Genomic DNA, 55,359 nt, shown 5'->3' with positions numbered 1-55,359 from the left:
TGCGCGGTCGTGTGGTTTTGGCCTGTGTAGTGTTTGTGTGGTCCTTATTGCCATACCCTTGGGGGCTGGGAGCTTGGGTGCTGAGTTACCTCGCAGGTTTCAGCATTACCTCTGGCTTGCTGGCGATGTTGGCGATTCAGCACCGTATGGTCGGTCACTACTGGCTGCCGGTTCGTGAGTTACGTACAGCGTGCCGAATGCTGGTGTTAATGGCATTGTGGTTTTACCCAATGAGCATGGGGTCCAGCTATGAGGATCCCTATTCGTTGGGTTTCGGGAGTTTTGGTTTCAGCACCGCTCTGTTGTTGATCGGGCTCCTGGCATGGGTGACCCGCGCTTATGCATCGTGTTTGATTCTGGTGGTGGCTCAGTGCGTTTTTAGGGCCGGTTGGCTAGCTAGCGATAATCTCTGGGATTACCTGATGGACCCTTGGCTGGTGTGTTGGGCGGTGGGTTGGTTGCTACGCGATCGGCTGCTGAGCGCGAGGGCTCTACTCGCGCAGCAGTCATCGACTCAGCCCTCGGCAGCGGGCTGGGGTGAAACCGGCGCCACCGAGGCTGCAGGCCAGAGCAAAGCCACCACGTAGCCGACCAGAAACATCAGCACATTGCCAATCAGTCCGGTGTAATACAGGTCAAAGGGGGCGCTTAGTGCCTCCGGTAAAAGCTGGTTGTTGGTAAGAATGGTCCAGCTAGTGAATACCAGGGTGCAACCAATCCCCACCCAAGCGGCCCGCGCATTGCCCTTCTTGCTGAAAAAGCCCAGCAAATATAACCCTAGCATTCCCCCGCCAAGCAGTGACACTAGGATGGTTGACGTGTCTTGTAGTGTTTTGGTATCAGCCTGATTTAGCCACAGCGCTCCGAGAATCATGACTCCCGTGACGGCGGCGGCGATGGCCCAGGCCACTTTTAGGTAGTGGCGATCATCGCGGCCAGGACGCAGATGACGGCGATACAGGTCAACCACGCTAACGGTAGTGATGGAGTTGATGCTGGAATCCAGTGAGCTCATGGCGGCGGCCAGAGCTGCTGCAATCACCAGCCCGGCCACGCCAGCGGGCAGGTAGCCGGTAATGAAATGGGGCATCAGAGTTTCAGCCCGAGTTTCACCGGTCAGAATCGCGCTTGCCTGGGCGTCCGGATAAACCTGAAAGAACACCCACAGGGCCGTGCCCAATAGCATGTAGAACGCCCAGATAGGCAGGGCGGTGAATAGGTATACCCAGAGCCCGCGACGCGCTTCCTTAGTGGATTGGGAGGCGCAATACCGTTGCACGGTGTTCTGGTTGCTGGAGTATTCTGTGAGCCAGTTGGTGAGGCCGATCAACAGCATCATGGTGGCGGTCTTTTCGCTCAGCGAGAACGACCAAGAGGTCTCTGCGGGAGCACCGTTTTCCCAGGGCGCCAGGGCAAACTTGCCGGCCTGACCTGCTTGTTCGAACACTTGGTTGAGCCCGCCGGGCAGCGCCTCGAGAATCACCCACAGGCAGACGAGGCCGCCCAGTAACAAAATGACGGTTTGCAGCACATCGGTCCAGATTACCGCATCAATACCTCCGATGACGGTGTAAAAGCCAACAAAAAACCCACCTAGAATAATGGCGGTGGTGGGTGTTAGATCGGTGACTTGTTGTATCAAAAGAGAGAGCAGCCACAGGATCATGGCTAGGCGCACCAACTGCGCCACCAGAAACGCAATGGCACCATATACTCGGATGGATGGACCATAGCGTAACTCGAGGAATTCATAGGCGCTGGTCATATTTTCGCGCCGAAAAAAAGGCAAAAAAACGAAAGCTGCCACCAGCATGGCAGGCAGTAGGGCCAGGTTAGGTAGGTAGCGTAACCAGTCGGTCAGGAAGGCGTCGGCGGGATAGGCCAAGAAGGTAATGGAGCTGATGGATGTGCCTACTAATGACAGACCTATTACCCAGCCGCGAAAACGGCGACCGCCTACAAAATATTCTTCGGTATTGGTGTTGCGGCGTGAGAAATAGATACCGATGCCCAGCACGATACAAAGGTACCCAGCAAGGACAATCCAGTCAGCGATTGCCAGAGTCATTATTGTTATTCCGCTTCAGGCAACAGGCGGCGCGCAACACGCCGCTGAGTGCAGCCTGCTGCGCGTGCCGCATGATGCGACTTAGGTTGTTTTATTGTTCGATATAGACGTTATCGGCCTGTTCGCCGCGATCGGACATGCGGGTATCGAAGCGGACCTTGGTGCCGGTGCGCAGACTGCGGCGGCCGCCGTTCTGTACCGCTTTGAAATGAACAAACAGTTCTTCACCGCTGTCGGTAAGAATGAAGCCAAAACCCTTGTTTGGGTTGAACCACTTCACTTCACCGCGCTGCTGGCCATTGCTGCCGGGCAGGGAGGGCATGGGTAGGTTAGCCGGCACCAGCTTGCCGAAAGGAATCAACGGCAGCAGATAGACCAACACCGGTACCCACAACCACGCTTGATGGGTGAATACGGTATTACCGTGGCTGGCCACCAAGCCGGCCAGATAGAACAGCACAGCCACATGCAGTGGCAAACGTTGGCGACCGCCCATCAGGCAGACCAAGTTAACGGCAGCGGCTAGTAGCAGACCCAGACCGGTTTGTTGGCTGTGGATGTTGGAAACCTGAATCATGGCCAGGTTTTCATGAATGGTCACCAAGGCCATTTCCGGGGCAAACAAAAGCCAAGCACCGGGGAGGGCAAGTAACAGGGTGACGATGACGTAAAATATAGTCAGCGGTTTAGAGAGATTCATGGAGTTGACGTTACCTTGTTTAAGCAATGAGTGATAAAAGTAAGGATAAAAAACCGCCAGATGACGAGGCGGTATTGTGCAGCCGGGTAAAACCCTCGTTATCGGTGCCCTTTTTGTAGGCTGGGCTTGTCGATAATGACTATCAGGCGCTGCACAATCCGGGCATTGTACCCAAGCTGGCGATGAAACTCATGTTGGAGCTATTTTGGCGTCTTATCCGTTCCTTGAACTGACATTTTTCCAAGCGTTGCAGGATTGCGGTGCTGCCTCGCCGCAAACGGGCTGGTCACCCTGCCATGTGGCGCAAGAGCACGGTTGGTTGCCCCTGTATGCACGCTCTCACTCCCAGGGCGAGTATGTATTTGATTTTAATTGGGCTGAGGCTTATCAGCGTCATGGTTTGGCCTATTACCCTAAACTGGTGACCTCGGTACCGTTCACCCCAGTAGTGGGGCCGCGTTGGCGCGGACAGTGGACCGCAGAGACACTTTGGCAAACCGTCAGCGAAAAAATGGAAGAGCAGCAGGCCAGCGGTTGGCATCTGCTGTTTGCGGACCAGGCAAGTCGTGAAGCGTTGGAAGGTTTGCCACTGGTGTCTCGTCAGGCCTGCCATTTTCGCTGGTTCAATGGTGGTTATGCTGATTTCGATGATTTCTTGGCGCGCTTTCAATCACGCAAGCGCAAGAACGTGCGCAAGGAGCGGCGGCAAATTACCGAGCAGGGGATTCATATTGAGCGTCGCCGGGGCGCACAGATTCAGGCGGATGACTGGGCTTTCTTCTACCGGTGTTATGCGAGCACTTACCTCAAGCGGGGGCAAATGCCGTATCTGAACGAGGATTTTTTCTTGGCGATAGCACAGCAGCAAGGTGAGCAGTTGATGCTGGTGTTGGCCTGGGACGGAAATACCCGGGCCCCGATCGCGGCGGCGTTGTATTTCTTTGATGACACTCAGCTCTATGGCCGTTATTGGGGCTGCCTGCAAGAGCGCGATTGTCTGCATTTCGAGCTGTGTTACTACCAGGGAATCGAATTTGCCATTGAGCAGCAGCTACAGGAGTTTGATCCGGGAGTGCAGGGTGAGCACAAAATTCTGCGTGGCTTTGAACCGGTGATTACCTGGTCATTACATCATTTACGCGAGCCAGCTTTTCAACAGGCGATCGCGGATTTCTGCCAAGAGGAAGCGCGGCACGTGCATGGCTACCAGCAGGAGGCTCGCAGTCTGTTACCGTTCCGGCGGGAAGATTGAATGGTTTTGTTTTTCGCAGGCGTCTTAGGTGCCATGATAAGGGCAGATTGTTACTTCTATCAGGTTGTCAGGCGATACATTGTTGACGTTGGTACAGCAATGCCATGGTGACCTTGTCACACAGATCCGCTTCGGGGTGGTCCGGGGATTTCGGTCCCAGTGTATCGGTTACATCTTCCAAATCGCAGTTCTGCGGGTCATCCAGGTCAGCAAAAAACTCCCAAGCGCGGCCACTATGATCCACTAAGGTGCCGGTGTAGACCCCTTCGTCAAACTGGCATACGCAGGAGAAGACGGTCTCGTTCAACGCAAAGCCTTGCGCGCTGATCCAGGCGGAGAAAGCTGGGTTAAGGCTGCCATTACGCACCTGCTCGGTAGCGTGAGCAACAGATTCCCAGGTATTGCGTGTGCTCGCCTTCTTTAATGGCATCGTGTTGCCCTCGCCGCATGGGTGTGATCGTGCGTTAAATTGTGAAAGAGCTCACAGGGCTGTCGATCAGCGGTCGTTTTTGAATGTGCCCGTATTCTGCACGCTTCATACCATCAAGTGATAAGGACGTTATCTTAAAAATCTGTAAGCCAAGGCGTACATGTGGAATTGGCGCAGTTGATTGCGCAATAGGGAATCAAACTCAAAGGTATTGTGGCACTGCGGCTGTTAGGGCCCCTTGCTGGTATTCCCTATTTCCCAAATGTTGGGCTGCGGAAACTCTTTAGCGATTAAACAGGGGCGGAAGGGGACACTCAAGCAGGGCGGATACCGCGCGCAGCAGTTCTGCTTCCTGCACCTGGACTTTACCATCGGCCAGTACCAGATCCGCCGCAGCATCAATAACAGGCCCCTTGAGCAGCGGAGACAAGTCGGCCAGGCGCTCAATGGCGTTACTGAGCTTGTGGCTGCCACAATGTGTTAGGGGCAGCAAGGTGCGGCCAGCGGGCAGAAGCCCGTGGGTGCTGAGCTGGAATAGAGTACGTGCGTCTTTCTCGTCAGCGCCACTGGCCCAAGTCAGTACCGAGAACAGCAATTGCAGTTCTGCGGCCAGTGCGCCATAGCGGCGGAAGCGGGTGCGGCGATTCTTGCCGGATTGATCCCCGAGTTGCTGGCGGGCTAATCCCACTAGCGCCCATTCGAAAAAGCTGTAACGGTCGTCGACCTCAATCAATGCGGTCAGGTGAGTAAGGATCCGTGCCCGGTCAGTGGCGGGTAGCGGTTTAAGCGCCGGTAATGCTAAGTCAATTAACGGTAGCCGTAGACGGGAACCTTGGGCATGAATTTGCTTGCTTAGCGTGACTAAGGCGGGTCGTTGACCTGTGATATCTAATGCAGCCAACAGCGCTTCAGTGCTGCTATTTGACGCGCTAAGTATCAGGGCGTAGAGCACATTCTCTGCCGACTTGGGCGAGCGAGTTTGGCGTCGAAGATCGTCAGGAATGGTCTCCAACAAGCTACGGGCATAGCCCATATCGGGTTCGCTTACGGTGCCAATACGTTGTGAGGGGGCGGCTGGCGGGTTTTCGTTACGTGTGGGCTTAAGGCTGCCGCCGGCGAAGGCTGAGGCTCCTTGAGGAATCTCGGGGTTGCTGTGTGTGGCGGTGCTAAGGGTATTACGGGCTCGGCTACGGGCACGGGCCACCCAGTCGCTGCCTAGGGCGCGGAGTCGCTCGTCCAGTGGTGGATGGGTACCTAGCAGGTTGCGCCAGCGAAAACGTAACGTTTCGCCGAAACACATATGGCTCATGTCTTCTGCGTGGGGGCTGGTTAAGTGAGAGCCGTTGCCGTTGCGAATTTTAATCAGTGCACCGCCAATTCCTGCCGGGTTGCGGGTGAATTGCACGGCAGAGGCATCTGCCAACAGCTCCCGCTGCCGGGAGATGGCCGCTTTAATCAGGCGTCCGAAGAACAGCCCGACATAACCGACAACCATCAATGCCAGCCCGGCAAACACCAGCCCGCCACCGCCTTTGCGGTTAGAAGAAGAGCGGCGTTGGCCGCGAATCAGGTATTCGCCAACTTTTCCTAGTGCGAGAATGCCCGCAAGCACGGCCAGCAGGCGCAAGTTCAGGCGCATGTCGGCATTGAAAATATGGCTGAACTCATGGGCGATAACGCCTTGCAGCTCATCGCGATTGAGCTCGTTAAGTGTGCCCTGCGTCACCACCAGCACGGTTTCCGAGGGGCGGAAGCCTGCTACGAAAGCGTTAATGCCGCTTTCCTTGTCCAGCACATAGAGCTGGGGAGCGGGGATACCCGAGGCAATACTCATTTCCTCGACCACATTGATCAGCTTTTTTTCGCTGATGTCTACGCTATCCATGGGAATGTGGCGGGCACCGAGCATGTCCGCTAGGCCCTTACCACCGTTGCGCAGCTGCCAAAGTTTAATCAGACAGCCGAAGATCATAACCGCCAGGGTAAGGCCGGTAACCCAGTGGACGATGGGGTGTGCAAGCCATTGGTGAGCATGCACGATCTGGACGTTTCCCCAGAACAGCGTCAGCAACAAGGCCAGGTTGACACACACCACGATGGCGATGACCGCGAGGATGAAATACAGAACAAGCAGCCCGGTTTTGCGGCGGGCTCGTTCTTGGTGTTGAAAGAAATCCATGGCGAGGCCGGGTTAGAAACTGACGTTCACGGCCTTGCGTGCCTGCTCGGTCTCAATTTGTAGCAGCTTGGCTTCGCTAAAGCTGCCGAATAATCCGCCGATGAAGTTTTGTGGGAACTGCTCACGGTAGGTGTTGTAGTTCATTACCGCATCGTTGAATGCTTGGCGAGCAAACCCAATACGGTTTTCGGTGCTGCTCAGTTCTTCCATCAGCTGGGCCATGGTGTCGTTAGCCTTGAGATCCGGGTAGTTTTCGCTGAGAGCAAAGAAATTAGCCAGTGAGCCGGAGAGGAAGGATTCTGCTTTGCCCAGTTGAGCCACGGCATTGGCATCGTCCGGGTGTGCAGCGGCGGCTTTTTTGGCGCTAATCGCCTGGTTTCGCGCTTCGATTACCTGGGTTAGCGTTTCTTTTTCATGGCTCATGTAGCCTTTGGCCGTTTCCACCAGGTTGGGGATCAAATCGTGGCGGCGTTGCAGTTGCACGTCAATTTGGGCAAAGCCGTTCTTGAAACGGTTTTTCAGGGCGATAAGTCGGTTGTAGACGGCAATGATGTAAATGATGACGGCAATGATGATGCCGAAAAAAATCAGAGTGCCCATGCGGGTATTCCTTCCCCTGCGATGTTGTTGTTAGCCTATAACCTACTGCAAAAGTCGTAGAGTGGAAAGGCGTTGGCTTTGATTTGCTGCAGACGTTTGCCGTTAAGCTCTTACAGGAAGAAATTAATACTTGATTCCCCATTTTCGATAGAGGAAGCCCATGATCCAAGCTGGGCCGATCATCAGATACTGGATGTCTTCGAAAAACGAGGGTTTTTGGCCCTCAACTTTATGGCCCCAGAATTGGCCAATCCAGGCGAGAATGAAGACCACTAGTGAGAACAGCCAGACGCTAATGCCGGCGGCAGCGATGAGACTGAGGCCGGCCAGACAGAGCAAGCTAAAAGCCAGCATGCCCACAGCAATGGGTATGGATAGGCGGGCGTAGTAGAGTGTGACGAAGACCAGTGCTAAGCATGCCCAGAACCCTGTGAACAGGGGGGCGGGAAGAGCCCAGAGAAAGCCGACGATGGTAAAGAAGATCACCGGCACGCATAGGAAGTGTACTTTCTTGTTGGTAGGGTTTTGGTGGCTTTCGCCATAGGCGTTGAGCCAGTCATTCATGCTGCGGGTTGCCATGTTGTTTTCCCCTAGTTGGTATTCTATGGGGAAGAGTATAGCGCGGCAGGGCGCCGGTGCCTCCTCTGGGCTCCGGCACCTTGGCTTATGTGTGCCTCATGCGCCAAGCCAGGACGCGACATTGGCGGGCGTCACGGGCAGGTAGTGGTCTACCAGCAGGGCGGTAAACAGAGCGAACAAATAAGTAATTGAATAACCGAAGGTTTTCATTGGAAGTTTCGGGTCTTCAGAAAAACGCAGGCGTACTGCGTGATAGAGAAATACCAAGCCGAGGATCAACGCGCTGAGCAAATAAATCAGGTCGCTCATGCCGGTGAGGTAAGGCAGCAGCGTGCAGATAAACAGCAAGATGGTGTAGTAGAGCACCGATTCACGGGTAAACGGGATGCCATGGGTCACCGGTAACATGGGTATATCGGCCTTGGCATATTCATCGCGGCGATGGATGGCCAGCGCCCAGAAGTGTGGTGGGGTCCAAACGAAGATGATGAGCACTAGCAGCCAAGCGTAGGGGTGTGCTTCACCGGTGACGGCGGTCCAGCCCAGTAGCGGCGGGATGGCGCCCGCGATACCCCCAATCACGATGTTTTGCGGTGTAGCGCGTTTGAGATACAGGGTGTAAATAAAGGCATAGCCGACAAAGCCGAACAAGGTCAACCACGCCGTTAGCGGGTTCACCAGAAAGTACAGCATAATCATTGAGGCGGTTGCTAGCAGCACCGCAAAGGTGATGGCGGCTTTGGGGGTCAGCTTTCCGGCAACCAGAGGGCGCTTTTCGGTGCGCTTCATAATGGCGTCAATTTTCTGATCCATAATTTGGTTGATCGCGGCGGAGGCCATCATGGCCAGCGACAGCCCCACAAAGGCAGGGATGAAAGTGGCTAATGGCACCATGCCTGCCGGTTCGGTGGCTAGAAACATGCCCGCCACCGCGGTGACCATAAGCAGCATGACCACGCCGGGTTTAGTGAGGGCGAGATAGTCGCGCCAGTGGGTTCTCTCACTCATGACGGGGCTCCTTTTTGTTGTGACTTTGGTTCGCGTTTGCCGCATTTTACGTTTATGGCACGGATAAATAAGACCAGACTAGCTAACAGTAGCACTGCCACAAAATTATGCGCGACGGCCACATCCAGTGGCACAGCAAAGATGACGTTACTTAGCCCCAGCCCGATCTGTAGGGTGAGAAGGCCGGCAATCACCAGGGCAAAGTTTCGGAAAAATACGCTGCGGGCCCGCAACAGAATTTTCCCTACCAGTAAGAGGGCCAGCAGGGTAACGACCAGGGCGCCGAAACGGTGCATCACGTGGATGGTTGTGCGCGCTTCGTTATCTAAAACTCCGTACTCATAGTCCGGCTTGTCGTGTTCGTGCCCCCAAAAGATAAAGGCTTTCTCGAAATTTAGCCGTTCTTGCCAGCCTTCTTCACACACGGGCAGATCGGTGCAGGCCACGGCTGCATAGTTACTGGCGGTCCAGCCGCCCAGAGCGATCTGTAAAATAACCGCGGCTAGTGTTATTGATGCCAGAGGCTTGAGGGTGAGCACATCGCAGTCATTCAGAAAGCTTGGCCAGCGAAACACTCGGGCAGTGAGCAGTACCAACAGGGTGAAGGTGGTAAAACCGCCGAGCAGGTGCAGCATGACGATAGTGGGCTGCAGCCCCATGGTTACCGTCCACATGCCGAGAATGCCCTGAAAGATAACTAATGCCACCAGAAAGAGCGGTAGTTTCAGTGGTTGCTTTTCCCGTTTGCGATTAACGAATGACAGTGCAGCGATGATGATAATGACGAGGCCCAGGGTCGAGGCAAAATAGCGATGCACCATTTCTGGTACGGTTTTGTGCGCTTCGCGCAGGGTCCCGGGCGTGGTTTCGTTGGTGTTGGCCACGTGCTCAATGGCTTTGCGGACGTCCAGATGGCCATAACAGCCTGGCCAGTCCGGGCAGCCCAAGCCGGCATCGGATAGCCGAGTCCAGGCGCCGAGGGTGATCACGCCAGCAGCCAGAAGGACGGCCAGAATACAAAAGCGGCGCAGCCAGCGCTGTGATGCGGTGGGAGTTTGCATAATCAAGGGCCTGCTTAACCGATCAGTGACCCTTTAAGGGTCCGTTTGAGATCGACGCGGATGTTCTCCGCCTCTTCGAGGGTGGCATCCATGTTTTCGTGCGAGGGGTAACGCATGAAGATTTGGCCGTCCGGGCTGACCAAAAAAATATCGCCAATGGGGTGACTGGGCTCGGGGGCGTATACCGGTGCCAGAGCCCGCTTAACATCAGCAGCAGAGGCATGAATGGAAACCATGCCATCGACTTTATCGGTAAGGAAGGTTTGTAATTCGGTATTGGCGGGAGCGGTATGGAGAATCACCCTGCGCACACGCTGAGTATCTTCCCCTAGCGCGAGTCGTACCTGTTTTACTTGATAATAGAGCCCGTTTTTACAGCGCGTGTCACAACCTTCACCGGCCACATAAAGCAGTGTCCACTGGTTGCTCATATCATCGCGGTCATAGGGCTGCTGTTCGCTATCGGTGGCATGTAGAGCCGCCATATCGATATGCGGGATCAATAGTTGCCCTTTGTTGACCTTCGACAGCTCCGCGGGGTTTATCAGAAAGCGTCCGGCCAAAAAAAACAGGATAAAAGGAGCAATGATTGCCGCTAGGGTGGCAATGTTCTTGGTCCGTGGAGACATTACAATTCCTCTCGCGTCTTGCGTGCTTTACGCCTGTTTCGGAGTGCGGCGGCAACATATATCAGCAGAGCGGCCAGCGCCAGTGCGAACCATTGCAGCGCATAGGCCTTGTGTCGTTCCGGGCCCATTACGGTCACGTCCTGCCAGTGCCGGGGCAGTGGTACATTGTTGCCCAGCGCCAGTTCCGGAGTAACCCGGATTTCAAAGGGCGGTAATTCTACCCCAAGTCGTTCTCCAATAGCGTCAAAATCCACTTTTTGTACGCGCAATGGCCACTGATTGTTGGGCAATGGCATGTCCTTGAGCACAAAAACGTCCCGGGAGGGGCGATAAGCCGTTCCGTGGACGGTTTGGTTTCCCTCAATGGGGACGATCGTTGGTAGTGTGGCGCGGTCGTTTCCTCTCGCTAGCCAACCCCGGTTAATTAATACCCAGCGGCCCTCTCGGGTTTCAAAAGGAGTCAACAGGTGATAACCGGCCACGCCGTTGAGGGTACGGTTATCTAGGAGCACGTTGTGGGCGTTGTCGAAGTGACCGGTGATAGTGATGCGACGGTGCATAGGGTCAGTATCAGCTAGCAGGGTGGGCAGGTCGGCGGGTGGTAGGGTGGCCCGTTCGTTCTGTTCTGTTAGCCACAGGCGTTTTTCTTCAGCGCGTTCCAGCTGCCAAAAGGCCAGTCGCAAGCAGCTTGCGGCCACAATAAGGGTCGCTATGAGTGCGACCCAAGGTGCGCGGCGGTAAGAATGAGGCATGGTTGTCTGCCCTCGTGACAGCAGTAGCGCGGCGAAACGGGGATTGCTGTTTTATGTTGTCGCCTTGCTTTGTCGATAGTGTGTGCACAGTCAGGCTAGGCCATTACAATGCCTGCCTGACAATGGCGGCACATTGTACATAGCTGGCCGGGCTTTTCATCTGCCTGCGAGAAAGTCCCCTTTGTGTGCTTATTTAAGCTTTGATGTGTTTAAGGAGATAACGAGTATGTGGTGGGTAAAGCTGATTGTTGTGATTTTGTTGCTTGCGGCAGTGATCTCTCTGGGCCGCGCGCTCATGTCTTTGGTGAAAGGGCAGGGAAAAGAAGGTAAGACCATGCGAGCCCTGGCTTGGCGTGTGGGTTTTTCGGTGACGGTATTTTTGTTTATTTTGCTTAGCATGCATATGGGCTGGGTGCGGCCTCACGATGTGAACCCGACTCTGCGTTACGGTGAGCCGATTCAGCCCAGCGGTCAGCCTTCGCAAAACCCAGGAGAGTAAGGCTGCAGCGAAATGGTGCCGTGAAGCGCTGCTTGCCTTGTAAAAGGCCAGTAAAAAGGCTGCAGCCCATGGAACGAAGATAGTCAGGGGGGCTCGGATACAGTGGGCTCACCTTGAGTGAGTAGGAGGAGAAGGGCCAGTAAGGATGGCCAAGGAGCACGGATGCACTTCTCTTTTTATTCAGATTGCGCTCACCCCATTCAGGCTATGGTGGTGGCCAAGGTAAAGAGACGGCAGTGGACTGGATGGCCCCGTTTGCGTTGGTTTTGTTCGCATGATCGCACGGCCTGAACAGGCCATGTTGTTTGTGCGACGCATTCGTACAGGGCTTTCTCTTGTACGCTCCCGTGGCGCGTAACCACCTTTGCAGGGGGGGGGCGTCGGTTAAACGGTTGATTTTTTTTGCTTCTCCGGGAACCTTTGAATCAGCCTGCGGACTAATTCAGTAGGCAAAATATGTTTTCTCCTCTTAAGTAATATCAGGCAACCCTCGGGGCGCTCGGTCAAGCCGGCGCCCTTCTTTTTTAAGGGGGACTGTGTTTTTCTCCGGGTGTAGGTGCTGGACTCAGTCTTTGGATGGGCTAGGAGGCATGGGGAACGGGGAAACGTTGTTGCTACGCGCTTCACCGCGTGATTCGGTGATTTTGCCTACGCCTTCTTTTTCTACTTCATCAATACGGATCACCGTATGCATGGGGATGTATGACCGCAAAACCCCTGAAAATTCGCTCTTAAGCTTTTCTTCCGATGGATCGACCACTACACCGCTGCGCTCATCGAACAGAAACTCCTCCACCTCGATAAAGCCATGCAGGTCGCTTTGGTATATCTCTGAGGCATAAATTTCGTAGGTTTGTGCTTGGCTCTGGAATATGACGCGGTAGATGGGTCGTCGTTTGGGCATGGTAGAAAGAGACGCTAACTAGGAAAATAGAGCCGAAGTGTAGCATAGAGTGCGACTTTCGTACCTGCTTGAAGGGCTTGATAAACCCGACCTTTCGGCTGGACTTTGGCAATGCGAATGACTAAAGTTGGCGCCCATAAATGCAGTGGGACAATTTGCCACACCTCCGGCAATTCAATGAAGTTACTATGGCGGCAAATAGCTATTTGATTTTATTGGGTTTTGCCTCCTATGTGACACGCTAAACGGCCGCCCCCTTGGTCGAGTATGTCAATGGGGAAGGTCTGGTGACCGTTTCGCTGCATCAATCCTGAAACTCGCTTTCCAGGCGCCGGTAACGGCAAAGAACAAGCGTGCCTGTAATGGGGTAGCGCTGGGGAAAACAGGGAGCAAACGCATGCAGTCAACTCTGTTCCACCGCGCAGCGGTTGGTCTTACGTCACTGATGATCAGTGGCATGACCTTCGCTAGCGACTGGACCGAACGTTCCGATCTCGACCTGCGACCCGGGGTAACCCAGGCCAGCCAGGACGTTCAAGATCTTCACACCACCGTTCTCTGGATCGTGACCGTTATCGGTCTTATGGTCTGTGGCCTGATTCTGTTCTCGATGATTCGCCACCGTCGATCCAAAAACCCAAATCCTTCCACTTTCCATGAAAACGTGTTTTTCGAAGTGCTGTGGACAGTGATTCCCTTTGTCATCCTGATTGCCATGGCCGTACCGGCCACCCGGGTGCTGGTTCAGCTGGATGACACCGCTGAATCTGAACTGACGGTGAAGGTAACCGGTTATCGCTGGAAGTGGAGCTACGAGTATTTGACGTACGAAGATGACAACGATATCGGAGTCTCTTTCTTCTCTAACCTGGCTACGCCGCCGGAACAGTACAACAACCCGGTTCTTTCCGGTGGCCTGTTTCCTTACGGCACAGCGAAGGAGCTGGTCGGTAAAGAGGCTCCTGAGAAAGACCACAACTACAACTTGGAAGTGGATAACAAACTGCTTATCCCGTCTGGCCAAAAAGTGCGTTTCTTGGTGACTTCTGATGACGTAATCCATTCTTTTTGGGTGCCGGACTTCGGCGGCAAGAAAGATGCAATTCCAGGTTTCGTTAACGAGACCTGGGCTTTGGTTCCGGAAGGCAAAGAAGGCACTTACTACGGCCAGTGTGCTGAGTTGTGTGGTAAGAACCACGCCTTTATGCCGATTGCCGTAGAGGTAGTAACCCAGGACGAATTCAAGGCTTGGATTGCTGAAGAGAAAGAAAAAGCCGCTTCTGGGCCCGACCTGACACCGTTTGCTGATATCGATCAGGCGATGGAAGAAGGTAAGCAAGTTTATGCTGGTGCCTGTGCAATGTGTCACGGTGCTAATGGTGAAGGCGGTATCGGCTTGGCATTTGCTGGTACAGAGTTTGCCACCAATAACGAGCACCTGAACGAGCATATCGACGTGTTGGTGAATGGCCGTGCTGCCATGCCCAGCTTCAAGGCTCAACTGACACCTCGCCAGATTGCGGCGGTGATCACCTATGAGCGTAACGCTTTCGGCAACGATACCGGCGATCTGATTCAGCCCGCCGACGTTAACGACCACGAATAAGGGAGGGGATAGCAATGTCTACTGCAGCTGCAACCCATGATGATCATCACGATCACCACCACGCCCCGACCGGCCTGAAACGTTGGCTGTTCAGCACCAACCACAAAGATATCGGTACCTTGTACCTGTGGTTCAGCTTCGCCATGTTCCTGTCCGGCGGTTTCTTGGCCATGGTGATTCGTGCCGAGCTACTCGAGCCCGGCATGCAGTTCGTGGATCCGGAGTTCTTCAATCAGCTGACCACCGTGCACGGCTTGGCCATGGTATTTGGCGCGGTGATGCCTGCCACTGTTGGCTTAGCTAACTGGATGATTCCCTTGATGATTGGTGCGCCAGATATGGCGCTACCGCGGATGAATAACTGGTCTTTCTGGATTCTGCCTTTCGCTTTCACCATTCTGATTGGTTCAGTGGTGTTGAGTGCGTTCGGTGCCGGCAATCCTAGCGCTCCGAACTTTGGCTGGACCTTCTACGCGCCGTTGTCCACCAAGTACGGGCCGGCGTCCACCGATTTGTTCATTCTGTCGGTTCACATGATGGGTATCTCCTCCATCATGGGTGCTATCAACGTGGTGGTAACGGTCTTCAATATGCGTGCCCCTGGCATGACATTGATGAAGATGCCGCTGTTCGTATGGACTTGGCTAATCACTGCCTTCCTGCTGATCGCGGTCATTCCAGTTCTGGCCGGTGCGGTAACCATGATGCTGACGGACCGTCATTTCGGAACCAGCTTCTTCGATGCTGCCGGTGGTGGTGATCCAGTATTATTCCAGCACGTGTTTTGGTTCTTCGGGCATCCTGAAGTGTACATCATGATCCTGCCGAGCTTCGGTATCGTGTCAGCGATCATTCCGGCGTTTGCTCGCAAGCCGTTGTTCGGTTACGCCTCCATGGTGTACGCCACCGCGTCCATTGCCCTGTTGTCCTTCGTGGTATGGGCCCACCACATGTTCACTGTAGGTATGCCGTTGGCGGGCACCTTATTCTTCATGTACATGACCATGTTGATCTCTGTGCCTACCGGCGTGAAGGTGTTCAACTGGGTGGCCACCATGTGGCGCGGATCTATGACCTTCGAACTGCCAATGAAGTGGGCGATTGCCTTTGTGGTGTTGTTTACCTGCGGCGGTCTGTCCGGTTTGATGCTGGCGATTACCCCGGTAGACTTCCAGTATCATGATACCTATTTCGTGGTGGCGCATTTCCACTACGTATTGGTGACTGGCGCGATCTTCTCCATTTACGCTGCTGCCTATTATTGGCTGCCGAAGTGGTCTGGCATCATGCCTAACAAAACCCTGGGTGAACTACACTTTTGGAACTCCTTGATTTCCGCCAACCTGCTGTTCTTCCCCATGCACTTTGTGGGCTTGGCGGGTATGCCGCGTCGTTACGCTGACTACGCGCTGCAGTTTGCGGACTACAACTTCTGGATTTCCATTGGTGGCTTCTGGTTCGGCTTGTCGCAGCTGTTTTTCTTGGCGGTGGCTGTGCTGTGTGCCCTGAAGAAAGGCGAGAAAGCCCCGGCTAAACCATGGGAAGGTGCGGAAGGTCTGGAATGGGAAGTGCCGTCTCCGGCGCCGTTCCATACCTTTGAGACCCCGCCGGTGGTGAAGTAACAGAAACTGACGGAGGAGCACCATGGGCGACGAGCAGCTCAGTGTTGAACAGCGCAATAAGCGCACGCTGAAAAAGCTGTTGATCTGGGCGGTGGCCATGTTTGGCTTCGCTTTCCTTATGGTGCCCTTTTATAACGTTATCTGTGATGTCACCGGGCTGAATGGAAAAACATCCAGTACTGCTGCCACTCAAGTGCCAGAAAATGTGGTGGCAGACCGCACTGTGACAGTGGAATTTATTACCCAGAAGGGGGGTGGGATCAGTGGAGAGTTCTCTTCTGAGACCAAGCGAGTAAAGGTGCATCCGGGGGAAATTACACTGGTGCATTTTTTTGCAAGCAACCCGACTTCATCGGATATGATTACCCAAAGCATCCCGTCAGTAACACCGGGGGAAGCGGCTCGATACCTGCATAAGACCCAGTGTTTCTGCTTCGATCAGCAGACGCTGCTAGCGGGTGAGCGCAAGGATATGCCGATGATTTTTTATCTGGATCCAGAAATTCCCAGTCACATTAATCAATTCACTCTGTCATACACGATCTTCGATGTGACAGAGCGGGTCGCCGGTAAAAACAACAGCGTGGCTGTGAACTAGAACAGCCGGTTGTAGAGGAGATTTTTTAATGGCTACTGAAAAATACTACGTTCCAGAGAGCAGCCCTTGGCCGTTGACGGCTTCCATAGGTTTGTTCATGACCGCTATCGGCGGTGCGCATTTTATTCAGCAGAGCACCATGGCGGATATGGAGCCTAGCTTCATTGGTAAACCGCTATTCTTCCTAGGCCTGACCTGGTTGCTGGTAGTGATCGCCCTGTGGTGGCGTGACACTATTAAGGAGTCCGTCGGTGGCCTGCACAGCAATCAGTTGGGCGGTTCCTACCGTCAGGGCATGCTGTGGTTTATCTTTTCTGAGGTAATGTTCTTTGCGGCCTTCTTTGGCGCTATGTTCTACACCCGTTGGCTGATCCTGCCTTGGTTGTCTGGGGAAGGCAGCAACGCCATGACCCACGAACTGCTATGGCCGAACTTTCAAGCCATGTGGCCGCTGACTGTGACCCCTGCGGGTGATACCACACAAGCCATGGGCGCATGGGGCTTGCCAGCGATCAACACGGCTATCCTGTTGGTGTCCTCTGTAACCCTGACAATCGCTCACCACGCCTTGTTAGAAGGCAAGCGTGGCACTGTGATTGCCTTCCAGGCGGCTACAGTGATCCTCGGTGTGATCTTCCTGTTCTTGCAGGTGGAAGAATATATTCATGCTTATACCGAGCTCGGATTGACGTTGGATGCGGGTATCTACGGCAGCCTGTTCTTCCTGCTCACTGGGTTCCATGGTGCGCACGTAACCATCGGTACCATCTTCTTATTCGTGACCTTGCTGCGTGTGATCAAGGGCCACTTTGATGAAGAGAATAACTTTGCCTGGGAAGCCGGTGCCTGGTATTGGCACTTTGTGGACGTGGTGTGGTTGTTCTTGTTTATTACGGTGTATTGGTTGTAATCGGCGGCGCTGCACGCGCCACGCGATAAGTAACACGTAAAAAGCCGCGCTTCGAAAGAAGCGCGGCTTTTTTGTTTGAAAGTTTAATGCTGTATTCAGGGCATCGGCGTTTCGGACGACGAGACGGCATTTACCTGAGTGGACCTCAACGAAGCCCGAATACATCAATGATTGTCTGAGTCGCATCAATCACCCGAACCACCTCATTATCGATGATGACGTCGCTGACACCGTCAATATGACGAATGCCGCTGTATGAAGGTAATCGCTCGCTGTTGTAGTAGAGCGTGTCGGGAAGGTATTGGCCTTTCTGCAGTTTCTTTTGCCAACCTGGCGGCAACTCGCCGCCTCGGGCCATTTTCTTCTGCAAGCCAGGAGGCAGGGCGTCAAACTCACGCTGGCTCAAACGTTGACGAAGGACCTCACGCTCGCGAGAGCTGTAGCGATATTCGGAATAATCACGGCGGTTATCCACCAACTGAACATGAGTGCGAGTATCGCGCTGGCCATTCTCCCAAGGCGGGCGAGCTTCGGCAAAAGTGGAAATTGCGCTAAGGCCAAGCAGGGCAGTAAGAGTAAAGACGGAAGCCGTTTTCATATGGGTCCCCTTTGTCGAAAGAGTATGGGTACCAGTATGGCGATGGAATGTGCAAAAAACGCGTAGGGATCATCAAAAACGGTTAAAGCTCAGAAGCTGGAAGGCGTCGCAGACGCCAAGTACTCGCCTCTTTACTGGTCTGTCTGCGACAGATTTGAAGCTGTGTTTTACTTATGAATTCGTCATTGGTTAGGCGGCATTAGCCGTTCATTCAGCCATTGGCCAATATCCCGAATTTGCTCTAGGCAGACCATGTGCTCCATAGGATAGCTTTTGTATTGTGGTGAGTAACCCAGCTCACTCAGGGTGGCTGCGGCTCGTTGGCCTAATTGCTCAGGAACCACCGGATCCATGCTGCCGTGGCAAATCATAACCGGCAGTGTGGCGTTGGCATCGCTGGGTATTACCGGCATGGCCATATAGGTGGACAGGGTGAGCAGGCCGGCAAGGGGTTTGGGGTAGCGCAAAGCGGCTTGATAGGCAACGGCGCCACCCTGAGAAAAACCGGCGATGATGATCCGTTTGCTGGGGATGCCTCGGGCGATTTCTCGCTCGATTAGCATCTCCACCGCTCTGGCAGATGCCAGTACTCCTGCCTCGTCAACTTTGCGATCGATATCCATGGCGAGAATATCGTACCAGGCAGGCATGACCATGCCGCCATTGACGGTAACGGGGATTTGCGGTGCGTGAGGAAACACAAACCGTACGGCTAAATCTGCCGGCAGCTGCAGCTCAGGCACAATAGGTTCGAAATCGTGGCCACTGGCACCTAGGCCGTGCAGCCAGATAACGCTGGCGGTGGCTTCTGTGGCGGGTTCGATTTCAACAAAACGTAATAGCTCGCTCATGGTTAATCTCCTCCCGCGACAATGATGCGTACGGCTTCAAGCTGACAACGGGCTTCGTCGAGGCATTTTTCCAGCGCCTGGGTTTGGTCTTCCAGTGCGTCGATTTCTGCGTGCCTTACCGCCGGGTTTTTGGCTTGCAGCGCTTTAAGGCGAGCCAGCTCATGGGCCTGTTTCTCGCGCATTTTTTGCTGGGCAGCGGTGATGATACTTTCTGCCTCCTGACTGGCGCTAATGTCATCGGCTTTGAGCAGTTTTTCCAGCAAGGCCTTTTGGCTGCCGACAATTTTGCGGCTCAGCGGCTTATCCATTTTGTGGCATTGCTGGCTTAAACCGTCGTGACTGATCGCCTGGCTGATATTTTTGCCATTGGCATCAAGAAGGTGACGGATCACCGTGGTGGGTAAAAAGCGATCTGCCTGAAGATGTTTCGGGGCGACAGCATCTACGGTGTAAATAGCTTCGATAAGCAGTGTGCCGGCTTTGATTTTGGGGTTTTTCAGCAGGCTAACAGCCGCTTTACCACGATGCTCAGTGAGCATCATTTCCAAGCTGCCAGTAACCATGGGGTGCTCCCAGGTGAGAAACTGCATGTCGTCCCGTGCCAATGCGGTGGCACGGTTATCGGTCATGGTGACCCCTTCTTCTGGCAGGGAGGGAAAGGCATCACGCATGTGGGGGCCGGGTTTGAGTATCACTGCGGTATCGGAGTGATCTTCCTGTTCGACACCATAACGATCAAAGATGCGTTGCATGAAAGGCAGTGGGCTGTCCTCATCTGCGGCAATCAAATCGGAGATCAGGGTTTCTGCGCGCTCACCATCAAATGAGCTCAGCTCCAGCAGGCGGTCACGCCCGGTTTCAAGCAGTGTGTGTAGCTCGGTGGTAATGGCGCGTGTATCGTCCACCAGTGCTTCGATGGCAGTGTATTCCGGGTCACCGGTAAGCAGAGGCTCTAGTGCGTCGCGGCTCCGCAGGTAAATATCGTGGCCAGCCGGGTTGGTGTGCTCGAACGCGTTCATGCCCTCGTGGTACCAGCGGAACAGTACTTCCTGAGCGTGTTGCTCGAAGTAGGGCACGTGAATCTGGATGTCGTCGGTTTGGCCGATACGGTCCAAGCGGCCGATACGCTGTTCGAGCAGATCAGGGTTTAGGGGTAAATCCAGCAGGACTAGATGATGAGCGAACTGGAAGTTACGGCCTTCAGAGCCGATCTCCGAGCAAATCAGTGCTTGGGCGCCATCAAAGTCGTCGGCAAAGAAAGCGGCGGCCCGGTCGCGTTCGATCAGGTCCATATCTTCATGGAACATGGCCACGTTCATGCCTAGCTTGTAGTTGCAGTGGGCATGCAGGTCGGTGGCGGTATTCTTGCTAGCACAGATCACCAGTACCTTGTCGTGGCGATGCTGTTTAAAAAAGTTTTCCAGCCAAGTGACGCGAGGGTCCAAGGTGCACCAACGATCATCGTGGAACAGGGTTTCCGGGTGCAAATGGCCGTCAATTTCTTCGTCGCTGTCGTATTTGTACTCGTCTGGCAGCGTAAGAGGGATGCCGTGTACGTGACGTGCCGGGAAGCCGGCAATGTTGTGGCGGGTGTTACGGAACATGACGCGGCCGGGGCCTGAGCGATCCAGCAGTTCTGCTTGAATCGCTTCGCGGTTGCTTTCGTCAATGTCCATGTCTGGTAGTAGGGCCACGGCTTCCTGCTTGAGTGCCTCATCCCATTTGGATTCATCGTGCAGTCGGCCGGCCAGCGCTGCCACGTCTTGATAATGGGCTTGTTCTTCCTTGAAAGCCTCTAGGCTGGGGTAGCGTTCCGGGTCGAGCAGGCGTAATCGAGCATAGTGGCTTTCAAGACCGAGCTGTTCCGGGGTAGCGGTAAGCAGCAGTAGGCCTCGGGCTTGCTTGGCAATGGTTTCCACGCGCTGGTAATCGTCGCTGGCCTGTTGTGCTGACCATTCCAGGTGGTGAGCTTCGTCGACCACCAGCAAGTCCCAATCGGCAGCTGCCAGTTGCTCAATGTCGCACTCGCTTAGAAAGTCCGTGCTGCACAAAATCAGCTGTTCACTGAGGAAGGGATTGTCGTCACCGCTGGCGGCGCTGAGATTGCTGGCCGCTTCGTCAGCGCCGTCGTTCGGGGAGTTTTCCTCTTCAATAATCTGCGCCAGCATGTCTTTGATACTGGTTTCTGGCTGCAGAGCGTTCAGGCGTTCAGCATCAAAAATGGAAAAATGCAGATTGAAACGGCGCACCATTTCCACAAACCATTGGTGGACCAGGGGCGATGGTACGACCACCAGCACTCGTTTGGCACGACCAGTGAGCAACTGTTGATGCAGGATCAGCCCTGCTTCAATAGTTTTTCCCAAGCCGACTTCGTCGGCAAGCAAAACCCGGGGGGCAAAGCGATTAGCCACTTGGTCAGCGATGTATAGCTGATGACCAATCAGATCAATGCGAGGGCCCCGTAGCCCTTTAATGGCAGATTGCTGTTGGCGGCAATGGGCATTGAGTGAATCAATACGCAGCTCGAACCAGCGGTTGGAGGAAAGCTGGTTGGATAACAGGCGGTCTAAGGCTGCGGTCAGTCGTAGGGTATGGCCAAGATTGGTCTCAGGTACCGGCTGGATATCCTCCGGGCTGCCGTCCTTGGGGTGGGCCATGTAGATCTTGAGTCCATTAAGCTCGTTAACGTCGGTGACCACTAGCTCCATTTCATCGGCGGTGCGAATGGTATCGCCGCTGTCAAAGGTGACCCTGGACAAGGGGGCATTGTTCTTTGCGTAGGTGCGTTCTTCCTCTACCGCCGGGTATTCCACGGTGACCAGTCGGTAATCCAATTCCTTGATGATGCCTAGGCCCAGCTCAGTTTCGGATTCGCTCAGCCAGCGCTGGCCGGGAATAAAGTCAGTCATTGTTGCTGCCGGTGATTACTTGGGAGGCGAATTATACGGGTTTGTACGCCCCCCTTCGATGGGTGAATCCGATTTCATGGGCAACGGTACAGCCATGAGCCTAACGATCGACTGATCGGGGGTTTGTTGCCCGTTGGGCGGCGGTATTTATGTTGGCCAATCGAAAACGGGCAAGCAAAATTTGCGGTATGCTCTAGCGACGATTGGATCTCACGGTGATGAGCGAATGGGCGATATTCTGCCGTTCAAGAAACCGCAAAAGAAAACGCCGAATAGAGGCATGTGCCAGCACGGGTTCCACAGGTGGTTGATCTGTAAGGAAAAGCAGTTTGATGTGAAGCAAGGAAAACTGGTGACGGTATACCGTTGTGAGCGCTGCGGAAAAGAAAAAGTGAAGACGCACTAATCGGGTAAATGTGCATGCTTGAAATGCGATCTAGCTGTGAAATATGTCAGTGCACCTTGGCCGCCGATGAGCAAGCGTATATTTGCTCCTACGAATGCACCTTTTGTGTCGATTGCTGCACCATTCATGCTTGCCGATGTCCGAATTATCTAGGGGAATTGGTAAAGCGGCCCCGCCGGCAGAAGGCCAGCAATGACAGCCCTTGAAGAAAGGGCGCTTGCGGGAAGTTTAAGCGTATAACTTGCCGGTGAATGAGTGGCAGCCAGAGAGTGCTAACGGGTTAGAGGTGTGGGTGACGGCGTTAGGGGAGAGGGCGAGTTTCTACCCGCCATTAGCTCAGGTGTTACAGGCGGCGGGTTTCAAAGAAGGTGGCGTTGCTCACTCAAATGCCGGTAGCGCTGAATGGGCTGGGGCGTTCATCAGCGCGCGAGTGCAATCTGTATTGTTGAATGCCAGGACGTTGGGGCCATGCCGAGCAATTCCGCTAGGCCCGCCCTCGGTGCGGCAGGGGAGAACCGCACTGTCGATTGGCATCAACGACACAGATAATAAGGCGTGTTCATAGCCCTCGTTTTGCATTCATTTCCGAGCGCCTACTATCGCGAAAAAATACGTAGGGCATGAATCCAAGCATCCTTGCTATCGCAATAACAGCAACGGTGGCGATATTGTTATGGCCTTTCTGGACAGATCAAGAGGCTGCAGTTTTTCAGAGTCTCTTTAACAGGCTTTCAATCCAGCACCATGATCGCTTGCCCCGCATTGATCTGCTGACCTTCCTGGCGGGAAACAGTGATGACGTTTCCTGAGCCCGGGGCGTAGATTTCGATTTCCATCTTCATGGATTCAAGCACAGCCACCACGTCACCTTTTTGCACGTGGTCGCCTTCGGACACGTTCAGTTTCCAAATGTTGCCTGCTACAGGGGATTCCACTGGAGTGCCATCCACTTCTTCGGCTCCATTGTCTGCCTCTAGATTCTGCTCGGACTGGAAATTGATCTGGCCACTGTCCACCCAGCGTTGCAGTTCTTCATCAAAGGCCTGATTGCGGACGTCGGTGAAGGTGGCAATATCCTGTTGGTTGTCGTCCAGGAACTGCTGGTAAGCACTGAGGCTGAAGGTCGTTTCTTCCACCTTCAGCGGGTAATCCCCCTTGGGGAAATCTCGGCGAATCTGGTTAAGTTCTTCGTGGCTTACCTCGTAAAAGCGAATCTGGTCGAAGAAACGCAGTAGCCAGGGCTGGTTGAATACTCGTGTTTTGCGGTAACGGTTCCACATCTGCAGGGTGCGGCCGACAAACTGATAACCGCCGGGGCCTTCCATGCCGTACACACACAGGTAAGCGCCGCCGATGCCCACGGAGTTTTCTGCCGTCCAGGTACGGGCGGGGTTGTACTTGGTGGTGACCAGACGATGGCGGGGGTCGTAGGGGGTAGCCACTGGCGCACCCAGGTAGACATCACCCAACCCCATCACCACGTAGCTGGCGCTGAACAGAATATTTTTTACAGCATCAATGCTGTCCAGCCCGTTGATGCGACGGATAAATTCCAGATTAGACGGGCACCAGGGGGCATCCTTGCGCACCGACTGGATGTATTTTTCGATGGCTTGATGACAGGCTTGGTCATCCCAGCTTAGCGGGATATGTACGATGCGCGAAGGGACTTCCAGATCATCCTGCTGCTGTAGGGCATGTTCGGCACCGGCTAGGTCTTTGAGCAGTTGCTGGCGAGTAAGAACCTGTGGATTGAAATGGATCTGCAAGGAGCGGATACCGGGCGTCAGTTCAATAATGCCGGGGAGTTTTTGCTGTTCAAGCCACAGCATGAGCGCATGGGCGCGAAATCGGAGGCGCAGATCCAGCACTAGGGGGCCGTATTCCACCAGTAGATAACGGTCTCCAGCGGCGCGGTAAACCACGTCTACGCCGGCTTCTTGTTTGCTAAGGGTATTAAGCACCGGTGTGGTAATGACAGCACTTTTTACCCGTTTAGCCGGCTCAACGAGTGAGGACACGCAGTGGTCTTGTTCGGCGGCAAGTGTATCCGCATCGTCCAGGCTGATGGCTTCAAAACGTAGGGTATCGCCGGCTTTTAGTTGGCCCAGCTTCCAGCGGTCGGCCAGTACCACAGTGGCGGGGCAGACAAAGCCACCCAGTGACGGCCCGTCCGGGCCGAGGATGACCGGCATGTCGCCCGTGAAGTCCACTGTGCCCACTGCATAAGCATTGTCGTGAATGTTGGAAGGGTGCATGCCGGCCTCGCCACCATCACTGCGTGCCCAGTTTGGTTTGGGGCCCACTAGGCGGATACCGGTCCGGCTGGAGTTGTAATGCACTTGCCAGTCCGTGGAGAAAAACATGGCCATGTCGTCGTCGGTAAAAAAGTCCGGGGCGCCATGGGGGCCATAGATCACCCGCAGGGTCCAGGCTTTGCCAAGCTCGGGCTTCAAGCTTGCCGGCACCTCCACGCGGGCTGTTATGCCTGTATCTTCAGAAAAGTGCAGCACATCGCCGGTGCGCAGGGCGCGGCCACCGTGACCACCGAACTGGCCGAGGGTAAAAGTACTGCGTGAGCCCAGATAGGGGGTGCACTGGATGCCGCTGGCAATAGCAAGATAGGCGCGAGCGCCTTCGCCGCTTACTTTGCCCAGTTTTAGCACCTGACCTGGTTGTACCTGGATGACCTGATAAGGGGGGACCGGACGGCTATCCAGAGAGGCCTGCATGTCCGCGCCAGTAAGGGCTATGCGGGTGGCCTGGTTGAATTTCAGCGTTGGGCCGTTAAGCGTGAATTCCAGTCCGGCGGCGGCTTCGTCGTTGCCCAGCAGGCGGTTACCGAGACGGAAGCTGAGGTTGTCAAAAGGTCCTGAAGGGGGCACGCCCACGGGCCAGTAGCCACTCCGGCCAGGGTAATCCTGTACTGTGGTCATGGTGCCGCCGGCCAGTACATCTACGGTAAAAGGTCGGTAACGGAAATCATTGAGGTAGCGGGTGGTCATTCGCCCTTGCGCAAATACCGGGTTGGCCAGAATGGTGCGAACATATTCCCGGTTGGTCTCAATACCTTCCAGGGTGATGCCATCCAGGGTCTGCGCCAGTGCGTTCAGTGCGCTATCGCGATCGGCTTGATGAATGATGACCTTGGCTAGCATGGGATCGAACAGGGGAGAAACGGTAAGCCCGGCTTCCACCCAGTGATCAATACGCAATGCTTGCCCATCTGCTTCAGGAAAGGTGACAGCAGTCAGCAGGCCGGCGCTGGGTTGGAAATCCTTGGCCGGGTCCTCGGCATAGATCCGCGCCTGAATGGCGTGACCATTGGGAGTAAAGGGGCCGAGTGAGTTCAGTGCGGGCAGCTCGCCAGCGGCCAGTTTGATCATCCACTCCACCAGATCCACGCCGAAAATCTGTTCGGTGACACCGTGTTCCACCTGCAGGCGGGTATTCACTTCCAGAAAGTAGAAAGTGTTGGTGTCCTGATCGAGAATGAATTCCACTGTGCCGGCATTGCGGTAATGCACCGCTTGCATAAGCGTGCGTGCAGTATCGTGCAGTTCATGGCGAACATGATCGGGCAGGTTGGGGGCCGGTGTTTCTTCCAACACTTTCTGGTGGCGACGCTGGGCGGAACAGTCGCGTTCACCGAGGGTAACGGCTTGGCCTTTGCCATCACCGAATACCTGGACTTCAATGTGACGGGCGCGGGCGATATATTTTTCTATAAAGACGCCATCATTGGAAAAATTGTTGGCGCTGAGGCGGCGCACGCTATCCCAAGCCTTGTCTAGGTTTTCTGCATTGTCACAGATTTGCATGCCGATGCCGCCACCGCCGGCTGTGCTCTTCAGCATGACCGGATAACGGATTTTTTCAGCCGCTTTCAGTGCTGCCTCTTTATCATTCAGCAGGCCGGTACCTGGCAGTAGAGGAACATCGTTTTTTTCTGCCAGGGCACGAGCGGTGTGCTTGAGGCCGAAGGTGTCCATTTGTTCGGGCGTTGGGCCAATAAAGGCAATGCCGCGGGCTTCACAGCCCTTCACAAAGTCCGGGTTTTCACTGAGAAAACCGTAACCGGGGTGCACGGCTTCTACGCCATGTTCTTCCATGAGGGCAAACAGCTTATCCTGATTCAGATAGGTATCCTGGGCATTGCCTTCCCCTAGGCAGAAGGCTTTATCGGCGTAACGTACGTGCAGGGAATCGCGGTCGGCCTCGGCAAAAACCGCTATGGAAGTGATGCCCAGGGATTGGAGGGTACGGGTAACGCGGGTGGCAATGGCACCGCGATTGGCAATCAAAACCTTGTTGAACATGACTTTTTCTCTTGTCGGGCTGTCTCTGGGACAGATGACGGGCCGTCCCGTCTTTATAGCCTTGGCCGCCGGGGTCGTCCCCAGGGAAATTGGTCGGTGCTCAGTCGTTCCAGATAAGAACGTCAATGGGTGTCGGGTTGTAACCGTTGCAGGGATTGTTCAACTGAGGACAGTTGGAAATGAGGATCAGCGTATCCATGCAGGCGGTCAGTTCAACGTATTTACCCGGGGCAGAAATGCCGTCTTCAAAGGTCAGGCCGCCTTCGGCCGTCACCGGCACATTCATAAAGAAGTTGATGTTGTGGGTGATATCCTGCTTGGCAAGATGGAATTCCGGGTGCTGGTTAATGGCCAGCATCCAGCTGTCACGACAGGCATGCATGCAGCGCTTTTCCAGACTGTAACGCACGGTATTGCTTTCGGTGGCGCAAGCGCCGCCCAGCGTGTCGTGGCGACCACAGGTATCGGCAACGATTTTTAGCAACGGGTTCATGCGGTTGCTCATCAGTACGGTGCCGGCGGTGAGATACACATTGCCCTGTTCACGGATGGTATCCACGGCGCTGTAACGCTCAGCAGGATCTGCCGCATTGTAGAACAGGGTGTCGGCAGCCTGGTTGCCCTCCAGATCCAGCAGGCGAACAGTCTGGCCTTTCTTGATGATACGGATGAAATAGTCGCCGGCCGCCACTTCTTCACGGAAGAAGGCCTGCTCCGGTTGACGTTGGCTTTCTTTGATCATGGGTCTTTCCTTGGCGCCTCAAACAGCGCTTTTACTGAAAATTACAGGCCCAAGTGATACAGGCGATTGTTTTCAAAGGCGCGGCCGTTTTCAGGGCGGGCATTTTTGCAGTAGTCATCGTCCGCTACAGGGGCAGCTTTCAGCATCTCAATTTGTACTGGCTTGATGGGGTAGTCTTCGGCCGGATTCAGTGGATGCGGGCAGGTGTGCATTATCACCAGGGTGTCCATTTCGAAACGCAGGGTGACGTGTGCACCGGCTCTTGCCGCAGATGGATCGAATACCAGCTTGCCGTCGTTATCGGCGGCGACTTTGGAAAACAGATTCAGATTGGCTGCCATATCCCGTTCGGTAAGGCCGTATTTGGCCAGTTCGGTGAGGAAGCAGTGCTCCCCGCTCAAGGTCCACTGGTTGTGGCAGTCCTGGTAGGAACGCACGGCATATTTTTCTTGCAGGGCTTTTTCGCTAAGGGTGCCGCACACGGTGTCGTGCCAGCCAAATTCATCCTCCACGATGGAGGCGAAGACACGGCCCATGTCGGAGTACAGGCAATTTCCTTTGGTGAGCTTGAAGGTGTGCTGCCCCTTGAGGCTATCTGGCGCGTTATAGCGCTCCAGCGGCATCTCCGGGTTGTACATCAGCATTGAGAGATTGGCGCCGCCTTGCGGGTCGGTGAGACGCAGTTGCATACCGCGGCGTACGCGCAGGGACCAGTGGGCACTGCCGGGCAGGGTGGTGGTGTAAAGGCTTTCGCTCATGATGAAGTCCTTGTCGTCTTACAAAGTGTCGTTGAGAACGCGGCTGGTACGCCCCACGTTCTGGTTGATGTCGCTGAGGGTGCCGCTCTGGCAGTCGCCCACCGGCAGGTCGTAGGTCACCCGGGCGCCGTAGGCGTCGGGGGCCTGCGGGTCCAGCCGAGGCTTGTCGAATACCCACAATCGTGTACCCAGATAGAAGCCTTCAGTAATGTCGTGGGTGATCATGAACACGGTCAGCTTTTGCTCTTTCCAGAGTGTCAGCACCAGCGTGTGCATGTCGGCACGAATGCCCGGGTCCAGGGCGCCAAAAGGTTCGTCCAGCAGCAGGATACGTGGCTTTTTGATCAGAGCCTGGGCAAGTGCAAGACGCTGCTGCATACCGCCGGAAAGCTCGTGGGGGTACTTGTCGACCGCCTGGCCAAGGCCCACGGATTCGAGCATTTTCAAGGCATCCTTACGAAGTTGGCGGCGTGTCTTGCCGAAGCTGATGCCCAGCCAGCGGTTGCTCTGCAATTCGCCGCCCAGCATCACGTTTTCCAAAGAGGTCAGGTGATTGAGCACCGAGTAGCGTTGGAACACGATGCCACGGCTTTCGTCCGGCTCCGCCGGCAGCCGCTGACCATCCAGCAGCAGCTCGCCTCGGGTGGCTTGTTCGGTGCCGAGCAGAAGTTTCAGGAAGGTGGTCTTGCCGCAGCCAGAGGCGCCGACAATGGTGACGAATTCGCCTTCTTCCACAGTGGCGTTCAGCCGTTCCAGCACGACTTGTTCACCGTATTCTTTCCACAGATTTTTCATTTCGATAATCGCCATGGTGCACGCTCCTTAATGGCCTTTCTGGTGGAACCAAGGGTGGCGCCATTGCGAATAGCGGCTGAGAATTAAGTCTATTGCGAAGGCCAACAGAGTGATCCACACCACGTAGGGCAGAATCACATCCATGGACAGGTAGCGACGTACCAAGAAGATCCGGTAGCCCAGCCCTTCGGTGGCAGCGATGGCTTCGGCGGCGATCAGGAAAAGCCAGGCGGGGCCTAGCGACAAACGCACTGCGCTGATTAGCCGTGGCATCAGTTGCGGCCACACCAGCCGGGTGATGATCTGCCAAGTATTGGCGCCTAACGTCTGCAGCTTGATGATTTGTTCTGCAGGAATTTCCATCGCCCGCTGTTGCAGGTCACGAATCATGAAGGGCGTGATACCGATGATAATGAGCATCACCTTGGCCAGTTCGCCCAGCCCGAAAATGATGAACAGCACCGGCAGCATGGCCATGGGGGGAACCAGCGACAACCCTGTGACCAGCGGTGAAAATGTGGAGCGGATCAGGGGGATGCTGCCGTTGCCAATGCCCACGATAATGGCGACCAGGGCGCTGATGGCTACACCGATAGCCAAACGTTGCAGGCTGGCCAGGGTATCGGCGAGAAGCAGGTACTCACCGCTGCGTTTGCTGGGCTCGAATGCCATGCGATTAATGGCCTGAACAAAACTGTCCAGTGCAGGCAGGAGTTTGTCGTTTGGATTGTCGGCAAGACGTGCATCTGATGCCAACATGTAAACGACAATCAGCAGTGCAAAGGGAAGTAGCCCCAATGCCCAGCTTGCTGCCCTGCTGGGCTGTCTGTTGATCAGTTTCTTCATGGGGGTTCCCACTGGTAAGTGTCGGAGCTAGTGCAATGGTCGACGCCGAAAAAAGCTAACTCTGTCCGGCCTCGACCTGAGCCTTCAGGTGTTACAGCTTCCCGTCGGCGGCCATGGCCATGTAATCGGCGATAAAGCGCAGCTGCACATTGCTTTCGCTACCGAATACGCCAACCGGGGTTTCGATACCGACGAAGCCGGCGTCCGGAGCGCCTTCCCCGAGCAGGCCGTGATCGAATGAAAACTCCGCCACTTTCTGCATGGTGTCTTTCAGCTCGGGGCTGTTGACGAACGTCACCGCTTCGCTGGCCTTGTAGAACATGCGGGTTGACGCCAGCTGAGCGTCGTATCCGGCTAGATCGGTGCCGGACGCTTTGGCCATGAAGGTGCGGGCAGCCTTGCCGGCATCGTCATCGGCGGACATGGTGGCCATGATTTCATACCACGCACCGGTGAGTGCCTTACCGAAGTTCGGGTTGGCTTTGAGGGTCTCGGTGTTGACCACCATCAGGTCGATGATTTCGCCCGGGATCTTTGAAGAGTCGAAGACCTTGTGGCTGTCCGGCATGGCGGTGATTTCGCTGAGTAGGGGATTCCAGGTGGCCACAGCAGTGACCCCCTTGGTAGTGAAGGCGGCCACCATGTCGGCGTCGGAGGTGTTCACCACGGTCAGGTCCTTTTCGCTTAAGTTGACAGTGTCGAGTGCGCGGGCCAACAAGTAGTGAGAAACGGACAGTTCTACCAGATTTACATCCTGGCCCTTGATGTTGGCTAGCGTGTCAGTGCCCTTGAGCACCACGCCATCGTTACCGTTGGAAAAATCCCCCACAATCAGGGCAGTAGAGTCCACACCCCCGGCGGCGGGAATGGTCAGGGCATCCATGTTGGTCATGGCGCAGCCGTCGTAGGCACCGGCAGTGTACTGGTTGATGGATTCCACATAGTCGTTGATCTGAACCACATCGATGGTGATGTCGTATTTGGCTGCCCACTTGTCGACGATCTTTTGCTGGGCGCCATAGTCCCATGGCATCCAGCCCACGTAGATAGACCAGCAGACGCTAAAAGAATCTTTGGCCAGTGCAGTAACAGGTGTGAGCGTGGTAAACAGAACGAGTGCTGCAGCTGCAGCTATTTTGCATAGGGAACGGGTCATGTCGGACCTCCTTGGCTACGGACGAAGAGGAATCCAATGACACTGCTGTCATCGTGTCCTCCCGGGCTTTTGTCCCGCCGTGTAACCCCCTGCCGGTAGATGCTGCTGCCAATCTATCGGCGCCAAGAAGGTCGAAGGCTCTCGGACCAGGCATCGGCTGCTGGCGTAGCCGATCGGAACCCTAGCTTTCTATTGGTGCAGATTGTGTTGAGTGCTTGATGGCAACAAAGCCATTCGATTCCTCTACCCGTAATAAAGCAAAGGAAGTGCCAACCTGAATCAGGAAAGACGAAAAGGCCGTGTCTGCCGCACAAGGCACGGCTTGGCATTGGAAATTAGGGGGAGGGGAGCAGAATTGGGGATACCATGCCGGCGCGATGAAGTGTGCCGGCATGGTGCATGGCGCGCGTCTTTGCGCTCGGGTGGTGCGGGTTACTCCGGCTGTTCCAGGAAGTCGATCAGTGCCTCCCAGCTCACCTGATCCGCATGAGCGCTGTAGGCCAGGGGCATTTCGAATCGCTCACCGGCAGCATCGGCCCCGGGGTTAGTGAAGCCGTGCTTGGCCTCCGGGAAACTCAGTAATTGGAAATCGGCTCCGGCAGCGGTCATCTCGCTGACAAAACCACTTACTTGTTTTGCGGGCACCATGGGGTCAGCCTGCCCTGTAGCGACTAGAACCCGTGCTTTCAGCTCGCCGGATTTTGCCGGGTTCTCGGTGCCCAGGCTGCCATGGAAGCTGGCTACGCCGGCCAAATCAGTACCCCGGCGGGCCTGTTCCAGCACCACTGCGCCACCAAAACAGTAGCCGATGGCAAACAGGCGCCCTGGCTCAACTTGCTGCTGTTTGAGCATCAGGGTGCGAGCAGCCTGAAAGCGGGCATTCATGGTTTCCGGGTTTGATAATGCGGTTTCCATAAAACTTTTCGCATCTTTCGGATGGCTGGCAACTTTGCCGGTGCCGTACATATCTACCGCAAAAGCGGTGTAACCCGCTTCCGCCAACATGTGCGCGCGGTTACGGGCATAGTCATCCAAGCCCCACCATTCGTGCACTACAATGACTCCGGGGCCCGGGTCTTTCTGGCGATCATTGAGGTACATGACGCCCTTACCTAGGCCGTCAGGCAGGGTAACTTCGGTTTCAATGATGTCGGTGTAGCCGGTTTGGCCGGCAAAGATAAGGGATGCGAGTAAGATGAGCCGTTTCATAGACCTGTCCTTGCTAAGTTTCAGCGAAATTATTTATTTTGCCAGACCCAACGAAGTGGTTCGCCGAAGTCGTCGTAAATGAGTTTACGTCGTGGCTGGGCATTGAGCTGTTGGCGATGAGGTTTATGTTTGCGAGAGTCTATGTTGGCAGCCACTTGACTCAGATCTGTGCGCTGATTCTGGCGGGGGCCATTAAACAGCACGGTTTGGTGCCCTTTGCCGGATACAGCATCAGCGCCACTCACACCGTTCGGTACCTCATTAATGGCCCCGCCTTCAGAAAGAAAGCGTTCCATATCGCGTTCCAAGCGATGCCGCTGTTGTTCTTTACTGTTACGAACTTTCACGGGGCTCATCGGGGCTGATGGGTGGATCAATCACAATAACAGGCTCATATAGAGGCTGCCACCATGATAATTGCGGTTACGGTTAGGTTTTGTGTCGAATCAGCCCTGGCGCAGGGAGGTGAGAATCTGTGGTGGCGCCTGCTAGCGGAACCTTATGTCCGTTGGTAAGTGATCGTTAAAGGTGCATATCGCTAATTCGGGGAATAAAGAGTAAAGGGCGAGGGTGGATTGCTCATCACCCTGCCCAAGGGCGGAGGATCGTTACTTTGCGGCCAAAGGCGGAGTATCAAAAGCCACATTGGTCAGCCCATGACGCATGAGAGTGCGGATATTGGCGTGGTCGTTGCCGTCTGGATTACCCAGAACATGGTCGCGGTAAAAGTGACCGAAGCAGGCCAGCGTCTGAGCGTCAGAAAGAAAGTTGATTTTGGCAAAGGCCAGTATCTTGCAGGACCCTTCATTCGTACCAGCGTCATTGTACACGCAATCATCACCGTGGCCGTTGCTGAAGGCTGCAGGCGTGTAATGGTAATGTTCTGTAATCACGGCTTGTACTGCGTCGAAGGTAACGGTGTCCGGGTCGGCTTTTAGGGTGTCTAACAGGGTGTTTAGCGAAGAGGCCATCGTTCTTCCTATGCCAGGTTGAAACAGGGCCTGAAGGCAGCCCATGCAGAGCTGACAATCAGGCTGTTAGAGAGTTGGGGGTATTACTGGGCGGCGGAATCTTTGGGCAGAACCATACCGGTGCTTTGCAGCGGGTTACAGTTCTTAATGACCACCTTACCTTCTAGCATATTGCCGCGGGAATATTCGCGGAAAATGCATTGGTTGGTTTCCGGGTCGTAGTTTTCAATCCACAGGTTGTCATCTTTCCACGTGGCATTTAGATGGTACTGCTCTTCTGGCACGGAAATATGCATGGTGCCGCCAAAGCGCTTCACAAACACCTGCTGTAACCAGAAATAATAGGCGATGGTAGCGGTGAGCCAGATAATCACAGCGATAATCACGGCAGGCTTCCATTTGCCTAACCGTACGCCAACACCAAATAGTGCACCAATGACTAGTGCTGCTACCAGGAACCAATAGAGATAGGTAACCATACTTGCATCCTTGTCGTTTGAGGTTTGTTGTAATGGCGCTTAAGTGCGCGAAGTGTCTCTGGCATCATAGCAGTCAACGCAGGGGTGGGTGTAAAACCATGCAACAGTGGTGGCTATATATGCTGGAGTGTGCGGATCGGTCGCTGTATACCGGTATCAGCACGGAGCCGGCGCGTCGGGTTCATGAACATAACACTAGCCTGAAAGGCGCACGTTATACGCGGGCTCGCCGTCCAGTACGCCCGGTATTATTGCTGCCGGCGGGCGATAGAGCTTCTGCCAGCCAGTTGGAGGCTCGCATTAAGCGTTTAAGCCGCCGCGACAAGCAGCTCCTGCTGGTGGCGCTGGAAATGGAAAAACGGCAGCGACCGCTGTCTGTCTGGATTGAGTCACTAACTGAGTCAGTCAGGCATTTGGAATAATCAAACATCATGATGGAGAAACGATCGATGACAAATACGCTGAGCGCCAGGTCAATGCCGCGCCTGAATACTTTTTGGCGCAGTGCTTTGCTGGTCTTGCTAGTAGGCTGGTTAAGTGGTTGTGGTATTAACAATATCCCGACCTATGACGAGCAGGTGAAAGCCGCTTGGTCACAGGTAGAAAACCAATATCAGCGCCGCGCCGACTTGATACCCAACTTGGTGAATACGGTTAAAGGCTATGCTAGCCACGAGAAAGAAGTGTTGGTGGATGTTACCCAAGCCCGAGCTAAGGTGGGCTCCATTCAGGTGGATGGCAACATGCTTAACAATCCAGAAAAGCTAAAGCAGTTCGAACAGGCTCAGCGCCAGCTTGGTTCTGCTTTGCAGCGTTTGATGGTGGTGGCCGAGCGCTATCCAGATCTGAAGGCTAATCAGAATTTTTTGGCCCTGCAATCGCAACTGGAGGGCACGGAAAACCGCATCAGCGTGGCACGCCGGGATTACATTGCGGCCGTGCAACGGTATAACACCGAGATTCGTACCTTTCCCGGTCGTCTCTGGCACAGCTTTTTGTACAGTGACATGGAAACCCGCGAAACCTATGAAGCCACGGCTGAAAATGCGGACCAGGCCCCCAGCGTGAACTTTAACTGATGCGCTATTTCGCACTGATCGCTCTATTGCTTAGCACCTCGTTGTGGGCGGCGCCGGAATTTCCGGCGCTGTCTGGACGGGTGGTGGACGAAGCGGGGTTGCTGACCCCCGCTCAAACTCAGAGCCTTACCCAGGCGCTGGCGGCGGCGGAGCAAAATACGTCTAACCAGCTGGTGGTAGTTACCCTGTCCGATTTGCAGGGCTATGACATCGCCGATTATGGCTATCAATTGGGCCGTGAGTGGGGCATTGGCAGCAAAGAAAATAATAATGGCGTGCTGCTGATCGTGGCGCCCAATGATCGCAAGGTACGCATTGAGGTGGGCTATGGTTTGGAAGGCGTGCTCACTGATGCCCTGTCCAGTGTGATCATCCAGCAGGAAATTTTGCCCGCGTTCCGCCAAGGTCAGTTTTATGGCGGCATTCAGGCTGGGGTGACGAGCATCCAAGCCGCCATTCAGGGTGAATATCAAGGCGAGCGCCAACCCCGCGACAAACCCAGCGGCCTCAAGGCTTTGCTGATGCTGATCGGCATGGTAGTGGTCACTTTCCTATTGTCCTTTGGGGGTGGCGGAGGCCGGGGTGGCCGCCGTGGCGGCATGTTCCTGCCGGTGCCCATGGGCGGCTTTGGCGGCGGTGGTGGATTCGGTGGCGGCGGCTTCGGCGGCGGCGGTGGTGGTTTTGGAGGCGGTGGCGCCTCGGGAGGTTGGTAATGTTGCTGGATCACGATGCTCAGAGCGCTTTGGCCCGCGTCATCAGCGAACAGGAAGCGCGTACCGATGCGGAAATGGTGACCGTGCTGGCGCGTCAGGCGGACGACTACCGTTATGTGACAGTCATGTGGGCTGCGCTGTTATCGCTGTTAGTGCCGGCGTTACTGCTTTTCCTGCCGGTGTGGCTTACCCCGCTTGAAGCCTTGCTGCTGCAGTGGGGGGTGTTGTTGGCGCTCGCGGTGCTGTTTCGGCTGAAACCGATCCAGTTTCGCCTGGTGCCACGGCGGTTACAGCAAACCCGCGCGGCTGGGCTGGCGCGCCAGTCGTTTCTGCAACAGGGGCTTCATCGCACCAAAGGCGCAACCGGCGTGCTGATTTTTGTTAGCGAAGCCGAGCACTATGTGGAAATTTTGGCCGATCAGGGTATCGCCCAGCATGTGCCAGACAGTGAATGGCAAAGCATGGTGGATGCCTTTATTGCAAAGCTGAAAAACGGTGAGGTGGCAGAGGGCTTCCAAGAATGCGTGGCTGCCTGCGGCGACAAGCTAGCCAACCACGTGCCCGCCACCGAGCAGAAAAACGAACTGCCTAATCATCTTGTGATTCTTTGAATTGCCCAGTGAGGAAATGACGGAGGGAGGGCTTCAAGAAAGGGCCGTGTGGCCCTTTGTATGAGTTCATCGCGAGTCCACATGGAAGCGTCGATTGTGCCTGCCTTTAACGTAATCCATGGCAATAGAGCTGGCAGAACAATATTAGCGTTAATGCAGTCTTTCTTGCGGTGGTAGAAACGCCCCTGTATGAAACATCCATTGACCACTGCGAAAGTGGATGATGCCTTGGTAGGATTTACTGATTTTCATCCGATTGGTAGATGGGTGATCGAATGACATTGCGAGCAGTATCGTGTTTCTCTTAACTCCTGGATCCAGCGGGCTCACTGGTGCTATTGGGGAGTGTAGATGGGGCGTAATGGCAGGTAGGGACTAAATTTTTGTTAGGCGCTTAACATGACGATACGAATAAATGCAGACTTTTCACAACGCATCGTGATTCAACCGGATGACTATCACTGGGTGGAATCGCCGATGCCGGGTGTGCAACGAATGATGCTCGATAGGGTGGGGGGTGAAACTGCACGTGCCACCTCGCTTGTTCGCTATGAGCCTTTTAGTGAGTTCTCGCCACATATTCATTCCGGTGGAGAAGAGTTTTTTGTGCTTGAAGGCGTGTTTTCTGATGAGTATCAACGCTATGGCAAAGGCAGTTATGTACGCAACCCTATTGGTACATCACACACACCTAAAATCGGTAAGGAGGGGGCGACTATTTTCGTTAAATTACAGCAGTTCGACGAAAAAGATACAGAGCAAAAGGTCATCGATACCCAAGCACAACCATGGCGTCAGGGGCTAGTCGGTGGCCTAAAAGTGATGCCACTGCATGAGTTTGAAAGTGAACACGTAGCTCTGGTGAAGTGGGCGCCAAACACTCAATTTACTGCTCATCAGCATTGGGGTGGAGAAGAAATTTTTGTATTAGGGGGTACCTTCCATGATGAGTATGGTAGCTACGCTAAAGGCTCATGGCTACGTAGCCCTCATCAAAGTCGGCACAGCCCCTTCACCAAAGAAGATGGTGCATTGATTTACGTAAAGACAGGGCACTTGTAAATATAAATGCCGCCAACTTTTCGACCCAGCGAGGCGGTGCGTATTTTTCTCGTGTAGAACCGTGACGCTTTACTAATCCCTCGAGTAGCCAATAGAGACCAGCTCCGCCAGTGGCCGGCTTTAGCGTATATTTGATTAATACTTCAAGGTCGCCAGCGGCTTTACTCTATTCAAGTTGCCCCCTTGGTTTCATGGGCGATGCCTGTCAATTTTGTCGATTTTCGAATTCCAGGTTTTTGATTTTTAGAGAGAGCACGCAATTAGTGTGTCCGTGCGTGCCCACACTAATGTCCCCGTGGTGAATTGTAGGGAAGTTGTTTGATTCCGGACACCAACGGGGGTGGTACGTTATCACTCTAAGCGAGGTGTCAGATGACCAGACAACGGCGTCCCTTTAACACTTGAGTTCAAATAGGAAGCTGACAGCTTCGTGCTGGATCAAGCAGCTTGAAGCTGAACGTCAGCGGGGCATTCCCACAGGCAAGCGCTTACCCGCAACAGCGCCCTATTCAGGGTCTGGAGTGCCGCTGCGACCGCCGGGAAAGGGAGCAGAGCATTCTAAATGAGAGGTATGCCAGCGATAGAACCGCACTTTGCCTGGGGCAAAGAATGCTATCGATGATCGTGTGGGTCCGGGGTCAGATCTTGCATCGTGCATGCCCCGTACAACCGGATGATCACTGATGCACGATTCAAGACCTGACCCCATGACCTAGCGATGACGTTTATATTAGTGACAGCTGGACGGATACTGGCAGCAGCGGTGGTTACACGGTTTATACCAGCGCGGTTGATGGTGCTACGTTAAATGTGTCGGAGCAGATGAATGTCTACCTCGTAACGGACTGATAGCCCAACCTAAAACAGGAGATCGGCGCGAAGCGTCGATCATCCTGTCTTTAAGCTAAACGCCGCCACTGATGACCTTTCCCCTGTAATAAATTGAGGATAGTTATTAGCAACAATGAAGAGCGCCTTTTGCCGAGCAAGAAGTAGGGTAAAAGGTGCTTTTTTTTGATTGCGGTGTGTCCGCCCATCGTTACCAAACCAAAGAGGAAATGGTGAGGCAGCACCATTAGCCTGCAATGCCAATCGTGCCGTTGCTCTAGAACCCAAAAGGGCCTGACCTTGCCGTCAGGCCCTTTTTTTTTGGTATTGAATCGCCGGCCCTAGCACTATGAGGGCGAATTCGCCTTGCCAGAAATTGTCCTGTCTTTACGAAACAGTAAGTTACCGTATTTAGATTTGCTGTAAAGAGCACTTACTGTCTAAGCGGCTGTGATGTAGGCAACGTGATTTTTGATTGCAACTACATGTTCCTGGGCCGTTTTTCACCAGCGCGTAAGTTGAATATGTAAGATATGGCTTACAGAAATTTGTAAGCGTCTGAGATAAAGTGGTTTTTCTCGAAGGTGGACGCAAGAAAGGCCTGTTGAGAGGGGTTTTTATCTGTGGAGTGAGCCACTGATCAGATGAATTTTTTGGAACTCTTGGGCGGGGCTATATCAGGGGTATACAGCAAAGTGTTATATCGTATCTCCAATTAAATTAACTGTTAGATATAAATATAGGGGGTGCTGCTAGTGCACTTGTCTATAGAAGAATTATCAGAACATTTGAGTGTGCCAACTCAAAGAATAAATAACTTGCTTAATATGGCTGGCCTTCTTAATAAGGTTGTGAATCCTCAGCCTCGGTGGGAAGTTTCTTCTTTGGGTATTAAGTACTGTGAGCGTGGTAAGTGGTCTTGTGAAATTATCCCGCTTCTAGAGGACCAGATTGATAGGCAGGAGGAGCGAAATTCAGTACGAATCACCCAGGTTGATACAGATATGTGTGAGCAATGCGGTCAGGTAAAACCGTATTATGAATTCTCCGATAGCCGTAAGCGTCCGGGCGATCTCACGAAATGGTGTAAAGAGTGTCAGCGGAGATATGGTGGCTGGATCTAACAATGCATGGCCGTTCGCGCTTATAGGCACAGGACTCGCTACACGAGCCGCTGCATAGGGGCGTTAGTCATACATAAGAATAGGGATGTACGCGGGGCCAGGGGGTAGGTCTTGCATCGTGCATGCCGGTACACCCGGATGACCACTGATACACGATTCAAGACCTGACCCCATGGCTTTCGTTAGATTTTCTAAAAAATATAATGCCAAGTGATTGTTGATGAATGAAAATGAAATAAAGCTATTGAATAAAGGTGAGCTTCACGTTCATTTAAATGGATTGGTCAGTACTGATGTTGTTCGAGAATTGTTGGAGGAAAACAAATCTGATTTGCCATCTGGATTTGATCTAGAAAGAGATTTGAATATCTTGCAACCCACTGACTCCCTAGCTTCATACTTGAAACCTTGGCAGGTGTTACGGCTTGTGCCTAGAAGTAGGGCCTGTCTAGGCTTAATAGTGGAAAGTGCTTTCCTTAATTTGAAATCTCAGAATGTTAGATTTGTTGAGATTCGTAATAGTGTTATTTACTTGGCATTGCTAAATAACATTTCGGTAGATAGGGCGTTGTCCTGGCTTGTGTCTGAAATCGAACTTGCGTGCGAAAAACACAAAATTATAGCAGGTTTGATTTTGACAGTTTCTAGAGGTGATTGCGCTCCTGAGCACTTACGCTCTCTTTTGAGTGCGTATGAAAATCTAGGTAGGCCAAGCACTGTTGTTGGGCTTGATTTGGCGGGAAATGAAAATATTGAATCTCCAATTGAAACTGGCTCCCTCTTTTTGCATGCAAAAGATAAATATGAACTTAAAGTGACCATTCATGCGGGTGAAACCGGAAGAGTTGAAAATATAACCAGCGCAGTTTATGAATTTGGCGCTGATCGAATTGGTCATGGAACTGCTGCATCAAAATCAGTTGAGGTGATGGATTTGCTAAAGCATAGGGATATATGTGTAGAGGTGTGTCCCATTAGTAACAAGCTGACGAGTGCAGTAAATGAAAGTCAGCCACATCCTGTTGTTGACTTTATTGCTAATGAGGTTCCGTTTGTTATCTGTTCTGACAATCCATCAATACATTTATCTGATCTTACTAAAGACTATATAGAATTTTATCGTGAGACTAGGTCTTCACAGCATCTTCGCGATATGTATAGTCACCAAAAAAAATATTCTTTTATTAAGGGTTTGCATGGAAATTAACTTCGTTACAAAAAATCCTCATAAAGCTCAAGAAGTGAAAGCCATTCTTGGGGATATTGGTGTTTCTATCGTTCATGCGCCTTTGAAAATTCATGAAATACAAGCAGAAGATATTAATCATATAGTCAGGGATAAGGTTTTAAAGGCATTCAATCAGGTCGGGCGTCCTGTTTTTATCGAACATACAGGATTGTATATAGATAGCTTGCAAGGATTTCCTGGTGGTTTAACCCAGGTTTTCTGGGATAAGTTGCAAGCAGAAAAATTTACTGAGCTATTTGGAAGGTTGGAAAATACTTCGGTGACTGCAAAAACTGTAATTGCATTCTGCGATGCAAGAAAAGTACATATATTTGAAGGGAGCGTGAAAGGTAATATTGCACCAGAACCAAGAGGGAATAAAGATTTCCAATGGGATTGTGTGTTTATTCCAGAAAACTTTGAAGAGACGTTTTCCGAGATGGGCGATAAGAAAAATGATATTTCAATGCGTAAGATGGCTTTCGATAATTTTAGAGAGTTTCTTGTGTCGGAGGTTCTGTAATGGATGATCTTGTAGCATCATATCGAGAAAAGAATGTCATTCTATTTGTCGGTGCAGGAGTGTCGAAAAATCTTGGCCTTCCCTCGTGGTCAGAACTTATAGATCATATTGCCGTTGAGTTGGATTATGACCCAGAAATATATAAGTCTTTCGGAAATGACTTGGCTTTAGCTGAATACTATAGGGTAAAAACAGGAAATATTGGTCCTCTCCGTAGTTGGATGGATACTAATTGGCATTCTTCGGATGTGGATTTGCAAGGCTCCGAGATACACAAACTTATTGCGCACTCAAAATTCCCAATGGTATACACCACCAACTATGATAGGTGGCTAGAAAAGTCATATGAGTTGTATGGTAAGAAATATACAAAAATTGCGGGCGTGTCTGATATTGCAAAGATCAAAGATGGCGTAACTCAAGTTATTAAATTTCATGGCGATTTTGACAACGATGAAACTATCGTGCTTGATGAATCTAGTTACTATGAGCGCTTAGAGTTTGAGACCCCTTTAGATATAAAGCTCAGGTCGGATGTTCTAGGGAAATCTGTTCTGTTTATTGGATATAGCCTAACTGATGTGAATCTTAGGTTTTTATTCTACAAGTTGGCTAAATTATGGAAGTCTAATAACGGTGGTGGTGTTCAGCCACGATCATATGTATTCACGCACAGACCAAACCCGATTCAAGAAACAATATTAGACCAGTGGGGTATTAAAATGCTCACATCAAAGGAAAGCGACCCGCAAAAAGCATTATTAGAATTTCTGAAAAAATTTCAATAACAAACTTAAAGGTGCGTCGATTTGGGTTCTCGAAAGAGAGCCCTAGTACTCTATCGTTAAACTCCACAGTATTCCTGTTCTTTAGCTCTCCTCCGCTCAGAATCCGGCTGATCTCGCCAGAACTGACAAAGCTGTAAGTTGATTTTGTAGGCATCGACTTGCTGCTTTGTCTTTTCCCGCTGGCGTTTCTGGTCTTGCCGTTTTTGGTACATGGCTTCTTTGCGGTGCTCTTGGCCTACTTCCATCCAGTAGGCACGTTCAGTCCCTTCCAGTTCCCAGACTCGTTTCCCTTGTGGGGTCATAAAGCAAAGCGCGGAATCGCTATAGCTGCCTTCGCTCTCACAAAGGGCGGTCATCAATGCGGCTTGGGAGACTTTGCGTTGCTCTTCGGCAATGGCTCGTGCGGTCCCGTTAGCGGCTGAGTTTCCGATGGCCTTGCCGATCTCTGTGCTGATATCCGCCTGGGCGAGTGAAATAGTAGCGAGGAGTAGCGTGGCTATTAGGTATTTCATCGTCGGATCTCAGCGGTAGCGGTACTTGTTCTGCATGTGCCTGTCTGTATCACGGCTCATCTTGATGGCCTTTCGTCCTTGTTCCAGCGCCCGTTTTCTTCGTTCACCAGTCATTTGGTATGCGGCTTGATAGCTGCCAGGTGGGCGGTGGCATTCTGCGATTTTCTTTGCGCTTTCGTAGTCTGAGCAAATGGGCTTGAACTTGGCGATGCGCTTTTCAAGCACAGCATCGGCTAGAGCTATATTGGGTAAACCAAAGAGGAGAACGACAGACAGAGCAAGCTGCCAGCCTTGGCATGGTGTGTTCATATCCCTTCCCTGAGATTGAAACGTATTATTTGCTGAACTTTATGAACCGTGTTCAGTCATTATATGCAGATTTTATTCTATTTGAGAACCACCTTTGCGCTGCGCGTTGGGTGATCTCTATTCCCCGCTTTGTCCCTTTAAATTTTTGTTTGCCTCGCCGTACTCCGGGCTGGTTTGCCCGGCTTCTGGTGCTGATCTCTATTGGTAATATACAAACGAAATATACAGCGTAGGCAGCTACGGACAATGCTAGGCAGGGAACAGGAACAGTTCGAAGTCATTAACGACCGCAAGGGTGATTGGCCGCCCGTGATGGATTGCCTCTGTGGGCAACACAACAGGTAGGCAATGAGGCAACCACAAAAAAGGGTTAGAGATTGCTCTCTAACCCTTTTTTGTTTGTTTGGTAGCAAGGGGCGGACTTGAACCGCCGACCCCAGCATTATGAGTGCTGTGCTCTAACCAGCTGAGCTACCTTGCCATTTGAGGCCGCGAATTTTCCGTGAGGGAGAGGCAGGTGTCAAGCACTGCTGGTGTGGGTGGGCAATGTTTAACCAGAAGTTGCCTGTGGGGCGTGGAATCTGCCATAGTTGCGGTGTAAATGAAAATCACTATCATTAAATGATTGGGTTCATTGGCCTTACGGGCAAGAATACTTGACCAAATTGCTCAGGATTACTACTCTCACTCTTAGAATACACGCAAGAAAGGTGTGGATATGCGTTTGACGACTAAAGGCCGCTATGCGGTAACTGCTATGTTGGATCTGGCGCTGCATGCTGCGACGGGGCCGGTGTCGTTGGCGGATATTTCTGAGCGTCAGGGCATTTCCATTTCTTATCTGGAACAGTTGTTTGCCAAGCTGCGTCGCAATGGCCTGGTGAGCAGCGTGCGTGGCCCCGGTGGCGGTTATCAGCTTAGCCGTAATAGTGGGCAGATTGATGTGGCCGCGGTGATTGCGGCGGTGGATGAGTCCGTTGATGCCACGCGCTGTGGCGGCCATGGGGATTGTCAGGAAGGGGATATCTGCCTGACTCACCACCTATGGTGCGATTTGTCTGGCCAGATTCAGGATTTTCTCAGCGGGATTACGCTGGGGGAGCTGGTGGCCCGCCAGGAAGTGAGGCAGGTGGCCCAGCGCCAGGATCGACACCAGCAGCGTTTGCCCGTCAGCAGCCTTTGATTGTGTGCCGGCAGTGCCGGCTTATGTAACCCAATACCAGCCATACGATACCCATCATGAGTAATGCCGTTTATTTGGACTATGCGGCGACCACTCCGGTAGACCCGGCAGTGGTGGACGCTATGGTCTGTCATCTTGGCCCTGAGGGCACCTTTGCCAACCCTGCGTCCCGCAGCCACCTTTATGGTTGGCTGGCGGAGGAAGCCGTGGAGTCCGCCCGTCGCCAGGTGGCTGATTTATTGAATGCCGATCCCCGTGAAGTGGTGTGGACCAGTGGTGCTACAGAGGCCAATAATTTGGCCTTGAAAGGCGTGCTCGATGCCTGTGGAGGCGGCCATGTGATTACGGGTGCGACGGAGCACAAAGCGGTGCTCGATGCCTGTGGCTGGCTGGAGACGAAGGGCCACGCTGTGACCTACCTGAAACCGCAAAGCAATGGCCAGATAAGCCCTGAGAGTGTTGCCGCGGCGCTCCGAGACGACACCGTGCTGGTGAGCGTAATGCATGCCAATAATGAAACCGGTGTGATTAACGATATTGCTGTCATTGGTGGGGTGTGCCGTGAGCGGGGTGTGCTGTTCCATACCGATGCGGCCCAGTCTGTGGGGAAGTTACCCCTAGACGTAAAAAACTTGCCGGTGGATCTGGTGTCAGTGTGTGCTCACAAGGTCTATGGGCCAAAGGGAATAGGGGCTTTGTATGTGCGCCGTTCCCCGGATGTAAAGGTGGCCGCACAAATTCATGGCGGTGGCCATGAGCGGGGCATGCGTTCTGGCACTTTGGCAACCCACCAGATTGTGGGCATGGGTGAAGCTTTTGCTTTGGCTGGCTCTTTGAAGGATGAGGAAGGGCCGCGTATCTGCGCGTTGCGTGATCGGCTGTGGCGTGGCATCGCGGCGCTGGGTGGTGTGAGCGTCAATGGTGAGGGTGCTGCGCGCTTGCCTGGCCATTTAAATGTGGCGTTCGAGGGTGTGGATGGTGAAATGCTGCTCACGGCCATGAATGGGGTGGCGGTGTCTTCAGGGTCCGCTTGTACCTCCGCGTCGCTAGAGCCTTCTTACGTTCTCAAAGCTATGGGCGTGACCGATGCGCTGGCCCATGGGTCGATCCGTTTTTCGGTGGGGCGTTTTACTTCACCGGAGGATATTGAGCGGGCGATAAGCTCGGTGGTTGATGCCGTAAACCGCTTGCGCACGGTATCCGCTTAACGCCCCTGGTGATGTGATTGTCTATGCCGGGCCGGGCTCGACCAGCGCCCCTGTTTTCGGGGGCGATGTTGCGGAGAAGGAAAGAAAGCCTGAGTTCAGGCGGCTAGCCGGGTGGCCTGTTGCTTGATTTTGGCGACCATGGCACGCAGGCCGTTGCCGCGGGTAGGGCTCAGGTGGCTGAGCAAGTCGATACGCTCAAAGAAGGCGTCCATGTCGTAGTCGCGGGCGCCCTCAGGAGATTGCCGATTCAGTGCAGAAAGCACAATGGCGGCTAAGCCTTTAACGATGAGCGCATCGGAATCTACCGCCAAGTACAGAGTGCCAGCGTCGTTGTCGTAATCGGTTTCCAGCCACACTTGGCTTTGGCAGCCGCGTACGAAACGGTCCTCGGTTTTTAAGTCCTCCGGCAGGGCTGGCAGCTGTTTGCCCAGGTCTATGATATAGCGGTAGCGCTCTTCCCAGTCATCCAGAAATTCTAGATCTTCGGCGATATCTTCCGCGGTAATCTCATTGCCAAGCTTAATGCTGCGAATATCAAAATCAGACACGTTGTTGAGCTCCGTGGCCTGACGCTGGATGCCTGATGCCAAAGACTAACCGCTGTCGTGGTTTTGCGCGTCTGGCGTTTGGCGTCCGGGGTCCGGCGTAAACTAAAACATCCCCAGCTCGAGCTGGGCTTCTTCACTGATCATTTCGCGGCTCCAGGGTGGGTCGAACACTAGGGCCACTTCCACCTTGTCTACATTGGGAACCTTGCCCAAGCGGTCTTCCACGTCGCCCACCAGCACTGGGCCCATGCCGCAGTTGGGGGCGGTGAGAGTCATGCGGACCTGCACCACATTTTGTCCGTCTCGTTGAATAACGTCGCAGCCGTAGACCAGGCCCAAGGCCATAATGCTTACCGGAATTTCCGGATCGAAAATGGTTTCCAAGACGGTGTTCAGGTCGTCGTCGCGGACGCTGCCATCGTCATTGGCGGGGGCAAAGTTTAGCTCCAGTGGCTCTTGGCCGATGGCATCCGCATCGGTGCCGTCGATGCGCGCCATATTGCCATTAATGGTAACGGTATAGGTGCCGCCCAGCGCCTGGCGCAGGTTGACGAAGCTGTTCTTGGGAATGGTTATACGGGTGCCGTCCGGTACCTTGCGGGCCGGAACGTCGCGTTGAACCACTACCGTGCGTTGGTCTGCCATTATTTATCCGGGCTACGGGTTAGACGTCGTCGACGGTAAAGCTTTCGCCGCAACCGCATTCGCCGGTGGCGTTGGGATTGCGAAACTTGAACAGGCTGTTGACCCCTTCGGTGACGTAGTCGATAACCAGACCATTCAGCATGGGCAGCCATTTTTCCGGCACGTAGAGGTTTACGCCGTCGATTTTGAACAGTTTGTCACCGTCTTTGGCGCTTTCCACGAAGTCCAGGGTGTACATGAAGCCGGAGCAGCCGGACTCGTCCAGATCCAGACGAATACCGGCGGCACCGGCCCGCTGGATCTCGCGCAGGGCTTGTTGGTTGGCGGCCTCGGTCAGGTGCAGTGTGACCTGGCCGGGGTGGAATGTCTGAACTGTCATGTTGTACCTTCCTTGCGAGCTTGCGAGGAGTGAGTTGCACGTTCAAAGTTTAACGTTGAAAAGGCGCAGGCATGGGCAGAAAACCTTTCCATCATGCGTGTGCGCTATGGGTAATTCTGAGCTGTCGCTGCTGTTTTAGTTTAGCGTCAATACGCGACTACGCTTAAACTTTGAGCTTTCAACGTCCGCTGCATGAATATTTCAGTCAGTGGGGCAATCAGTAGCGCCCTAATTTTCAGAGAAATGTTTTCACTTTCTCTAGTCCTTCGAACAAGCGATCTACCTCTTCCAGAGTATTATAAATCGAGAATGAGGCCCTAACAGTGCCGGGTATGCCTAGGGTATCCATCAGGGGCATGGTGCAGTGGTGGCCGGTGCGTACGGCAATGCCTTGTTTGTCCAGCAGCATGCCCACATCGGCTGGGTGGCCGCCATCCAACAGAAAGGACAGCACACTGACTTTATTGGCGGCGGTACCGATGATTTTCAAGCCGTCGCAGGCTTGGGCCCGCTCTGTGGCATGGGCCAGCAGGGCGTCTTCGTGGGCCGCCAGTGCCGGGCGGTCCTGTTGTCGCAGCCACGCAATGGCGGCGGCCAGGCCGATGGCGCCGGCAATGTTTGGGGTGCCGGCTTCGAATTTGTAGGGCAGCTGGTTCCAGGTGCTTTTTTCGAAGCTCACCGTTTCAATCATTTCGCCGCCGGTCTGGTAGGGCGGCATGGCCTCGAGCTGTTCGCGGCGACCGTAGAGTACGCCTATGCCAGTGGGGCCAAATAACTTGTGGCCGGAAAAGGCGTAGAAATCCACGTCCAGGTCCTGCACGTCCACCGGGAAGTGCGCCACCGCTTGAGCGCCGTCGACCAGGGTAATGGCGCCGGCGGCTTTCGCCTTGGCGACCATCGCTTTTACCGGATTCAGGGTGCCCAGCGCATTGCTGGCATGGCCGATGGCGAAAATCTTTGTTTTGCTGCTGAGTAACTGCTCAAAGGCGGCCTGATTTAGGCTGCAATCATCGTGCAGCGGGATCACTTTCAGGGTGGCGCCGGTGGCGGCGCAGGCCTGTTGCCAAGGCACGATATTGGCGTGGTGCTCACTGGTGCCAATCAGTACTTCGTCGCCCGGCTGCAGGCGCTCACGGGCAACGCACTGGGCCACCATGTTGATGGACTCGGTGGTGCCCTTGGTCCACAAAATTTCTTCGCGGCTGGCGTTGAGGAAATCCGCCACGGTTTGGCGGGCGCCTTCAAACTGGCCGGTGGCCTCGTCGCTCAGATAGTGGGCGCCGCGATGTACGTTGGAGTTCACCGTGCGGTAATAGTTGTCCAGTGCGTTGAGCACTGCTACCGGTTTTTGGGTGGTGGCGCCGTTATCCAAGTACACCAGCGGTTTGCCGTTGACTTGCTGATCCAGAATCGGAAATTGCGCACGCAGGGCCTGAATATCCATCACGCGGCAGACTCTTGCGCCGGCGAGGCGTGGGTCAGTTCGGCTTCCAGCCAGGGGGTGGCCCACTGTGCCACTTTTTCGTGGGGCAGGGTCATCAGCAGTTCGTTAACAAAACCTAGGCTTAGCATGCGCTTGGCTTCGGCTGCCGGGATGCCGCGCGATTGCAGGTAAAATTGCTGCATGGCATCGAGCTGGCCTACGGTGGTGCCGTGGGCACATTTCACGTCATCGTTGTAGATTTCCAGCTCCGGCTTGGTGTTGATCTCCGCGCCGGGGTTGAGCAGCAGGTTCTTGTTGGATAGCCCGGCATTGGTGCCGCTGGCACCGGGGTGGATATGGATGCGGCCGTTGAACACCGCCTTGCCTCTTTCGCCGGCTAGGCCTTTGAAGTTCTGATCCGATTCCCCGTTGGGAACCGCGTGCTCCACGCACATCTGGTTGTCCACGTGGCTGTTATCCCGCACCACGAAGATACCTTTCATGTTTAGCTCGGCGCCGCTCTTGTTCATTAGGGCGCGTACATCGTTGCGGCGCAGGCGGTTGCCGGTCATCAGCTGGTAGCTGTCCACCTTGCTGGCGCCTTGCTGATCAATGATCAGGGTGCCGATATGTATGGTGGATGCCTGTTCGCCTTGCAGCCGGTAGTGGGTCAGCTGCGCGTTGTCGGCGGTGATCAGGGCGGTGACCGCATTGGTCAACGCCTTGCCTTGCGCATGGTAGTGTTCGATCACGGCGGCTTCGGCACCCTGATTGAGTACCACTACCAGGCGGGGGTTGCAGTGTGCAGGAGTATCACTGGCCGCCTGAATTTGTACATGAATGGGCTGCTCGATGCGCGTATTGGCAGCCACAGTAAGCACGATGGGCTGGCTGGCAACGGCGCTGTTATAGAACGCAAAGGGCGTCTGCAGGCCGTTGATGGCGGGGCCATCGTGGGACAAGGTCACGCCGTCGGGCAGGTTGTGGTCGACTAACTTCCCGTTGTTGATGGTCACCACATGCTCAGACAGGGCGGGCAGCGGCGGGTTGATTTCGCCGTCGGCAATGGCGTTGAGGTGGCCATCGGCCAGCGCCTGCAAGGAGGTGTACTTCCAGCTCTCGGTCTTGCGTTCCGGGAAGCTGGCGGCTTGCAGCGCGGCCAAAGCATCGCCTGCGCTGCCGTTACGCTGTGCGTTGGCGAGCGCTTGGGTTTTTAATTCCTGTGCTAGAGAGGAAGCAGAGAGACTCATGCGGATTCCTCTTCTCCGGTAAGCCAGCCGTAACCTTTTTCTTCCAGTTCGAGAGCCAGTTCTTTACCCCCGGATTTGATGATTTGGCCATTGGACAGGACGTGCACGAAGTCCGGCACAATATAGTCCAGCAGGCGTTGATAGTGGGTTACCAGCACGATGCCGCGCTCGGGGCTGCGCAGGGAATTGACGCCCTTGGCCACGGTTTGCAGGGCGTCGATGTCGAGGCCGGAGTCGGTTTCATCGAGCAGCGCCAGTTTCGGTTCCATCAGCAGCATTTGCATGATTTCGTTGCGCTTTTTCTCGCCGCCAGAGAAGCCTTCGTTAACCCCGCGCTTGAGGAAGCTGGCATCGAGATTGACTTGCTTGCAGGCTGCGCGGGCCTGGCGCAGTAGCGTAACCGAATCCCACTCTTCCTTACCTTGGGCGCCGCGCACAGATTCCAGTGCGGCTTTCAGAAATTCCATGTTGGAGACGCCGGGAATTTCCACCGGGTACTGGAAGGCCAGGAACAGGCCAGCCTGGGCGCGTTCTTCCGGTTCTAGGTCTGCCAGGCTTTTGCCTTCGAAAAGGGCTTCACCACCGGTGATTGCGTAATTGTCACGACCCGCCAGCACGTTGGCCAGAGTGGATTTGCCGGAGCCATTGGGGCCCATGATGGCGTGCACTTCACCCGGTTTAACGGTCAGGTTCAGGCCCTTGAGAATCGGCTTGTCCGCCACGGTGGCGTGCAGATCACGAATTTCCAGCATATTTTGATGCGCCTTTCGGTTGGGCTGGGAGGCCAGCCCGGGTTGATTCGGTTTGCGGTGGGCGCCGGCCTGCTCGCGATCCATGATTGGTAAAGGGTGAATCGCTTGCGGGCAAATTCCCACACAGTCATTTTCAGGGTGAGGGCTTAGCCCACTGCGCCTTCTAGGCTAACTTCCAGCAACTTACCCGCTTCCACGGCAAATTCCATGGGCAGCTCCTTGAACACCTCTTTACAGAAGCCGTTCACAATCATGGAAACCGCCTTTTCCGGGTCGATGCCGCGTTGCCGGCACAGGAACATTTGGTCGTCACTCACCTTGGAGGTGGTGGCCTCGTGTTCGATGGTGGCCGTGGGGTTTTTCGACTCGATGTACGGGAAAGTGTGTGCACCGCAGGTGTCACCGAGCAACAGTGAGTCGCACTGGGTGAAGTTACGGGCGTTTTCTGCCCGCGGGCTGATGCGCACTAAGCCACGGTAGCTGTTGCTACTGCGTCCGGCGGAGATGCCCTTGGAAATAATGGTGCTCTTGGTGTTCTTGCCCAAGTGGATCATCTTGGTGCCGGTGTCTGCTTGTTGCATGTGGCGGGTCAGCGCTACGGAGTAAAACTCACCGATGCTGTTGTCGCCACGCAAGATCACGGACGGATACTTCCACGTGATAGCGGAGCCCGTTTCTACCTGGGTCCAGCTAATTTTGCTGTTGTCGTGGGCAATACCGCGCTTGGTCACGAAGTTATAAATGCCGCCTTTGCCGTTCTCATCACCGGGGTACCAATTCTGTACGGTGGAGTACTTGATCTCGGCGCCGGGTAGAGCAACCAGTTCAACCACCGCCGCGTGCAGCTGGTTTTCGTCGCGCTGAGGTGCGGTGCAGCCTTCCAGGTAGCTCACGTAGCTGCCTTCGTCGGCAATGATCAGGGTGCGCTCGAACTGGCCGGTGTTGGCTTCGTTGATGCGGAAATAGGTGGACAGCTCCATGGGGCAGCGTACGCCCTTGGGGATGTAGACGAAGGAGCCGTCAGAGAACACTGCACTGTTCAAGGCGGCATAGAAGTTGTCGCCTTTGGGTACCACGGAGCCCATGTATTTCTGCACCAGCTCCGGGTATTCCTGAATGGCTTCGGAAATAGAGCAGAAAATTACTCCGGCTTCCCACAGCTTCTCTTTGAAGGTGGTGAATACCGAGGAGGAATCGAACACTACGTCTACAGCGACACCGGCCAGCATTTCCTGTTCGTGCAGGGGGATGCCCAGTTTTTCATAGGTGGCGAGTAGCTCTGGGTCCACTTCATCTAGGCTTTTGGGGGCGTCGTCCAAGCTTTTGGGCTTGGAGTAGTAAGACACCTCGTTAAAGTCGATGGGCGGGTGGTGCAGATGCGCCCAGCCCGGTGTGGGCATCTCCTGCCACTTGCGGTAGCTGTCTAGGCGCCACTCAAGCATCCATTCCGGTTCGCCTTTTTTGGCGGACAGAAAACGGATGACTTCCTCGCTCAGCCCAGGGGGCAGGGTCTCGGTGTCCACCGTGGTGGTAAAACCGGCCTCGTAATTGGAGCGAATCAGCTTGTCCAGTTCGGCTTGGCTCATAGATCAGGGCCTGCAGTTGAATACCAGAGTAATTTAGTCGGGTATTATACGCCTTTACAGGGCGCTGTCGAATGAGGGGGCGGTAAGAAAACGGGCGCCCCCGCAACGGCAGGGCATGGGCGCCTCCGACGGGGTCGCAACGGTATCATAATTCGCCCCGCATGCGTATAATGCGCCGGTTCCAAGGGAGGGTGAAACTGGCGGCTTTGGCCGGCCTGCAATCCCTCCTGTCATTGCCCCGGGCAGCCCTTGCTGTAGCCGAGGACCATTTAACGCAAATCTGGAGTGAACTGACTGATGGCTGTTGAGCGCACACTCTCTATCATCAAGCCTGATGCCGTGGCCAAGAACGTGATCGGCGAAATCGTTACCCGTTTCGAAAAGGCTGGCCTGAGCGTGGTTGCCATGAAAATGGTACACCTGAGCGACGAAAAAGCGGGCGGCTTCTATGCTGAGCACAAAGAGCGTCCTTTCTTCAAGGATCTGGTGGGCTTCATGACCAGCGGTCCTGTGGTTGTACAGGTGCTGGAAGGTGAAGATGCGGTTGCCAAAAACCGTGACCTGATGGGTGCTACCAACCCGAAAGAAGCGGAAGCTGGCACTATCCGTGCAGATTTTGCGGAAACTATCGACGCAAACGCGGTCCATGGTTCTGACTCCACCGAGTCTGCTGCCCGCGAAGTGGCCTATTTCTTCTCCGATGAAGAAGTGTGCCCGCGCGCTAGCTAATGTCAGCCAGCGTGCAAGACCAGCCACGGCCTTGGGCCGTGGCTGGCGTTTAAAGGAAACCCGGTTTCCTATTGGAGAATGTTATGACTGCCCAACAGAAGGTGAATCTGCTCGGCCTTTCTCGCCCGCAAATGGAAGAATTCTTCCTGACCATGGGGGAGAAGAAGTTCCGTGCCCAGCAGGTGCTCAAATGGATCCACCACCACCAGGCGGATTCCTTCGAGCAAATGACCGATGTGGGTAAGGCATTGCGCCAGAAATTGTCCGAGGTCGCGGAAATACGCGGCCCGAAGGTAACCCACGAGAGTATTAGCCGTGACGGCACCCGCAAATGGGTGTTCGAAATGGATAACGGCGGTGCCGTGGAAACCGTTTTTATTCCCGATGGCCGGCGCGGCACCTTGTGTGTGTCATCCCAGGTGGGCTGTGCAGTGGACTGCAGCTTCTGTTCCACCGGTAAGCAGGGCTTTCAGCGCGACATGACCAGCGCCGAGATCATCGGCCAGGTGTGGCAGGCTAGCCGCGCCTTTGGCCCGCGCCGTAATTTGGGCCAGCATCCGATTACCAATGTGGTGATGATGGGCATGGGTGAGCCCCTGCTTAATTACGACAAGGTGCTTACGGCCATGCGGATCATGAAAGATGATCTAGGTTACGGTATTGGCAAAAAACGCATCACCGTGTCCACTTCCGGGGTGATTCCGAAAATGAATCAGCTTAGTGAAGATCTGGACGTGTCATTGGCGGTGAGCCTGCACGCACCCAATGACGAGCTGCGTAATCAGCTGGTGCCATTGAATCGTAAGTACCCGCTAAAAGACCTGATGGCGGCGTGCAAGCGTTACAGCAAGAATATCACCCATCGTCATAACACCATCACCATGGAATATGTGATGTTGCGGGATGTGAACGACAAGCCGGAACACGCTCGCCAGTTAGTTAAACTGCTTAACGGCATCCCCGTGAAGGTGAACTTGATACCGTTTAATCCGTTCCCGCATGCGGGTTATGAGCGGTCACGTAAAAACGATATTTTGGAATTCCACAAATATTTGAATGACAACGGGGTGATGACCACAGTGAGGACAACCCGCGGTGATGATATTGATGCCGCTTGTGGTCAGTTGGTGGGGCAGGTGAAGGATCGTACCCGGCGCAGTGAGCGCTGGAAGGAATCTATTTTTCATCGCACTGAACAAACAGATGACAATACAGCGCAGACCCAATGAGACGTTTTTTTCAGGTTATTTTCATCCTGTCTCTTGCAGGGGCTTTTGCCGCCGGGTGTGTCACGGTGGACGATGGCCCAAAAGTAAAAGTGGATGAAGCGGTTAATAGCCGCGTGGCAGCCGGGTTGCAGTATTTGCAGCAGGGCAGCCCGTCGGAAGCTCGCCGTCATTTTTCGCGCGCGTTGAATCTGGATGATGACAGTGCCGTCGCGCATAATGCCATGGCATTGCTCTACAAATATGAGCAGGACCCTACCAATGAAGAGTACCATTACCGCAAAGCACTGAATGCGGACCGCCATTACTCCCCGGCACTGAATAACTACGGCACCTTGCTGTACGGTCGTGGTGAGTACAAAGAAGCACTCAAACATTTCAAAAAAGCCGCCAACGATCCGTCCTATGAGGGCCGAGGCAGCGCCTGGGAAAACATGGGTCGTTGTTACCAACGATTAGGAAACAGCGAGGACGCCCGCAGTGCCTATGTTAAGGCCCTGCGCCTGAACCCCCGTTCTGTTCAGCCCAGCCTAGCGCTGGCGCAATTGTATTTTGACGAAGGCCGTAGCCGCCTAGCATGGGATTATTACCAGCAATATGTGCAGCGCACGGGCCGTCAGAGTGCCCGCGCCCTGTGGCTGGGTATTCAACTGTCCAATTCGTTGGGCTACCGCAACCAGCAATCCAGCTATGAGCTGGCCCTGGATAATCTTTACCGCCGCTCTGGCGAGTACCGTCAGTGGCAGCAATGGAAAGCTGAGCAAGCAAAAGGAGCGCAGCAATGAGCGATGACATGGTGGTATTACCCGGCGAACGTTGTCGCAGAGCCCGTGAGGCCCAGGGTATGACTCAGACTGAGGCGGCCCAGCGCTTGCACTTGTCTCTGACCTATCTGCAGAGCTTGGATGCTGACGATTATGAGCGTTTGCCGGAAGCCACCTTCGTGAAGGGCTACCTGCGTAACTACGCACGGTTGCTTGGGCTGCCGGCGGAAGAAATCGCCGGTACCTTCCAGCAAATGGTTAATGAGGATGCGCTAGATAAGCCCCTGCTGCTGCCGTCTATTGCGCCACCGCCTGCGGCGTGGCTCAAACCGCTGCTGATTGCCCTGGCGTTGGTAGTGCTGGTTTCCTTGCTATGGGCGTTCTGGCCTAGCAAAGGTGAATTGCCTGCGCTGCCTGACAAGGTTCAGGAAATGAGCCAGCAGAGTGAAGCCGAAGCAGACGCCAGTAATAACGACATGGGTGTTCAGCGCCAGGCCCAATTTGATGACGAAATGGCGGGTGTGACCCAGGGTGCAAGCCTTAACGGTACCGATGCTACTGACGAGGGTAGGCCGCAGGCGGCTGCTGAGTCGATCTCTGACATTACCACTGAAGACGTGGGAAACGATGACGGCCAGCTCCAGAATAATGATGACGTTTCATCCATGCTGGCGGCCAATGGTCTGGATCGCCTGTCACTCAGTTTTACCAGTAACTGCTGGATTAAAGTGACCGATGCCAACGGCCGCACTTTGCGCCAAGGCGAACAATCTGGTGGCGCCTCTCTGATGTTGGATGGCAAAGCGCCGTTCAACCTGACTCTCGGCAACGCTGGGGCGGTGGATGAGTTGCTGGTTAACGGTAAAGCTGTCACCTTGCCGACGGATTCCCCCGGTAAAGTTGTGCGGATCTCCGTTCCCTGATTCGCGAGGGTAGAAAACACCATGGAACCGGAAGTTAAGATTGAACGTCGTAAAACCCGCCAAGTCATGGTGGGCAATGTCCCTGTCGGTGGCGATGCCCCGATCTCCGTACAAAGCATGACCAATTCTGAAACCTGTGATGTAGATGCCACTGTCGGCCAAATCCGCCGGTTGCAAGATGCCGGTGTGGATATCGTGCGTGTTTCGGTGCCTTCCATGGAGGCCGCCGAGGCTTTCGGCAAAATTCGCAAGCAGGTGGATGTGCCGCTGGTGGCGGATATCCATTACGATTACAAAATTGCTTTAGCTGTCGCTGAGCAGGGCGTGGACTGCCTGCGTATCAACCCTGGCAATATTGGCCGAGAAGACCGTATCAAGGCCGTGATTCAATGCGCCAAAGACAAAGGCTTGCCGATTCGTATCGGTGTGAATGCCGGCTCCTTGGAAAAAGAATTGCAACGCAAATACGGCGAGCCCACCTCTGATGCATTGGTGGAATCGGCCTTGCGTCATGCGGACATCCTCGA

At 54.1% G+C, this 55,359-nt stretch carries 57 protein-coding genes, 1 tRNA gene and 1 riboswitch (2 of these 59 cut by a window edge); of the genes, 24 read left to right on the top strand and 34 right to left on the bottom strand.

The window, feature by feature from the left end:
* On the top strand, positions 1–587 hold the 3' portion of the coding sequence (locus ABO_RS09855; protein ID WP_011589193.1) for a hypothetical protein. Its footprint begins 76 nt before the window's first position; only the last 587 of its 663 coding nucleotides appear in the window; the start codon falls outside the window, past its left edge; its stop codon occupies positions 585–587.
* Here ABO_RS09855 and ABO_RS09850 read toward each other — a convergent pair.
* On the bottom strand, positions 515–2,068 hold the full coding sequence (locus tag ABO_RS09850) for a sodium:solute symporter (RefSeq protein ID WP_011589192.1): 1,554 nt from the start codon (positions 2,066–2,068) through the stop codon (positions 515–517). The genes ABO_RS09855 and ABO_RS09850 overlap by 73 nt on opposite strands.
* Before the next feature lie 91 nt (positions 2,069–2,159).
* A complete protein-coding gene (locus ABO_RS14645; protein WP_081424068.1) occupies positions 2,160–2,768 on the bottom strand; it encodes a cold-shock protein in 609 nt (202 codons plus the stop codon).
* A 205-nt stretch (positions 2,769–2,973) separates the two neighbouring features.
* Here ABO_RS14645 and ABO_RS09840 point away from each other — a divergent pair, with 205 nt between their 5' ends.
* A complete protein-coding gene (locus ABO_RS09840) occupies positions 2,974–4,020 on the top strand; it encodes a GNAT family N-acetyltransferase (protein ID WP_011589190.1) in 1,047 nt (348 codons plus the stop codon).
* A gap of 67 nt (positions 4,021–4,087) precedes the next feature.
* Here the strand turns inward: ABO_RS09840 and ABO_RS09835 are convergent, their stop codons facing one another.
* From ABO_RS09835 to ABO_RS09800, 8 genes are all read right to left on the bottom strand, one after another.
* Positions 4,088–4,450 carry a hypothetical protein gene (locus tag ABO_RS09835; RefSeq protein WP_011589189.1) on the bottom strand — a complete coding sequence of 121 codons (363 nt, stop codon included), beginning with the start codon at positions 4,448–4,450 and terminating at the stop codon, positions 4,088–4,090.
* 283 nt (positions 4,451–4,733) lie between these two features.
* Positions 4,734–6,629, bottom strand: a complete 1,896-nt coding sequence (locus tag ABO_RS09830; RefSeq protein WP_011589188.1) for a M48 family metallopeptidase — start codon at positions 6,627–6,629, stop codon at positions 4,734–4,736.
* 12 nt (positions 6,630–6,641) lie between these two features.
* Positions 6,642–7,229, bottom strand: coding sequence for a LemA family protein (locus ABO_RS09825; protein WP_011589187.1), 588 nt, complete (start codon positions 7,227–7,229; stop codon positions 6,642–6,644).
* A gap of 123 nt (positions 7,230–7,352) precedes the next feature.
* Complete coding sequence (locus ABO_RS09820) at positions 7,353–7,808, bottom strand: DUF962 domain-containing protein (protein ID WP_011589186.1); 456 nt, start codon at positions 7,806–7,808, stop codon at positions 7,353–7,355.
* A 96-nt stretch (positions 7,809–7,904) separates the two neighbouring features.
* Complete coding sequence (gene cyoE, locus ABO_RS09815) at positions 7,905–8,816, bottom strand: heme o synthase (RefSeq protein WP_011589185.1); 912 nt, start codon at positions 8,814–8,816, stop codon at positions 7,905–7,907.
* A complete protein-coding gene (locus ABO_RS09810) occupies positions 8,813–9,877 on the bottom strand; it encodes a COX15/CtaA family protein (protein ID WP_041705004.1) in 1,065 nt (354 codons plus the stop codon). The genes cyoE and ABO_RS09810 overlap by 4 nt, the downstream gene beginning before the upstream one ends.
* 14 nt (positions 9,878–9,891) lie before the next feature.
* Entirely contained in the window at positions 9,892–10,506 is a 615-nt protein-coding gene (locus ABO_RS09805) for a hypothetical protein (RefSeq protein WP_011589183.1), read from the bottom strand.
* Positions 10,506–11,258 (bottom strand): SURF1 family protein, encoded by a 753-nt coding sequence (locus ABO_RS09800; protein WP_011589182.1) that lies wholly within the window; start codon positions 11,256–11,258, stop codon positions 10,506–10,508. The genes ABO_RS09805 and ABO_RS09800 overlap by 1 nt, the downstream gene beginning before the upstream one ends.
* Before the next feature lie 226 nt (positions 11,259–11,484).
* Between ABO_RS09800 and ABO_RS09795 the strand changes: the two genes are divergently transcribed.
* Positions 11,485–11,757: a twin transmembrane helix small protein gene (locus ABO_RS09795; protein WP_011589181.1), complete on the top strand. Its 273-nt coding sequence runs from the start codon at positions 11,485–11,487 to the stop codon at positions 11,755–11,757.
* A gap of 565 nt (positions 11,758–12,322) precedes the next feature.
* Here the strand turns inward: ABO_RS09795 and ABO_RS09790 are convergent.
* A complete protein-coding gene (locus ABO_RS09790) occupies positions 12,323–12,661 on the bottom strand; it encodes a DUF1820 family protein (protein ID WP_011589180.1) in 339 nt (112 codons plus the stop codon).
* A gap of 397 nt (positions 12,662–13,058) precedes the next feature.
* Here ABO_RS09790 and coxB point away from each other — a divergent pair, with 397 nt between their 5' ends.
* Genes coxB through ABO_RS09770 form a run of 4 tightly spaced genes read left to right on the top strand, consistent with a single transcriptional unit; the run spans position 13,059 to position 17,397 of the window.
* Positions 13,059–14,267 (top strand): cytochrome c oxidase subunit II, encoded by a 1,209-nt coding sequence (coxB, locus tag ABO_RS09785; protein ID WP_011589179.1) that lies wholly within the window; start codon positions 13,059–13,061, stop codon positions 14,265–14,267.
* 14 nt (positions 14,268–14,281) lie between these two features.
* The gene (gene ctaD, locus ABO_RS09780) at positions 14,282–15,889 is read left to right on the top strand and encodes a cytochrome c oxidase subunit I (RefSeq protein ID WP_011589178.1); all 1,608 of its coding nucleotides are present in this window, start codon (positions 14,282–14,284) and stop codon (positions 15,887–15,889) included.
* Positions 15,890–15,911: 22 nt separating this feature from the next.
* Positions 15,912–16,487 carry a cytochrome c oxidase assembly protein gene (locus tag ABO_RS09775; protein ID WP_011589177.1) on the top strand — a complete coding sequence of 192 codons (576 nt, stop codon included), beginning with the start codon at positions 15,912–15,914 and terminating at the stop codon, positions 16,485–16,487.
* Between the two features lie 28 nt (positions 16,488–16,515).
* The gene (locus tag ABO_RS09770; protein ID WP_011589176.1) at positions 16,516–17,397 is read left to right on the top strand and encodes a cytochrome c oxidase subunit 3; all 882 of its coding nucleotides are present in this window, start codon (positions 16,516–16,518) and stop codon (positions 17,395–17,397) included.
* Positions 17,398–17,542: 145 nt separating this feature from the next.
* On the opposite strand, the gene ABO_RS09765 is transcribed toward ABO_RS09770, so the two are convergent.
* The 3 genes from ABO_RS09765 to rapA all read right to left on the bottom strand — a co-directional run bounded on the left by ABO_RS09765 (position 17,543) and on the right by rapA (position 21,758).
* On the bottom strand, positions 17,543–17,995 hold the full coding sequence (locus ABO_RS09765; RefSeq protein ID WP_011589175.1) for a hypothetical protein: 453 nt from the start codon (positions 17,993–17,995) through the stop codon (positions 17,543–17,545).
* Between the two features lie 182 nt (positions 17,996–18,177).
* Entirely contained in the window at positions 18,178–18,846 is a 669-nt protein-coding gene (locus tag ABO_RS09760) for an alpha/beta hydrolase (protein ID WP_011589174.1), read from the bottom strand.
* 2 nt (positions 18,847–18,848) lie between these two features.
* Positions 18,849–21,758, bottom strand: a complete 2,910-nt coding sequence (gene rapA, locus ABO_RS09755) for an RNA polymerase-associated protein RapA (protein ID WP_011589173.1) — start codon at positions 21,756–21,758, stop codon at positions 18,849–18,851.
* 226 nt (positions 21,759–21,984) lie between these two features.
* Here rapA and ABO_RS09750 point away from each other — a divergent pair, with 226 nt between their 5' ends.
* Entirely contained in the window at positions 21,985–22,164 is a 180-nt protein-coding gene (locus ABO_RS09750; RefSeq protein WP_035461419.1) for a hypothetical protein, read from the top strand.
* Positions 22,165–22,172: 8 nt separating this feature from the next.
* Positions 22,173–22,370, top strand: a complete 198-nt coding sequence (locus ABO_RS14275) for a DUF1272 domain-containing protein (RefSeq protein WP_332370058.1) — start codon at positions 22,173–22,175, stop codon at positions 22,368–22,370.
* Between the two features lie 525 nt (positions 22,371–22,895).
* On the opposite strand, the gene uca is transcribed toward ABO_RS14275, so the two are convergent.
* The 10 genes from uca to ABO_RS09700 form a co-directional block, all read right to left on the bottom strand.
* Complete coding sequence (uca, locus tag ABO_RS09745) at positions 22,896–26,483, bottom strand: urea carboxylase (RefSeq protein ID WP_011589171.1); 3,588 nt, start codon at positions 26,481–26,483, stop codon at positions 22,896–22,898.
* A gap of 100 nt (positions 26,484–26,583) precedes the next feature.
* Complete coding sequence (locus ABO_RS09740) at positions 26,584–27,225, bottom strand: urea amidolyase associated protein UAAP2 (RefSeq protein WP_011589170.1); 642 nt, start codon at positions 27,223–27,225, stop codon at positions 26,584–26,586.
* Positions 27,226–27,266: 41 nt separating this feature from the next.
* Complete coding sequence (locus tag ABO_RS09735; RefSeq protein ID WP_011589169.1) at positions 27,267–27,983, bottom strand: urea amidolyase associated protein UAAP1; 717 nt, start codon at positions 27,981–27,983, stop codon at positions 27,267–27,269.
* A gap of 18 nt (positions 27,984–28,001) precedes the next feature.
* On the bottom strand, positions 28,002–28,793 hold the full coding sequence (locus tag ABO_RS09730; protein WP_011589168.1) for an ATP-binding cassette domain-containing protein: 792 nt from the start codon (positions 28,791–28,793) through the stop codon (positions 28,002–28,004).
* Between the two features lie 12 nt (positions 28,794–28,805).
* Positions 28,806–29,624, bottom strand: a complete 819-nt coding sequence (locus ABO_RS09725) for an ABC transporter permease (RefSeq protein ID WP_035461344.1) — start codon at positions 29,622–29,624, stop codon at positions 28,806–28,808.
* A 91-nt stretch (positions 29,625–29,715) separates the two neighbouring features.
* Positions 29,716–30,780, bottom strand: coding sequence for a putative urea ABC transporter substrate-binding protein (locus ABO_RS09720; RefSeq protein ID WP_011589166.1), 1,065 nt, complete (start codon positions 30,778–30,780; stop codon positions 29,716–29,718).
* Positions 30,781–30,836: 56 nt separating this feature from the next.
* Positions 30,837–30,976, bottom strand: a riboswitch (guanidine-I (ykkC/yxkD leader).
* Positions 30,977–31,212: 236 nt separating this feature from the next.
* On the bottom strand, positions 31,213–31,989 hold the full coding sequence (locus ABO_RS09715; RefSeq protein ID WP_011589165.1) for a dienelactone hydrolase family protein: 777 nt from the start codon (positions 31,987–31,989) through the stop codon (positions 31,213–31,215).
* 29 nt (positions 31,990–32,018) lie between these two features.
* Complete coding sequence (locus ABO_RS09710; RefSeq protein WP_231483513.1) at positions 32,019–32,345, bottom strand: hypothetical protein; 327 nt, start codon at positions 32,343–32,345, stop codon at positions 32,019–32,021.
* A gap of 252 nt (positions 32,346–32,597) precedes the next feature.
* Complete coding sequence (locus ABO_RS09705) at positions 32,598–32,960, bottom strand: HopJ type III effector protein (RefSeq protein ID WP_035461340.1); 363 nt, start codon at positions 32,958–32,960, stop codon at positions 32,598–32,600.
* A gap of 83 nt (positions 32,961–33,043) precedes the next feature.
* Positions 33,044–33,439 carry a hypothetical protein gene (locus ABO_RS09700; RefSeq protein ID WP_011589163.1) on the bottom strand — a complete coding sequence of 132 codons (396 nt, stop codon included), beginning with the start codon at positions 33,437–33,439 and terminating at the stop codon, positions 33,044–33,046.
* 98 nt (positions 33,440–33,537) lie between these two features.
* Here ABO_RS09700 and ABO_RS09695 point away from each other — a divergent pair, with 98 nt between their 5' ends.
* From ABO_RS09695 to ABO_RS09660, 8 genes are all read left to right on the top strand, one after another.
* A complete protein-coding gene (locus ABO_RS09695) occupies positions 33,538–33,861 on the top strand; it encodes a GIY-YIG nuclease family protein (protein WP_035461338.1) in 324 nt (107 codons plus the stop codon).
* A gap of 27 nt (positions 33,862–33,888) precedes the next feature.
* Complete coding sequence (locus ABO_RS09690; protein ID WP_046962013.1) at positions 33,889–34,518, top strand: LemA family protein; 630 nt, start codon at positions 33,889–33,891, stop codon at positions 34,516–34,518.
* Complete coding sequence (locus ABO_RS09685; RefSeq protein ID WP_011589160.1) at positions 34,518–35,231, top strand: TPM domain-containing protein; 714 nt, start codon at positions 34,518–34,520, stop codon at positions 35,229–35,231. Before ABO_RS09690 ends, ABO_RS09685 begins: the two co-directional genes overlap by 1 nt.
* Entirely contained in the window at positions 35,231–35,842 is a 612-nt protein-coding gene (locus tag ABO_RS09680; protein ID WP_011589159.1) for a TPM domain-containing protein, read from the top strand. The genes ABO_RS09685 and ABO_RS09680 overlap by 1 nt, the downstream gene beginning before the upstream one ends.
* A 399-nt stretch (positions 35,843–36,241) precedes the next feature.
* The gene (locus ABO_RS09675) at positions 36,242–36,904 is read left to right on the top strand and encodes a cupin domain-containing protein (RefSeq protein WP_011589158.1); all 663 of its coding nucleotides are present in this window, start codon (positions 36,242–36,244) and stop codon (positions 36,902–36,904) included.
* A 2,172-nt stretch (positions 36,905–39,076) separates the two neighbouring features.
* The gene (locus ABO_RS14270; RefSeq protein ID WP_148201447.1) at positions 39,077–40,063 is read left to right on the top strand and encodes an adenosine deaminase; all 987 of its coding nucleotides are present in this window, start codon (positions 39,077–39,079) and stop codon (positions 40,061–40,063) included.
* Complete coding sequence (locus ABO_RS09665; protein ID WP_011589156.1) at positions 40,053–40,607, top strand: non-canonical purine NTP pyrophosphatase; 555 nt, start codon at positions 40,053–40,055, stop codon at positions 40,605–40,607. Before ABO_RS14270 ends, ABO_RS09665 begins: the two co-directional genes overlap by 11 nt.
* The gene (locus ABO_RS09660) at positions 40,607–41,395 is read left to right on the top strand and encodes an SIR2 family NAD-dependent protein deacylase (RefSeq protein ID WP_011589155.1); all 789 of its coding nucleotides are present in this window, start codon (positions 40,607–40,609) and stop codon (positions 41,393–41,395) included. Before ABO_RS09665 ends, ABO_RS09660 begins: the two co-directional genes overlap by 1 nt.
* Before the next feature lie 56 nt (positions 41,396–41,451).
* Here the strand turns inward: ABO_RS09660 and ABO_RS09655 are convergent, their stop codons facing one another.
* The 3 genes from ABO_RS09655 to ABO_RS09645 all read right to left on the bottom strand — a co-directional run bounded on the left by ABO_RS09655 (position 41,452) and on the right by ABO_RS09645 (position 42,697).
* On the bottom strand, positions 41,452–41,907 hold the full coding sequence (locus ABO_RS09655) for a hypothetical protein (protein WP_011589154.1): 456 nt from the start codon (positions 41,905–41,907) through the stop codon (positions 41,452–41,454).
* Positions 41,908–41,916: 9 nt separating this feature from the next.
* Complete coding sequence (locus tag ABO_RS09650; protein ID WP_011589153.1) at positions 41,917–42,216, bottom strand: hypothetical protein; 300 nt, start codon at positions 42,214–42,216, stop codon at positions 41,917–41,919.
* Between the two features lie 404 nt (positions 42,217–42,620).
* A tRNA-Met gene (locus ABO_RS09645) sits at positions 42,621–42,697 on the bottom strand.
* A 237-nt stretch (positions 42,698–42,934) separates the two neighbouring features.
* Here ABO_RS09645 and iscR point away from each other — a divergent pair.
* Positions 42,935–43,399 carry a Fe-S cluster assembly transcriptional regulator IscR gene (gene iscR, locus ABO_RS09640; protein ID WP_011589152.1) on the top strand — a complete coding sequence of 155 codons (465 nt, stop codon included), beginning with the start codon at positions 42,935–42,937 and terminating at the stop codon, positions 43,397–43,399.
* A gap of 56 nt (positions 43,400–43,455) precedes the next feature.
* Positions 43,456–44,607 carry an IscS subfamily cysteine desulfurase gene (locus ABO_RS09635; protein WP_011589151.1) on the top strand — a complete coding sequence of 384 codons (1,152 nt, stop codon included), beginning with the start codon at positions 43,456–43,458 and terminating at the stop codon, positions 44,605–44,607.
* 95 nt (positions 44,608–44,702) lie between these two features.
* Here ABO_RS09635 and ABO_RS09630 read toward each other — a convergent pair whose 3' ends face one another.
* The 7 genes from ABO_RS09630 to sufB form a co-directional block, all read right to left on the bottom strand.
* Entirely contained in the window at positions 44,703–45,155 is a 453-nt protein-coding gene (locus tag ABO_RS09630) for a SufE family protein (RefSeq protein WP_011589150.1), read from the bottom strand.
* A 102-nt stretch (positions 45,156–45,257) separates the two neighbouring features.
* On the bottom strand, positions 45,258–45,800 hold the full coding sequence (gene sufT / locus ABO_RS09625; protein WP_011589149.1) for a putative Fe-S cluster assembly protein SufT: 543 nt from the start codon (positions 45,798–45,800) through the stop codon (positions 45,258–45,260).
* A 19-nt stretch (positions 45,801–45,819) separates the two neighbouring features.
* Positions 45,820–46,179: a HesB/IscA family protein gene (locus ABO_RS09620; protein ID WP_011589148.1), complete on the bottom strand. Its 360-nt coding sequence runs from the start codon at positions 46,177–46,179 to the stop codon at positions 45,820–45,822.
* A gap of 235 nt (positions 46,180–46,414) precedes the next feature.
* Positions 46,415–47,623, bottom strand: a complete 1,209-nt coding sequence (locus tag ABO_RS09615) for an aminotransferase class V-fold PLP-dependent enzyme (protein ID WP_011589147.1) — start codon at positions 47,621–47,623, stop codon at positions 46,415–46,417.
* A complete protein-coding gene (gene sufD, locus ABO_RS09610) occupies positions 47,623–48,852 on the bottom strand; it encodes a Fe-S cluster assembly protein SufD (RefSeq protein WP_011589146.1) in 1,230 nt (409 codons plus the stop codon). Before sufD ends, ABO_RS09615 begins: the two co-directional genes overlap by 1 nt.
* Positions 48,849–49,604: a Fe-S cluster assembly ATPase SufC gene (gene sufC / locus ABO_RS09605; protein WP_011589145.1), complete on the bottom strand. Its 756-nt coding sequence runs from the start codon at positions 49,602–49,604 to the stop codon at positions 48,849–48,851. Before sufC ends, sufD begins: the two co-directional genes overlap by 4 nt.
* 146 nt (positions 49,605–49,750) lie before the next feature.
* On the bottom strand, positions 49,751–51,190 hold the full coding sequence (gene sufB, locus ABO_RS09600; RefSeq protein WP_011589144.1) for a Fe-S cluster assembly protein SufB: 1,440 nt from the start codon (positions 51,188–51,190) through the stop codon (positions 49,751–49,753).
* A gap of 297 nt (positions 51,191–51,487) precedes the next feature.
* Between sufB and ndk the strand changes: the two genes are divergently transcribed.
* The 5 genes from ndk to ispG all read left to right on the top strand — a co-directional run.
* A complete protein-coding gene (gene ndk, locus ABO_RS09595) occupies positions 51,488–51,919 on the top strand; it encodes a nucleoside-diphosphate kinase (RefSeq protein WP_011589143.1) in 432 nt (143 codons plus the stop codon).
* 83 nt (positions 51,920–52,002) lie between these two features.
* Positions 52,003–53,148: a 23S rRNA (adenine(2503)-C(2))-methyltransferase RlmN gene (gene rlmN / locus ABO_RS09590; protein ID WP_011589142.1), complete on the top strand. Its 1,146-nt coding sequence runs from the start codon at positions 52,003–52,005 to the stop codon at positions 53,146–53,148.
* On the top strand, positions 53,145–53,930 hold the full coding sequence (gene pilW, locus ABO_RS09585) for a type IV pilus biogenesis/stability protein PilW (RefSeq protein ID WP_011589141.1): 786 nt from the start codon (positions 53,145–53,147) through the stop codon (positions 53,928–53,930). Before rlmN ends, pilW begins: the two co-directional genes overlap by 4 nt.
* The gene (locus ABO_RS09580) at positions 53,927–54,832 is read left to right on the top strand and encodes a RodZ domain-containing protein (RefSeq protein WP_011589140.1); all 906 of its coding nucleotides are present in this window, start codon (positions 53,927–53,929) and stop codon (positions 54,830–54,832) included. The genes pilW and ABO_RS09580 overlap by 4 nt, the downstream gene beginning before the upstream one ends.
* Before the next feature lie 21 nt (positions 54,833–54,853).
* Positions 54,854–55,359, top strand: the 5' end (the start) of a protein-coding gene (ispG, locus tag ABO_RS09575) for a flavodoxin-dependent (E)-4-hydroxy-3-methylbut-2-enyl-diphosphate synthase (RefSeq protein WP_011589139.1). The gene runs 613 nt beyond the window's last position; 506 of the gene's 1,119 nt are visible here — the first part of the coding sequence; its start codon is at positions 54,854–54,856; its stop codon lies beyond the right edge, outside the window.

It is taken from the genome of Alcanivorax borkumensis SK2 (assembly GCF_000009365.1).
Taxonomy (GTDB): domain Bacteria; phylum Pseudomonadota; class Gammaproteobacteria; order Pseudomonadales; family Alcanivoracaceae; genus Alcanivorax; species Alcanivorax borkumensis.
Note: the sequence above shows the minus strand (reverse complement) of the source record. Positions and strands in the feature narration are given on the sequence as shown.

What these genes read in the sequence shown, in the direction of transcription:
- sufC (WP_011589145.1), bottom strand. Translation starts at nt 49,604, where the DNA reads ATGCTGGAAATTCGTGATCTGCACGCCACCGTGGCGGACAAGCCGATT.
- ctaD (WP_011589178.1), top strand. Translation starts at nt 14,282, where the DNA reads ATGTCTACTGCAGCTGCAACCCATGATGATCATCACGATCACCACCAC.
- ABO_RS14275 (WP_332370058.1), top strand. Translation starts at nt 22,173, where the DNA reads ATGTGCATGCTTGAAATGCGATCTAGCTGTGAAATATGTCAGTGCACC.
- ABO_RS09805 (WP_011589183.1), bottom strand. Translation starts at nt 10,506, where the DNA reads ATGTCTCCACGGACCAAGAACATTGCCACCCTAGCGGCAATCATTGCT.
- ABO_RS09660 (WP_011589155.1), top strand. Translation starts at nt 40,607, where the DNA reads ATGGATGATCTTGTAGCATCATATCGAGAAAAGAATGTCATTCTATTT.
- ABO_RS09675 (WP_011589158.1), top strand. Translation starts at nt 36,242, where the DNA reads ATGACGATACGAATAAATGCAGACTTTTCACAACGCATCGTGATTCAA.
- ABO_RS09620 (WP_011589148.1), bottom strand. Translation starts at nt 46,179, where the DNA reads ATGACAGTTCAGACATTCCACCCCGGCCAGGTCACACTGCACCTGACC.
- ABO_RS09775 (WP_011589177.1), top strand. Translation starts at nt 15,912, where the DNA reads ATGGGCGACGAGCAGCTCAGTGTTGAACAGCGCAATAAGCGCACGCTG.
- ABO_RS09810 (WP_041705004.1), bottom strand. Translation starts at nt 9,877, where the DNA reads ATGCAAACTCCCACCGCATCACAGCGCTGGCTGCGCCGCTTTTGTATT.
- sufD (WP_011589146.1), bottom strand. Translation starts at nt 48,852, where the DNA reads ATGAGTCTCTCTGCTTCCTCTCTAGCACAGGAATTAAAAACCCAAGCG.
- rapA (WP_011589173.1), bottom strand. Translation starts at nt 21,758, where the DNA reads ATGACTGACTTTATTCCCGGCCAGCGCTGGCTGAGCGAATCCGAAACT.
- ABO_RS09615 (WP_011589147.1), bottom strand. Translation starts at nt 47,623, where the DNA reads ATGGATATTCAGGCCCTGCGTGCGCAATTTCCGATTCTGGATCAGCAA.
- uca (WP_011589171.1), bottom strand. Translation starts at nt 26,483, where the DNA reads ATGTTCAACAAGGTTTTGATTGCCAATCGCGGTGCCATTGCCACCCGC.
- ABO_RS09580 (WP_011589140.1), top strand. Translation starts at nt 53,927, where the DNA reads ATGAGCGATGACATGGTGGTATTACCCGGCGAACGTTGTCGCAGAGCC.
- ABO_RS09685 (WP_011589160.1), top strand. Translation starts at nt 34,518, where the DNA reads ATGCGCTATTTCGCACTGATCGCTCTATTGCTTAGCACCTCGTTGTGG.
- ABO_RS09735 (WP_011589169.1), bottom strand. Translation starts at nt 27,983, where the DNA reads ATGAGCGAAAGCCTTTACACCACCACCCTGCCCGGCAGTGCCCACTGG.
- ABO_RS09655 (WP_011589154.1), bottom strand. Translation starts at nt 41,907, where the DNA reads ATGAAATACCTAATAGCCACGCTACTCCTCGCTACTATTTCACTCGCC.
- rlmN (WP_011589142.1), top strand. Translation starts at nt 52,003, where the DNA reads ATGACTGCCCAACAGAAGGTGAATCTGCTCGGCCTTTCTCGCCCGCAA.
- ABO_RS09795 (WP_011589181.1), top strand. Translation starts at nt 11,485, where the DNA reads ATGTGGTGGGTAAAGCTGATTGTTGTGATTTTGTTGCTTGCGGCAGTG.
- ABO_RS14270 (WP_148201447.1), top strand. Translation starts at nt 39,077, where the DNA reads ATGAATGAAAATGAAATAAAGCTATTGAATAAAGGTGAGCTTCACGTT.
- ABO_RS09665 (WP_011589156.1), top strand. Translation starts at nt 40,053, where the DNA reads ATGGAAATTAACTTCGTTACAAAAAATCCTCATAAAGCTCAAGAAGTG.
- ABO_RS09760 (WP_011589174.1), bottom strand. Translation starts at nt 18,846, where the DNA reads ATGAGCGAGCTATTACGTTTTGTTGAAATCGAACCCGCCACAGAAGCC.
- ABO_RS09720 (WP_011589166.1), bottom strand. Translation starts at nt 30,780, where the DNA reads ATGACCCGTTCCCTATGCAAAATAGCTGCAGCTGCAGCACTCGTTCTG.
- iscR (WP_011589152.1), top strand. Translation starts at nt 42,935, where the DNA reads ATGCGTTTGACGACTAAAGGCCGCTATGCGGTAACTGCTATGTTGGAT.
- ABO_RS09740 (WP_011589170.1), bottom strand. Translation starts at nt 27,225, where the DNA reads ATGATCAAAGAAAGCCAACGTCAACCGGAGCAGGCCTTCTTCCGTGAA.
- coxB (WP_011589179.1), top strand. Translation starts at nt 13,059, where the DNA reads ATGCAGTCAACTCTGTTCCACCGCGCAGCGGTTGGTCTTACGTCACTG.
- ABO_RS09800 (WP_011589182.1), bottom strand. Translation starts at nt 11,258, where the DNA reads ATGCCTCATTCTTACCGCCGCGCACCTTGGGTCGCACTCATAGCGACC.
- ABO_RS09730 (WP_011589168.1), bottom strand. Translation starts at nt 28,793, where the DNA reads ATGGCGATTATCGAAATGAAAAATCTGTGGAAAGAATACGGTGAACAA.
- ABO_RS14645 (WP_081424068.1), bottom strand. Translation starts at nt 2,768, where the DNA reads ATGAATCTCTCTAAACCGCTGACTATATTTTACGTCATCGTCACCCTG.
- ndk (WP_011589143.1), top strand. Translation starts at nt 51,488, where the DNA reads ATGGCTGTTGAGCGCACACTCTCTATCATCAAGCCTGATGCCGTGGCC.
- ABO_RS09650 (WP_011589153.1), bottom strand. Translation starts at nt 42,216, where the DNA reads ATGAACACACCATGCCAAGGCTGGCAGCTTGCTCTGTCTGTCGTTCTC.
- ABO_RS09765 (WP_011589175.1), bottom strand. Translation starts at nt 17,995, where the DNA reads ATGAAAACGGCTTCCGTCTTTACTCTTACTGCCCTGCTTGGCCTTAGC.
- ABO_RS09825 (WP_011589187.1), bottom strand. Translation starts at nt 7,229, where the DNA reads ATGGGCACTCTGATTTTTTTCGGCATCATCATTGCCGTCATCATTTAC.
- sufB (WP_011589144.1), bottom strand. Translation starts at nt 51,190, where the DNA reads ATGAGCCAAGCCGAACTGGACAAGCTGATTCGCTCCAATTACGAGGCC.
- ABO_RS09715 (WP_011589165.1), bottom strand. Translation starts at nt 31,989, where the DNA reads ATGAAACGGCTCATCTTACTCGCATCCCTTATCTTTGCCGGCCAAACC.
- ABO_RS09820 (WP_011589186.1), bottom strand. Translation starts at nt 7,808, where the DNA reads ATGGCAACCCGCAGCATGAATGACTGGCTCAACGCCTATGGCGAAAGC.
- ABO_RS09695 (WP_035461338.1), top strand. Translation starts at nt 33,538, where the DNA reads ATGCAACAGTGGTGGCTATATATGCTGGAGTGTGCGGATCGGTCGCTG.
- ABO_RS09830 (WP_011589188.1), bottom strand. Translation starts at nt 6,629, where the DNA reads ATGGATTTCTTTCAACACCAAGAACGAGCCCGCCGCAAAACCGGGCTG.
- ABO_RS09690 (WP_046962013.1), top strand. Translation starts at nt 33,889, where the DNA reads ATGACAAATACGCTGAGCGCCAGGTCAATGCCGCGCCTGAATACTTTT.
- ABO_RS09635 (WP_011589151.1), top strand. Translation starts at nt 43,456, where the DNA reads ATGAGTAATGCCGTTTATTTGGACTATGCGGCGACCACTCCGGTAGAC.
- cyoE (WP_011589185.1), bottom strand. Translation starts at nt 8,816, where the DNA reads ATGAGTGAGAGAACCCACTGGCGCGACTATCTCGCCCTCACTAAACCC.
- ABO_RS09700 (WP_011589163.1), bottom strand. Translation starts at nt 33,439, where the DNA reads ATGGTTACCTATCTCTATTGGTTCCTGGTAGCAGCACTAGTCATTGGT.
- pilW (WP_011589141.1), top strand. Translation starts at nt 53,145, where the DNA reads ATGAGACGTTTTTTTCAGGTTATTTTCATCCTGTCTCTTGCAGGGGCT.
- ABO_RS09850 (WP_011589192.1), bottom strand. Translation starts at nt 2,068, where the DNA reads ATGACTCTGGCAATCGCTGACTGGATTGTCCTTGCTGGGTACCTTTGT.
- ABO_RS09835 (WP_011589189.1), bottom strand. Translation starts at nt 4,450, where the DNA reads ATGCCATTAAAGAAGGCGAGCACACGCAATACCTGGGAATCTGTTGCT.
- ABO_RS09750 (WP_035461419.1), top strand. Translation starts at nt 21,985, where the DNA reads ATGGGCGATATTCTGCCGTTCAAGAAACCGCAAAAGAAAACGCCGAAT.
- ABO_RS09770 (WP_011589176.1), top strand. Translation starts at nt 16,516, where the DNA reads ATGGCTACTGAAAAATACTACGTTCCAGAGAGCAGCCCTTGGCCGTTG.
- ABO_RS09725 (WP_035461344.1), bottom strand. Translation starts at nt 29,624, where the DNA reads ATGAAGAAACTGATCAACAGACAGCCCAGCAGGGCAGCAAGCTGGGCA.
- ABO_RS09790 (WP_011589180.1), bottom strand. Translation starts at nt 12,661, where the DNA reads ATGCCCAAACGACGACCCATCTACCGCGTCATATTCCAGAGCCAAGCA.
- ABO_RS09710 (WP_231483513.1), bottom strand. Translation starts at nt 32,345, where the DNA reads ATGAGCCCCGTGAAAGTTCGTAACAGTAAAGAACAACAGCGGCATCGC.
- sufT (WP_011589149.1), bottom strand. Translation starts at nt 45,800, where the DNA reads ATGGCAGACCAACGCACGGTAGTGGTTCAACGCGACGTTCCGGCCCGC.
- ABO_RS09680 (WP_011589159.1), top strand. Translation starts at nt 35,231, where the DNA reads ATGTTGCTGGATCACGATGCTCAGAGCGCTTTGGCCCGCGTCATCAGC.
- ABO_RS09705 (WP_035461340.1), bottom strand. Translation starts at nt 32,960, where the DNA reads ATGGCCTCTTCGCTAAACACCCTGTTAGACACCCTAAAAGCCGACCCG.